Here is a 53,884-nt window from a genome sequence, read left to right on the forward strand (position 1 = left end):
ATTTCCCACTGATAAATGGGATGCGATTATTGCGATTAATCTTAGCTCCGCATTTCATACGACGCATCATGCATTGCCTGGAATGAAAAAGCGTAACTGGGGCCGCATTATTAATATCGCCTCGGTACATGGTTTAGTGGCATCCACTCAAAAGGCTGCCTATGTTGCTGCTAAGCACGGTATTGTTGGTTTGACTAAAGTTACCGCTCTTGAAAATGCTCGCACAGGAATTACCTGCAATGCAATTTGTCCTGGTTGGGTGTTAACTCCGCTAGTCCAAAAACAGGTGGATGCTCGTGCTGAGCGCGAAGGTATATCAAACGAAGCGGCTAAGACTGCATTGGTCTCAGAAAAGCAGCCTTCTGGAGAGTTTGTTACCCCAGAGCAATTGGCTGCTTTAGCGGTATTCCTTTGTGGCCCTGACGCCTCTGAAGTGCGCGGCGTGGCTTGGAATATGGACGGCGGCTGGACGGCTCAATAATCCCTCAAGCTCTAACAAATTAAGGCCGGTAAGTGATCTTTACCGGCTTTTTTGTGCGCTCAAACAAAAAAGCCAGAATAGTCTATAGTTATCGCAAAACAAACCATATTTTTTAGCTTAAGTTATTAAAAGGAATACACATGGAACACACCTTACCTCAGTTGCCTTATGCGCTTGACGCTCTTGCTCCTTACATCTCTAAAGAAACATTGGAGTTTCACTATGGCAAACATCACCAGACTTATGTCACTAATTTAAATAATCTCATCAAGGGTACCGAGTTTGAAAATTCAACTCTTGAAGAAATTGTTAAGAAATCTACTGGCGGTATTTTTAATAATGCTGCACAAGTTTGGAACCATACTTTCTATTGGTTGGGCATGAAGCCAAATGGCGGTGGCGCACCTACTGGTGCTTTAGCCGATGCTATTAATGCGAAGTGGGGCTCTTTTGATAAGTTCAAAGAAGAATTTACAAAGTGCGCTGTGGGTACTTTTGGGTCAGGTTGGGCATGGTTGGTTAAAAAGGCAGATGGCACTTTAGATTTAGTTTCCACTAGCAATGCTGCTACCCCATTAACAACAGACGCTAAGCCTTTATTGACTTGCGATGTTTGGGAGCATGCGTATTACATTGATACTCGTAATGCTCGTCCAAAATACTTGGAAAATTTTTGGAATCTCGTTAACTGGGATTTTGCTAGCCAAAACTTTGCTTAATCTGTTTAATTAACAATAGGAAAATTTTATGGCCTCTATCTTGACCTCTTTAGGGCGCACCGTTTTTGCGGGCTTTGTTCTGCTAGTTTTAATTATTCTTGCTTTGGGTGGCAACTTCAGTTCTGTAGAACTGCCATTTATTTTCCGTTGGTTACATGTGATGTTTGGTGTAATGTGGATTGGCTTGCTTTGGTACTTTAACTTTGTGCAAATTCCTTCTATGCCAAAGATTCCAGATGAGCAAAAACCAGCTATTGGTAAAGTAATTGCTCCGACTGCTTTGTTCTGGTTCCGCTATGCTGCATTGTTCACTGTTTTAACTGGATTGATTGTTGCTGGCTTAAGCGGTTACTTGCATCAAGCGTTTACATTGCAGTCGCCATTTCGTGCGATTGGATTGGGTATGTGGATTGCATTAATCATGGCATTTAATGTTTGGTTCATTATTTGGCCCAATCAAAAGCGCGCCCTTGGGATTGTTGCTGTTGAGGCTGATGTAAAAGCGAAATCAGCACGCGTTGCTATGTTGACATCCCGTTTAAACACATTACTCTCTGTGCCAATGTTGTTTTTGATGGTGGCACAGTCACATAACACTACTTGGTTTGTAATTATTTCTTAATTACTGCAAGTTCTACAGTTAAAAGGCCCGCTATGCGGGCTTTTTTCTTAAGATAAGATCGCTGGCAATTCTTTAGTCAAAGCAGCGCGCTGTGCTGTGGCTGCGCCCATTAAAGCAAAGCCTAACAACTTTCCATCTGGAGATTCAAAGCGAGCTTCCAAGCCTCCATCAATAGGATTGGTAGTCCATTGACCTTCGGCACCTTTGGCAGGCGGAGAAACTACGGTAGCTAAAGCTGGAGTTTTGACCATAACAGGCATAGCTGGATAAGTAAGGGTAGTAGTTTGACCAATTAAAGTTGGAGCCAATGCTCTAGCAGCTTGCATGATTGGCATAACATAGGGCAGCACTAAACCTTCTACCTCTGCGCAATCTCCGAGTGCATAGATGTGGTTGATATTTGTTGCAAGCTCTCGATTTACTTGAATACCAATATCGGTTTTTATATTGGATGCTTTTGCTAATTCAATTCTTGGCTTAAGACCCACTGCTGAAAGAAATACATCGCAAGAAATGGCATCACCATTTTCTAGTGTCACTTGCATCATCTCACCAACGCGGTCAATTGATTTGACGGTTGTAGAGAGGTACCAACGAACTCCTGCGGAGCTTAATTTATCTTGGAGTTCTAGGGCTGCATCAGCAGGCAAGAGGCGACCCAAGGGCTGTGGAGCCAAGTCAATTACTTCTACTTCATAACCACCTAAAGCAAGATCATTAGCGAATTCACAGCCAATCAGTCCAGCGCCAAGAATAGCAACTTTCTTTTTCCCGGAAATGAGTTTGCGAAAGCGAGCGTAATCCTCAAGATCGTTGACGGTGATGACTTCATTAGCTGCGCTGCCTTGTAGTGGCAAGCGAATTTGATCTGCACCCAAGGCTAGAACTAGTTTTCCATATGGCACTTCACCTTTGCTAGTTAGGATGGTCTGCGCTTCAGTATTAATGGCTTTAACATCGCAGTCTGCCAAGATAGTGAGCTCAAGTTGGGTTGCCATGCCATCAGCTGGAGTGGAGATGAGTTGTGCAGCCTCTTTTTTTCCGGCAAGCGCAGTAGAAAGCATCGGCTTGGAGTAAAAATATCCAGGTTCCCTCGTTATCAAGGTAATCGGAATGGTTTTATCTAACTTGCGGATTTCACGGATGACGGTATAGCCAGCTAAGCCACTGCCAATGATGACAATTGCAGATTGGGATTGAGGGGTAGTTTGATCCAAAGCTGGGCTCTCCAAAGTAGCAGTAAATTAAGTATGTGAATTGATGCTAAAGATTAGCTAATCTGAACCATCTCGAAATCAGCTTTTGCTACGCCACAGTCTGGACACTCCCAATCTTCTGGTACATCAGCCCACACCGTACCTGCTGGGATGCCATCCTCTGGGATTCCCTTTGCTTCGTCATAGATATAGCCACAGACGATACATTGCCAAGTTTTCATATTAATTCCTTTGTTAATTATTGAATTTTAAATTTATTTGCTAAATGTTTCCGAGTTGGGCTCATTGAGTTGCAAAAGCTTTTGCATTTTCTAGGGCCTGTTTGTAATGATTTGCATGGCGCTCTTCAACATTTGCTAGGGCTGCGAAGCGTTTGGCGGCTTTAGCTAAGACTGCTTGAAACTGTTCGGCGTGTTCTTTAGATTCTGCAATTTGTTCGTCAATTTCTTTGATGGCTGCACTATTGCCTTCCTCTGCTGCTGTTTTACGAAATGATGGGTACATTTCGGTGTACTCATAGGTTTCGCCCTCAATTGCGATCTCTAAGGCCCGTGTTGGCGTAATAGTGCTAGCGGGGTAGAGTAAATCCAAGTGACCAAAAGCATGCATGACTTCTTGCTCTGCGGTTGCCTCGAAAATCTTTGCGGTTTCTTCATCACCAGCCGCGCGCGCTAATTTGGCAAAGTAACGATATTTGATATGGGCCATGGATTCACCTGCAAATGCAGATTCCAAGTTCTGGATTGTTTTGATTTCTGGGCGTGCCATTTTGATTCCTTTTTATCTTGATTTTGTCTATTGGAGGCTTATACATATTGAAAAGCCATGATCGAAGTGTGCCCCTTAATTAATTATCAGTCCAATGAATCATTATGATAGTATTTATCCAATAAATCGATAAATGGTGGAAATATGGCATATCTTCCGTCTCTGAGGCAGTTAGGGTACTTTGTTGCCTTAGCAAAAGAACTGAATTTCACGCGGGCAGCCCAAGTCTGTTTTGTTGGGCAATCCACCTTAAGTGCTGGATTAAAGGAATTAGAAGATGCTCTCGGGGTACATCTAGTTGAGCGTGATCGTCAAAATGTTTCGATTACTCCTATTGGACTTGAGGTATTGGAGCGTGCCAAAGTGATATTGGCAGCATCAGAAGATTTGGTTGAGTATGCTGGTGCGACCGGCAAGCCAATGACTGCGACGATTCGTTTGGGGGTGATTCCAACGATTGCACCATTTCTACTGCCAACCGTTTTGCCAGAAATTCGTAAACGCTTTCCAGAACTCAAAGTAACACTCAGAGAAGACCTCACTGCAAATTTGCTTTCAAGATTGGCTGAGCACAAATTAGATTTTGCTTTGATTGCATTGCCTTATGACGTATCTGGATTGCTGGTACAGGAACTATTCGATGATCCTTTTTGGTTGGTTGCAAAAGAAGGGGATCCAGCTCTAAAAGGAAAAGAAGTGACTTTGCCAGCCAAAATGGCTGAGCGACTCTTGCTACTAGAGGAAGGGCATTGTTTGCGCGAGCATAGTTTGCAAGCTTGCAAACGCGCTGATATTCGTAAAGCGGAAGGTCTAGAGGCGACCAGTTTGTTAACTTTGTTGCAAATGGTGGAGTCGGGACTGGGAATTGCCTTGCTTCCTGGAATGGCAGTGAAGAGTAGCTTGTTGAATAACTCGGAATTGGTAGCAAGAGAGTTGGCCTCACCAGCGCCTAAAAGAATTATTGCTTTGGTTGCGCGATCATCTACCGCGCATATTCAAGAATTCAATGCCTTAGCCAATTGTATTCGGGAGCAATTTGGAGCCGCAGCGTAAAGTAAGTTAACGGATTTTTAGATTCAGCAAGAACCAGCATTTCTTGTTACAGTCTCCCATCTTGTTTATTACTTACTTAAAGGGCGACAAATGTCAGGCAAAGAAATCATGTTTACTCCAGTAAGTCTCGGTTCTATCAAACTGAAAAACCGGCTTGTCATGGCGCCACTCACTAGAATGCGTGCAGGTACAGGTGATGTACCTAGTCCGTTAGCAAAGACGTACTACGCACAGAGAGCAAGCGCTGGGCTGATCATTACAGAAGCTACGCAAATTTCTCCTCTAGGCAAAGGTTATCCAGCAACGCCAGGTATTTATTCTGCAGAGCAGACGGCGGCATGGAAAGAGATCGTAGAAGCGGTACATGCAAAAGGTGGCAGTATCGTGGCGCAGTTATGGCACGTGGGGCGTATCTCACATTCTTCTCTGCATCCAGAGCAGGGTGTTCCTGAGGCACCTTCAGCGATTCCTGCTGCAGGACAAACCTATGGGGCTGACTGGAAATTGCATGACTATGAAACGCCGAAAGCAATGAGCTTAGAAGATATCGCTCGCTTGTTAAAGGAGTTTGAGTCAGCGGCGCAAAATGCAAAAGCTGCAGGTTTTGATGGCATTGAAATACACTCAGCCAATGGTTATTTGCTGGATCAGTTTTTGCAAGATAAGACCAATCAGCGTACTGATGAATACGGTGGATCGATAGAGAATCGCTTGCGTTTATTAGGTCAAGTTATTGAGGCTGTAAGCAAAGTATTTCCTAGTGACAAAGTTGGTGTGCGTCTTTCACCATATGGCACTTTTAATGATATGGCGGATAGTGATCCTATTGCATTATTTACTGCTGTAATTAAAAAATTAAACGGCTATAACTTGGCATATGTACATATGATCGAACCTCGCTCTACGAGTGCTGGTGGTGGTGATCAGGTATTTGAAGAGGCCCCAATTACATCAGAAATCTTCCGCTCTGTTTATGAAGGAAAATTTATTACTGCCGGTGGATATGACCAAGCCATGGGCGAGAAAGTATTGGAAGAAGGGCTGGCTGATGCGGTGGCTTATGGTCGACTTTATATTGCTAACCCAGATTTGGCTGAGAGATTTCAGCAGGGCGCCGCATTAAATCCGTATAACCGCGCAACTTTTTATGGAGGAAATGAAGTGGGGTATACCGACTACCCAACGCTTTAAATCATTTACACAGTTTTACAATGACACCCATCAATCCCGCTAATGAGCGGGATTATTTTTTGTCTTCAGGGTCTTTCAATAAGTCATACTGATTGGCTACGAGCAGCATAGCAAGTGATGCGCAGCCTATTGCAAAGAATTGCCATTGATGCAGCATTGCAGTTCCCACTACAGTCATTAAGACTGTCCAGCCAACCGCCATTTTGGCTTTTTTAGTAAGTGGCTTCATTGATTTGTCGCTCCAGACCTTTAGGCCTTAGCCTTGTTTAACATACGTCGAAGTGTATCGTCTTTGATGACGTAATGTTGCCACAAGCCTGCCAAGGCATGAATGCCGATCAAGATGTAGAGAGAATTTCCTAGGAATTCGTGTACCCCTTCAACTAATTTTTTCATTTCTGGATTGGGGGTGACAAATTGAGGCCATACTAGGCCGAAGAAATGAATTTCCTTGCCCCCATATTGAAAATACAGCAATCCAAAAATTGGCGATATCAAGAGTAAGGCATACAGCAGCCAATGCATTATTTTGGCAAATGAAACAAAAACAGGTTTTGGGTTTGTTGGCTCAGGAACACCGTAAGTTAGGCGGACCATCAGGCGAAGAACCATGAGAACAAAAATGAGCTGACCTATAACGCCGTGGATGGTTTTACAAAGCTCTCGAGGTTCACTACCCTTGGGGAATTGTCCTTTAAGTTCAATAACCACAAAAGCAGCTACAACCAAGAAGAAAACAAGCCAATGAAAGAATATTGAGGCTGGATGATATTTGGTTCTAGTCATAGTGCGTGAGTATTAAATGGATTCATCATAAATGATAATGAATCTCATTAACATTATCTATACTAGGGATAATCCCCCTCTCAAAACAGGGATAAAAAAGCTTTGAATCTTAGTTGCTGAGCCTTACCTTGGCGCTGAGCTCGTTGGCAATCCCGCGTTTATCCAATTGAGACAGTCTAAGCGCCTCAATCTCAAAGTCTAATTGCCCTGGGTGGAATTTAGCGTCATTTTGAAGGTCGATGACATAAGTCCAGACAAGTTCACGACCACGATTTTTGAAGACATCCACTACACGTTTCATTTTTACCGCCCTTACGATGAGGCTTATTTTTTGGTGGTAGCTGAAGTGCTTGCTTCCATCTGTTGACTTAAATTACCTTTGAGAGCTAATAAGTTTCTGGATTCAATGCGAATTACACCGTCTCTAGGGCTATCGATGTCGGCAATTAAAAAGAAAGATACGGAGATGACAAAAGGAAATATCATGAAAAGGCCAATATTCTTTTTGAAATTGCGTGCACCAAATCCAACCAATAGATTGGCGCATATGGCGATAGCTATCATTAATGACCAGGCGGTAGAGGGGATACGATTCCACCATGCAGCCTGAACATATCCTTGCGCATTCAGTACATCGTTCATGCCAGAGGTAACTAGTGCCATGGTGGCGCTGGGCTGTGATCGTACGGACGGAAGAATCACATTCCAGAGGGCTGTTTGTAACTCGTCAGTTCTACGGCGAATTTCACGTACCTTTTCAGGACTCTCTTTAGAGTAGAACAAGATCCGCTGATCCACGTACTGAATGAGTAGGTCTTTCGTTTGGGCTCCTACTTGCGGGGGCAATAAATCTACCCTTAAAAACTCTGTACCGATAGCATTGGCTTCGGCCTCCTCAAGGACCTTTCGTTGATCATGACGATCAATGGCCATGGAGAATGTGAAGCCAATGATTAGGGCTAAAAGAGATAGGGTTGCAGTTTGGATAATTCCTAAATCTTGCGACGTTTCAGTATCTTTAGTGCGATAGCGGCTCAGTACTGCATTACCGAACCAAACACAAAGTGCCAGTATTAGAAATGAGAGCGCAAATACTACAAGAGGGTGGTTTAGGAAATGAAAAATTTAAAAAGTCCCTGGATACAAAATATCTTTAGTCACATTCTGAATATCGCGATGACCAGTAAATGCCATGGTGATATCAAGCTCGTTGTGAATTAACTCTAGGCACTTGGTAACGCCCGCTTCGCCCATGGCACCTAAGCCATATAAAAATGGACGACCAATCATGGTGCCACGCGCACCCAAGGCCCATGCCTTTAAAACATCTTGACCGGAACGAATGCCGCCATCCATCCATACTTCAATATCTTTGCCCACTGCATCCACAATTCCAGGTAGAGCTTTGATGCTAGATATTGCGCCGTCTAATTGACGGCCGCCATGATTGGACACAATCAATGCATCGGCTCCAGAATTAGCTGCTAAGCGTGCATCGTCTTCATCCAAGATGCCTTTGATGATTAGTTTGCCACCCCAAAGTTTTTTAATCCACTCTACATCGCCCCAATTAAGACCTGGGTCAAATTGTTCGGCAGTCCAAGAGGAGAGGGAGGACATATTGCCAACACCAGTAGCATGACCAACAATATTGCGAAACGTTCTGCGTGGCGTCATCGCCATACCTAGACACCAGCGTGGCTTAGTTGCCATATTGATCATGTTGGCGATAGTGAGCTTAGGCGGAGCAGAGAGACCATTCTTTAGGTCCTTATGACGCTGACCCAAAATTTGTAAATCTAGGGTGAGAACTAAAGCGGAGCATTTTGCCGCTTTGGCGCGCTCAATCAGGCGTTCAATAAAGCCACGGTCTTTCATGACATACAGCTGAAACCAAAATGGTTTAGTGGTGCGTTCCGCGACGTCTTCAATGGAGCAGATACTCATTGTTGATAAACAGAAGGGCACGCCAAACTTTTCAGCTGCCCTGGCCGCCAAAATTTCCCCATCGGCATGCTGCATGCCAGTCAAGCCTGTGGGGGCAAGTGCAACAGGCATCGCCACTTCTTGCCCAATCATGGTTGTTTTGGTGGTGCGGTTCGTCATATTGACCGCGACACGCTGACGTAACTTGATCTTTTGAAAGTCGGATTCATTGGCGCGGTAAGTTGACTCAGTCCACGAACCAGAGTCTGCGTAGTCGTAAAACATCTTGGGGGTGCGCTTTTGATGAAGGACTCGCAAGTCTTCTATGTTGGTGATGATTGCCACAATGTTTCCTTCTATTTAATGCCTAATTGTTGAAGCTAAAGCTTAATTTAAGCTCTATCTTAGCAATACCGAGGATTTGTTTCTACAATGCAAGGGTATCCCTTGTTTGGGGACCTTGAACACCGCTCCCCCATAAAGTTTTTGAATGTACCAGCTCAATTTTGCTACCGTTGCCTACTTATTAACTGCTACAGCCTTATGGGCAGGTAATGCAATTGCTGGACGCTTATTAGTTGGCAGTATCTCGCCAATTACTTTGAGCGCAGTTCGCTGGGGGTTGGCTGCCTTGTTGCTACTTCCATTGGGTTGGCGTGTTTTTATGCCCAAAAGCCCATTATGGAAAACCAAGAAGCGTCTTTTGATCTTGGGGCTATTTGGAGTAGGCAGCTATAACGTGCTGCTGTATCTTGCCCTGCAAACATCTACGGCGATTAATGTGACTTTGATTGGCGCTAGCATGCCTATTTGGATGCTTTTGATAGGCGCATTGTTTTATCAAGTTAAGCCTAGCTTGTTGCAATTGATCGGCGCCTTCGTAAGTTTGCTTGGTGTTGGCATTGTGTTAACGCGCGGCGATCTTGCTGCTTTGCTATCGATGCAAATGGTTGTTGGTGATCTATTGATTATGTTAGCCACAATCCTATGGGCTTTTTATAGTTGGATGTTAACTCGCACAGGCCCTAGCACTGAACGGCATTGGCCGTGGGCTGAATTTTTATTGGCCCAAATTACAGCAGGCCTTTTGTGGACAGGATTGTTTGATGGTTTTGAAATTGCCCTAGGTCATGCCTTTATCGTTCTGAACTGGTGGACGATATCTTTAATTGTGTTTGTAGCAATTGGTCCTTCTTTGATCGCGTATCGTTGCTGGGGGCTTGGGGTGACTGGTGCAGGGCCAACGGTCGCTGCCTTTTTTGCAAATTTCATTCCTTTGTTTACTGCGCTCTTATCGGCGGCAATGTTGGGTGAACCCCCGCAATTCTTTCATGGACTAGCTTTTGCATTAATTGTTGTTGGTATTGTGATTTCTGCGAGAAGACGTCGTTAAATCTGATTAAAAGCCCTAAAAATGGCCTTTTTAGAGGTATTTTTGGCTTCAACACCCAAAAAAGTCTTAAATCGGTATCATTTAGGGCTAATCACATTATTCCCTAGGAAATTAATATGCCAGGCTTACTTCCCAATGTAGATCCAGATGGTTTGCTGGAGTTCTCGGTTGTTTATACCGACCGCTCTTTGAATCACATGTCCGAAGAATTCAAGCGTGTGATGGTTGATATTTCTAGCGTCCTCAAGGATGCCTATAACGCTAGCTCCGCAGTGATTGTTCCTGGTAGCGGCACCTTTGGTATGGAGGCGGTTGCCCGCCAGTTTGCCAATAATGAAAAATGTTTAGTACTTCGTAATGGCTGGTTTAGTTATCGCTGGACACAAATTTTTGATTTGGCCAATATCACCAGTGACATCACCGTGATTAAAGGTCGTCAACTAGAAGATTCAGCGCAGGGTGTATTTGCACCAGCTCCAATTGAGGAAGTGGTTGCATTCATTAAGAAAGAAAAGCCTGCGGTGGTATTTGCGCCGCACGTAGAAACTTCTGCTGGAATTATTCTCCCTGATGATTACATCAAGGCCATTGGTGAAGCAGTGCGCTCGGTAAATGGCATTTTTGTTTTGGACTGCATTGCTTCAGGTGCAATGTGGGTTGATATGAAAGCATGCGAAGTGGATGTGCTGATATCCGCTCCACAAAAAGGCTGGAGCAGCTCCCCTTGCTGTGCGTTGATCGCATTGGGCGAAAGAGCTCGAGAGCGTATCGAGTCGACACAGAGCAGCAGCTTCTCTATGGACTTGAAAAAATGGCTCCAAATTATGGAAGCATATGAAAAGGGTGGTCACGTTTATCACACCACAATGCCTACTGATGCGCTAAAGATTTTGCGTAACGTCATGAAGGAGACTCAATCGCTAGGTTTTGCAGCCTTAAAGGCGAAGCAGATTGAGCTTGGTACCAAGGTTCGCCATTTGCTAGTGTCTAAGGGATATCCTTCAGTGGCTGCCAAAGGTTACGAGTCACCTGGTGTGGTAGTGAGCTACACCAAAGATCCTGATATTCAGTCTGGCAAGAAGTTCCTTGCTCTCGGTTTGCAAACTGCCGCTGGTGTACCTTTGCAGTGCGATGAAAGACCAGACTTCCGCACTTTCCGTCTAGGATTATTTGGATTGGAGAAATGGGGTAATGTTGATCGTACAGTAGGTCATCTTGCTACAGCACTAGAGAAAATTACTGAAGCGGAAGCTCAACCAGCATAACCACTGCTTTAAACAGCGCTCCGTCACAAATAAAAGGCTATCAATTGATGGCCTTTAATTCATAGGATTTGAGCTTCGCAATTAACGCGCTAGAGGATTGGGAGTGGCCTCTCCGATTTTATGCAGCGTGTTGTTATCGACGTGATGAAATAGTTCCGCTTGATCTTTAATTTTCATGATGGTGTCTTGTTCATAGGACCAAGTGCCATCGCTATTGATTGAGACTTGTATACGAAACTCAACCGTTCTAAATGCGTAATCTAAGAATGGGTTCGATGAGACTCCTGCGTGTCGATCATTTTCTCTTGCGACTAGTTCGAATTGTTTTGCATCTGGGCTTGCGTTGCCCGCTGCCATTGTGATCATCCCTCGGGGAATAGTTAGGGTGTGAATAATATTGCCTGTTGCTGGTTCCCATAACCAATAGCCTACTTGATCGTGATAGGTCTTTACTTGGTCGGGCTTGGTAATGTGGGTGTGATATCTCAAGCCATAAAACAACTGTGGTCCATTAGTTTGAGGGTCAATTGGTTGGAGTTCAATTCGTTCTACATACGCTTGCTTCTTGGGTCCCTCAGCTTTGGGTTTGACGTCTAAACCTCGAACACCTTCCCAAATTCCGGCCATGTCTGTTAATGGACCAAGCTGCTCGAGCGTATTAACTGAATAGCCCTGTGGTTCGGTAAAGATGTCGCTCGGAAAATTACTCATAAACCAACCTTTAAAAATGAAGCATTTATCTCAAATTTTTGAGTATTATCAAATTATCCACAATCTATCTTGGAGAACCACATGATTTCTCGTATTGCACACCTCAGCATCGCATCCCTTATTTCTGTTGTAATTGGCTTTTCTCCAATATCCGTAATGGCTGCTGATCCAGCACCTGCCACTGCACCAGCGGCATCTCCAGCAACTGCGCCAGTCGCAACGCCTGCTGCAACTCCAACTGAGAAGTCTGCCGAGAAAGCAGCTAAGAAGAAGGCTAAGAAAGAAAAGAAAGCTGAGAAAAAAGCTGAGAAAAAAGCAAAGAAGAAAGCGAAAAAGAAATCTAAAGCTGCTGCCGAAGTAGCTCCGCAATAAATTAAACCCCCTTAATTGAGGGGTTCGGTACTCTCTAAGTCATCAGATATTTTTGGATCTGGTGACTTTTTTCTTGGAGCGTCATTGCGTACCAGCAACCACATCGCCGCTATAACCAAGGCCATGCCGCCAATTTGCGTCCACGTAATAGGCTCGGCCAGTATGAAATAACCCATAAAAATAGTAGATACTGGGCCGAGTATCCCTGCCTGTGCAACAAGCGGTGAACCGATGCGATTGATAGCAATCATAATTAACAGCATTGGAATTACTGTGCACAAGCTAGCATTGAGTAGGCTAAACCAATAGATTTGTGGTGGTTGCTGGAAAATTGCTAATGGATTGTGAAGAGTGGATTGCGCTATGCTCAAGATCGCGGAGGCGGTGCTGGCATAGACCACCAAGCGTATGCTCCCAATTCGCTTCACCATCTCTCCGGCACCAATCATGTAAGCGGCATATGAACAGGCACTTCCAAAAACTAGAAGCATGCCAAGCCAAGCAAGCATTCCGGTAGAGCTTGCGTCTTGAATAAAGACAATGAAGACCCCAATGTATCCAACAACTAGTGCATACCACTGCAGTCGTGAGATGGGTTTTTTTAAAACAAAATAGGATATTACGAGAACAATAGTTGGTGTCAGATAGAGCACAATTCTTTCTAAGCCAACCGAGATATATTGAAGACCCAAGAAATCAATATAGCTTGCTAAAAAATATCCTAAAAACCCCAGAAAAAATAATTTGCCACGATCAAGCCAAGTAATTGAAGTCATCTGTTTGCGTCGTGACTCCCACCAAAAAATTCCCCAAAACAAAGGCATCGCCATTAGCATTCGTAAGGCTAACAGTGTTTCTGCATTAGCTCCGTAATCGAAGGCTAGCTTGACCAGAATGGCTTTGCCTGAAAAAAGCATAGAGCCGACTGCGGCCATCAAAATGCCGTAGAGGTAGCGTCTGTGATGATGTGCTGCGCTTGCTGAATGCATCGCTATTTATAACAGCTTATTCAGTAGTGCTCGCATCTCTAAAATATTTTCGGAGGGAGTAAGTCCAATCGGGCCTATACCCTTATTTACTAGACTATCTGCTGCGCTAGCATGGAGTTGAACGGCAATCCCAGTTGACTGCCATAGATCTAGATGATGACGTATGCCTTGGGCTGCAATAGCAGCAATGCTTCCGGTGAGCACATCACCCATGCCTCCAGTGCCCATGCCAGGGTTGCCAGCCATACATTGCTCTAGAGTATGGTGGGGGGAGAGGATTAGGGTGTGCTGTCCTTTAAGGACCACAATTGATTGTGTTAATACAACTAGTGCTTTGATAGCGCTCAAGCGATCAGATTGCACTTTTTCCGTTGAGCTCTTTAATAAATTTGCCGCTTCGCCAGGGTGAGGTGTGAGAACAGTGAGACCAGGAAATTTCTGGTTACGATTTATTAAAAGTTCAAGCAACTCACCAGATGCACTAATGAGATTTAAGGCGTCTGCATCAATCACCAATGGAATCTTGGGGAATGAAAGAGATGCACGTAAACATTCAATTGCGAGTTCTGATTTACCAAGACCTGGCCCAATCGCGATCACATCGGGTTGGGTAGTATTAATTACATCCAAAATATTGGGTGTAACAAGTTGAATCATGAGCTCGGGATGATCAGCATCTGCGTGAGCCGAAGCGGGGTCGAGCATTTCTAGAATGGTCCAGCCCGCACCCAAATGCAAACATGCATTTCCTGCAAGTAGTAGGGCGCCAGCCATACCAGTTGCTCCACCAATCAACATAACTTTGCCCGCATGACCTTTGTGTTCTGCAGGCGCGCGCTTTAAAAGTTTGACGAGGTCAAAGGTGTCTAGAGTCTTAGCTTGGGAATTCATTTCAGTAGTATCGCTCTGATTGCTGGGGGCTTGAGCAAATTATAGGAAAGAGTATGCTGAACACATGAAGATCCAATTTCTTGGTGCGGCAGGAGAAGTAACAGGCTCTAGACATTCCATGGAGGTAACTCTCGCGGGAAAGGTCAGGCATTTTATGGTTGATTATGGAATGTTCCAAGGGGGACGTGAAGCAACCAATAAGAATCTAGAGTCTTTGCCCTTCTCGCCAAAAGAGCTTGATTTTGTGGTTTTGACCCATGCTCATATTGACCATAGCGGTCTTCTGCCGCGATTGTGTGCTCAGGGGTTTGATGGACCCATTTACTGCACACCTGCAACTTATGAGTTACTAAAAATTCTCTTGCTTGATAGCGCTCATTTACAACGTGCTGATGTAGAGAGGGCTGAGAGAAAACAAAAGGCTGGGAAGTGGCGCGGAGAACTGCCGGTTGCTTTGTATTCTAGGGAAGAAGTAGAGGTGACCCTGACTCGATTTGAAGTGGTGGAGTATGGAAAGCGAATTGAGTTAGTACCAGGCATCCATTTGGAGTTTCGGAATGCGGGGCACATATTAGGATCTGCGATAGCAGTTATGGATATCGCTGAAGACGGTTCTCAATCAAAACGATGTGTCTTTTCTGGGGACATTGGTATGAAAGGCAAGGTTTTAATGCCCGACCCTGATTTAGTTAAAAGTGCTGATGTCGTTGTGGTGGAATCAACTTATGGTGATCGATTGCATCGCAGTCTGCAGGAGACAGAGGATGAATTGGTTGAAGTAATCGTTTCAACCATGGATGCTCATGGCAATGTGGTAATGCCTGCATTTGCGGTAGGACGCACACAAGAAATATTATTTTTATTAATTGATCTGGTGAGAAGAAAACGACTACCGCATTTGAGTATTTGGGTCGACTCACCTATGGCTACTGCAGCCACGCATTTGACTCAGCATTTTTTTAAAGAGTTAGATGGCCAATCTCAAGTCACTTTTGAATGGTACAAACAAAACCCGAATGCAGTAGATCTTCGTTTTATTGCTGATGTAGAAGAGTCTAAAGCGCTCAATAAGGTTAAAGGTGGCGCTATTATTATTTCAGCGAGCGGCATGTGTGATGCGGGGCGTATTGTTCATCACCTAGAAGCAAACTTGCCACGCGCTCAAAATGCCATTGTGATCACAGGCTTTCAGGCTTATGGCAGTCTAGGTAGGCGTTTGGTGGATAAGGCTCGCAAAGTTCGTTTATTTGGCGAAGAGGTGGCCGTGAGGGCCTCCATTCATACTATTGGCGGTTTATCTGCTCATGCTGATCAGGCTGGTTTGCTAGAGTGGTTGAGGGGATTTGAGCAAGCCCCAAAAACAGTCTTTGTAGTGCATGGTGAACCTGAGTCATCATCGGTCTTGGCTGAAAGCATTCGGCAGGAGTTGCATTGGAAAAATGTCATCATCCCTGAGCGTTTACATACCTACCAATGTTAATTTAATCAGCTACTTTTGCACCTTGAATGTTGTGACGTTTCATACTGTCAGCCACAAATCCAGATTGTTTTAATTCGGCGATGACATTACTCAGATATGAGTTTGTGTTTTCATAATTGGACCTAGCTTTTGGAATGCCAATGGCTTGGTGGATCACCATAAATCTGCCTGGAAGCATGCGTAAACCTTCATAGCGTTTCGCATCGCTTTCTAATTGCTGCTTAACGCCAGCTGCCACACTGCCTTTGCCAGACATAAAGTCGTCCACAACCGCTTGTGAACTAGCGGCCCTTAGCAGGGAGGCATGCTTGATTTCTCTTGTGAGATAGAGGTCATAGGCACTTCCTTTGCCAACCACGATCTCTGTGCCAGCAACATCTACCTCTTCATTAACCTGAATTGGTGAGGCTGATTTAACCATGTAAGCCCCCTCAATTTGAATATAAGCTGGCGTATAACTAATGTCGGCACCTCGTACTGGATCGATTGCTACAAATACTAAATCGATATTTCCGGATTTAACCGCATCCACAGTGGCGCCCGCGGTTTTAAAAGGAATGAGCTCTACTGGCAATTGAATGCGTTTACCAATTTCATTTGCAATATCAATAGTTACACCGAACAAATGCTTTGTATTGGGATCTTCGTTGGCAAGAATTGGATTTCCTAGGTTGATGCCTACACGCAATGTGCCAGTTGGAGCAAAAGAAGTAAGAGAAGTAGAGTCTAGAGTTTTCATGTCTTTAAAGGATTGGCTAAAGGCAATTTGAGCTGTGCACAAAAGAGCCAAAGTGGTAGCTAAAGAAAATAATAACTTCATCAAATTGATGATATAAAAAAACCGCGGCGGACCGCGGTTTTATGTGCAAAAGAAGTAATTACTTCTTAGCGTCAGCTGCAGGAGCTGCCGCTGGTGCTGCTGGAGCAGCTGCAGGAGCATCTTTTTTGGCTTCTTCTACATGAGTTGCTTCAGCGCCATGCTTTTCGCCGCCCATATCAATGTCGCCATCACCCTTGAGGAGTAAATAGGCTGTGGCACCAATTAATGCCAGAACGATGATGATAAGAGAACGGTTACTCATTGCTTTTCCTTCGATTTGGTTGAAATTCCATCAATATTAACTCGGGATGGGCGCTGGGTAAATCCCAAATAAGCTCAGAACCCCATATCCTAGTGAGAAATAGGTATTAACACTTATTCAAAGTGCAGGTTAAGATCTCTCTATAGATAGCTTAAAGGTCGCAATATGAGTTCCAAACTCCCCGTTAATAATGCGCAAACAATCACCGAGTTTTTAAATCTTCATAGAAACCAGCTTTCTGAAGAAGATTCTGATGATTCTTATAAATTTGCGTTTGATGACGAAGCTTTTTTGTCGCGCAGAGAAACGATCGGAATTCGTTTCGAGCTAGAGCTTCTGAAGCCTGAAATACTTTTAAAAGAACATGGGATTGATCACACCATTACGGTCTTTGGATCAACTCGCTTTGTAAGTCGCGAGCATGCTCTTGATTTGGAAAAGAAGGCGACCACCCCCGAAGCTCTTGCGCTTGCTAAAAAGGCTCTTCTACATAGCAAGTATTACGAATCCGCAAAGGAATTCGGCTCTCTAGTAGCGCAATACAACGCTACTCAAGCAAGCGATGCTGACAAGCTACGGATTTGTACAGGAGGTGGCCCAGGAATCATGGAGGCAGCGAATCGCGGCGCCTTTGAAGCGGGCGATAAAACGATTGGTTTTAATATCAGCCTTCCTAGAGAACAGCATCCCAATCCTTATATCAGTCCAGGCTTAAGTTTTCGCTTTCATTATTTTGCGCTGCGGAAGATGCACTTTATGTTGCGTGCTAGAGCAATCGTCGCCTACCCTGGAGGTTTTGGCTCTTTTGATGAGTTATTTGAAGTTTTGACCCTAATACAGACCAAGAAAGTGGTGCCTATTCCTGTGATATTAGTAGGTATTGATTATTGGAATGAAATGGTGAACTTCAAACATATGGTCGAATTCGGGGTTATAGATCAAGAAGATATGCAATCTATTCATTTTGTAGAAACTGCTCAAGAGGCATGGCAGATTATTCAGAACTGGTATCAACTGAGCTGAAGTTAGGCGCGTCTGTAAAATCAATGCAATGAACCCAGCAAATACATCGCTCATAACCTCATTGGATCTACCAGGCTATTTGATTGGTGGCGCCATGCTCTTATTGGTAATGGTCTTTCATGGAATGGTTCTGCTGCAAATTGCAAAACGCTATGAGGTAAAGACGTTTCTCTATTTATCGGAGAAAAAGTACTCAGCTGTCGCCCTTTGTTTTTATGTCAGCGTGTTCTATTTATTTTTGACGCATATTGCTGAAATATTCATTTGGGGTATTGCCTTATGCTCATTCAATTTAATTTCTGGATTGGGTCAAAGTATTTTGTTCAGTGGCAGCACCTATACTGCCATGGGATTTATGGAAGATATTCTTCCTGAGGGCTGGAAGATGTTGGCAGTCATTATTGCTTTCTCGGGAATGTTTTCATTTGCTTGGACTGCCTCGGTAATGATTTCAATGACCAAGAATTTTCGTCAAGCCTATACCAAGTTACATATGAGAAAACTCAATATCTCATCCGACATCATTGATCGCTTTGAGTAAGTATGAGTAAAACTTGGGATGCCATCATCATCGGTGGTGGAGCTGCGGGTCTATTTTGTGCGGGTGTTGCGGGCCAGCTTGGAAAAAAAATTCTAGTGCTTGATCATGCTGAAATCTTAGGTGAAAAGATTCGTATTAGCGGTGGTGGGCGATGTAATTTCACTAATTTGCATACCAGCCCCGCCAATTTTTTATCTCTTAATCAGCATTTTGTGAAAAGTGCTTTGGCTCGTTATCCCTCAGCTGAGTTCATCAAATTGGTAATGGCTCATGGGATTGATTTTCATGAGAAGCATCAAGGTCAATTGTTTTGTGATGATTCAGCAAAGCAAATCATTGAATTGCTTTTTGCGGAGTGCGCAAAAGGTAAGGTCAGTATTCGCAATCCAGTTACCGTCACATCGATTCAGAAGGAAGGTAATCTATGGGCCGTTTCTACGAATAATGGTACTGAAAAATCCAAAACTGTTGTGATGGCAACAGGAGGTTTGCCGGTTCCTGCGATCGGTGCTACTGCCTATTCATTGGATATAGCCAAGCAGTTTGGTCTGAATGTGATTGCCCCAAGGCCTGCCCTAGTACCACTTTCCTTTACCGCGGAAACTTTTGGAAATTTGAATGATTTGGCTGGCTTAAGTATCCCAGTCAGAATTGCCGCTGGCTCTAAAGGCAGGCGCTATGGTGCTTGCAGGTTTAATGAAGATCTATTGCTCACTCATAAAGGTTTATCTGGTCCAGCAGTGCTTCAGGCAAGCAGCTATTGGGAGGAAGGTGAACCGATACATATTGATTGGCTGGGAGCCATTGAGCGACCAGACGGCTTTAACTGCGATGAGCTTTTCAATAAGGAAGAGAATCGACTTAAACATGCTGAAACCATTTTGTCGGCAGTATTCCCGCAACGTTTAGCCAAAGCTTTTGCTGATCAAAGAAACTTAACAGGTCGTAAATGGGCTGAAGTATCCAAAAAGGATCGACAAGCGCTTAAAGAACTCATCACGAACTGGTCAGTCAAGCCAGCAGGCACTCTGGGGTGGAAAAAGGCCGAGGTAATGTTGGGTGGAGTGGACACTAAAGACCTAGATAGTCAGACAATGATGTCCCGTCAAAACCCAGGATTATTTTTTATCGGGGAATGTGTGGATGTTACAGGCCATCTCGGTGGTCACAATTTTCAGTGGGCTTGGGCAAGTGGCTTTGCTTGCGCGCAGGCCTTATAAAGATACGCTACTGAAAATCGAAGTTATTAGCCTATCCGTTTTTTCTTCTCACGTGAGCGAATATTTAAGAGTTCAACTGTTAATGAGAACGCCATGGCTACGTAGACATACCCCTTAGGAATGTGAAGCCCCATTCCTTCGGCAATCAGAACTACACCCACAACAGTTAAAAAGGATAGAGCGAGTACTTTAATCGAGGGATGGCGCTGAACAAAGTCGCCGATCGGCTTTGCTGCAATGAGCATAATCAAAACTGAGGCGAGAACTGCAGCAATCATCACGCTAATTTGATCAACCATGCCAACAGCAGTAATCACGCTGTCCAAAGAAAAGATGATGTCTAGCAAACCAATTTGCAAAACCGAGCCAATAAATAGGGTAAACATTGATTTTGCACGCTCCTTCTTATCAGCGACCCCTATCTCTTCGTGATGATCTCGAGCCTCTACTTCTATATAGATTTCTTTTGAGGCCTTCCAGATCAGAAAGAAACCTCCAAGCAATAGGATTAGGTCTCTGCCGCTAATTGAATGTTCTATCACAGTAAAAAGCGGAGTGGTTAAACCCATTACCCAAGATAGACTTAGCAATAAAAGGATGCGGGTTACTAGGGCGAAGATCAGACCAAAGCGTCGTACTTTTTCTCGAATCTCTGCAGGTAGTCGGTTAGCGATAACGCTAATGAAAATGATGTTGTCGATGCCTAGAATAATTTCTAGGGCAGAGAGTGTTAGAAAAGCGATCCAGGCATTGGGGTCGCTTATTAACTGCATAAAGCTTTCGATCATGATTTGCTTTGCTGAGAGAGTCTTGGGGTAAAGTGTATCCAAGTGCATTCAATATTGCGGATTATGACTAAGCCCACACAATTCATCAGGATATTGCTGCTTAGTGCAGCGGTATTTTTGACAATTAATTCAGTGAGAGCCGCATTTCCTGAGAAACCAATCAAGATCATTATTGGTTTTCCTGCGGGAGGTCCTTTGGATGCTCATATTCGACTTCTAGTAGACAAGCTTCAGTCTTCTTTGGGGCAGCCCGTCATCATTGATTACAAAGCTGGGGCAGGGGGTGCAGTTGGGGCTCAGTTTGTGATGCAATCTCCGCCTGATGGTTATACATTGTTATTGGCAAACACTGGAACAATGGTTATTAATCCAGCGATTTATACCAAGTCACCTTATGACACCTTAAAAGATTTTCAACCTATTGCGAGAACTGCTCAGCAACCATTGGTGTTAATTGTGAATCAAGATGTTCCCGCAAATTCCTTGCGAGAATTTATTGCTTACGCAAAAGCAAACCCTGGTAAGTTGAATTACGGATCCGCAGGTAATGGTGGCATTTCTCATTTGGTGCCGGAGATGCTCAAGAGTGAAACTGGGATATTCATGGTGCACATTCCTTTTAAAGGGAGTGCACCTGCTTTCACTGATTTGATCGCAGGTCATGTGCAATTTATGGCAGAGTCTGTTCCTCAAGCCGCTAACTATGCTAAACAAGGTAAAGTCAAGGCGCTTGCCGTCACTAGCGCAAAGCGCAATCCTGCTTTGCCCAATACGCCAACTGTCATTGAAACTGGTGTGGCTAATTTAGATGTTGTAGGTTTCTATGGAATTTTGGCTCCAAAAGGAACGCCCCCCGAAGCAGTAAACAAACTTAGTAGCGCATTTAAAGAAACGCTTGAGTCGCAGGATGTGCAAAAAAAGATGATCGATCAGGGGGCTGATCCCGCCTATTTAAATGCAGATCAATTTACCAAGTTTCTTGCTCAAGAAATGCCTCGTTGGGCAAAAGCAGTTAAACAAGCGGGTGCAAAGCTCGACTAATCACTATTGGTTAATTAGTTCGGCTGATTTCTCATCCAATCTGCTGTATTGAAAAATGATTCCTCTAATTGCTTTGCGACATTCCCAGATATTCCACAATCCTCAAGGGCTTTGTACATGCAGGCCAACCATTGATCTCGCTCTTTTAGGCCAATCTTGAAAGGTAAGTGACGTGCCCTCAACATAGGGTGCCCATATTTGGGGGAATAGATATCTGGACCCCCCATCCAACCAGTAAGGAAAAATTTGAGTTTTTCTCTTGAACCAGAAAGGTCTTGAGGGTGCATGACGCGTAAATCATTAAAAATTGGCTCTAAAGCCATTAAATCGTAGAAACGATCGACTAATTCATCGATTTTATCGATGCCCCCAATGGCGTCATAAATAGATTGTCGTTCCGTCATATTGTCATTTTAATGCCTTAAATTGGGGGAATTGGCAGTATGCCAATTTCGGTATAGAGTTGAACATGGAAGCCTAGTTAATCCTAAATTAACCTTATTTATCAGGAGAGTTGTGATGGACGCAAAAGATCTTCAAAAATGGCAACAAGAGAAGGCCAAGGAATTATTTGATTACTCGCATAAATTATTGGATGCAGCAAAACAATTAAGTGAGCACCACATTGCCGAGATGGAGTGGGGCATGAAAAATGCTCTTGATAGCGCTAAGTCCGCAGCTAAAAACGATCTAGAGAAATTAAAAGCATTGCAAGAAGAAGCTGCTAAAGAAGCTGCTAAGCGTGCTGCTGTTTATCAAAAGAAAGTCAAATCAGTATTAAAAGATATTGGTGAGAGTGCTGCTGATGAAACAGAAAAGCATCTTGAGAAAGTTCGTAGTTCTTTAGTAGGCTGGTTGGAAGATGCGGAGAATAAATTACCATCTCATGCTGACAAGCTCTCCAAAGTGGTAAATGAAATGTCCACCACAGGTCAGAAGATGTTTAAGGAAGGACGTCGTATAGTCAATCAAGTAGCAGATGCTGCCGAAAAGAATCTCGATGACTTAGTTAAGAAATCCTCTGGCTCTAAAAAGTAGACTGATTCGCCTAGTTTTTCTTCTTAGTGTTGGATATTTAAAAAAACCGCCTCAAAATAGAGGCGGTTTTTATTTCCAGCCCTGCAGCCATAACTCGCTATTGCTTAGATCACGCCATGCAATGAGCGTAGTTTTTTTGGAGTAGACCGCTTCAATTTCCACAAACTCAATTTTTTCGTTAGGGGGCTCTGGAAGAATAACCTTGCTGACCAAAAAATGCTTTTGCTTGGCAATTGGTTTTACTGCCGTCCATTTAGTAAGGAGTAATTTCTTGGGACTTAGTCTATTCATTTATAAGGCGCTGCACTGATATTCTTGACCTTTGCTCTGAAGCAATCCTGAGGCAGGAGTAAAGATGGTGCTCGATTGATTAATCTGAGCTGGGCACTGAAGATCAAAGTAGCTGAGATTCCCAAGGCTACCGCAGTAATCCAATCTACTATCTTTAAATTCCATTTTGGCTTTGCGAAGAACCATGGGAATCTTAGATTCAGAGGAGGAGTTGCAGCTCCAACTGGTATAGGTTTCTCGTTCGCAGGCGCAGAGCCCAAGCAGGATGGTGAAGCAGGCTATCAGGCGAATAGGAGGAAGTTTTCCAATCGGGCGCATGAGCTAAGGATAGTGAGTTTTCCATAATTCTGCCCAAGATAGAGTTTTGGTATTAATATTTACAACAGATTCTTCGGGAAATACGCCTTCAGAATAAAGTAAGTAACTAAAACAAAAATACAAGGAGATGCTGTGGATACAAATCGGAGAGATGCGCTTAAATTTGGTGCGTCCGCTGCCATGAGTAGCATGTTAATTTCTAATGCAATTGCTGCTTCAGAAGATCAACCAAAAATTGTAGTTGAGCCTCTAACTGGGAAGGCTGGCTTTAGAGTCGCGAATTATTTGCCAAAAATGGGTGCGACCTCCAGGTTGGGTTTGGTAACAAATGATGGCATGGTGGTCGATATTCCAGCCGAAGCGGCACGCCAAAAAGTAAAACTCTCCTTTGATCCAAGCTCAATGATTTCATTAGCGGGCTCAGGCAACCAGGGGTTAATGGAGTTAGCGGTAATATTTAAAGGCCGAGGCAATAATTTAGCCAATGTGAATCAGGTGATTTTGCTGTCACCGATTCCTAAACCGCAAAGCAATATTTACTGTGTGGGCTGGAATTATCTTGACCATTTTGATGAAGGCAAAGATAGGCGTGCTGATCAAGGCGTGAAGGAATATCCAAAAGTTCCCGTTCTGTTTACTAAAGGTACCCAGACCATGAATGGTCCATTTGATCCCATTCCCTATGATGGTAGCTATTCCACCATGATTGATTGGGAGGCTGAGCTGGCCGTAGTTATTGGTAAAAAGGGTAAGAATATTTCCGAAGAGAATGCGATGGATTATGTCTTTGGCTATTCCGCTTATAACGACACAACCGCGCGCGACGTACAGCAGAAGCGCCATTCTGGTCAATGGTTTAAAGGAAAGAGCTTGGATGGACATGGGCCTATGGGGCCATGGATTGTGACAGCAGGAGGCGTCAATCTGGATGACACTCGCATCATCTGCCGTGTCAATGGCGTTGAGAAGCAAAACGCCAGTTACAGGCAGATGTATTTCAAGATCCCAGTAGTGATTGCCGAGCTATCGCGGAGTCTAACGTTATTGCCAGGCGACATTATTGCCACTGGTACACCTTCTGGAGTGGGTTATAGCAGAAAGCCACCGGAGTTTTTGAAGCCTGGCGATATGATGGAAACCGAAATCACTGGTGTTGGCATCATTCGCAATAAAATTGTTTAATTCAGTAATCTAATGCAGCGGCAAGGATGAATTGTTATTTATAGAACCCAGAAGTGATGGGTTCCATCCTTGCCAAGTTGCTCAACTAAACCAAATTCCCAATCGAGGTAAGCCTGCATCGCTGCGGGGTCGACATTAGTGCCCTCATAAGGACGCTTATAACGGTCTAATGGAGGTGAGGCTAAATGAGTTGGGCCTTTCTCAAGCTCTAGACCTGACTTAATCCATGCATTATTTCCGCCTTCCAAAACAAGTACTTCAGCTTTAGTGAGTGCTTGTAATTCTTTAGCGGCAAAAAGGCTCAATTCTGATGGCGAGCTGGTAATAATGTAACGGTCGACCTGAGGAATTTTTTTGATTGCTTGGGAAAGTTCTGATCGCAAGGCATACCAACTGCCAGGGATATGTCCTTTTACATAATTTGCATGCGTGCTGAAATCAATCGCAATCGTATTGCTATCTGTTTTGAGCCAATGAGAAACCGTAAGCGCATCTATGCTCTCTACTTTTGGTAAGGGTGGTAAAGGTGTTTGCCAAATCCCTTTTTCGGTGAGATCAGCAATCTTGACTCCGTCTAGAACATATATATCCCATGCCATTTGTGCTAACCAAGATGCTGGCATGTTTGCTCTTACGCCGCGACCGCTTGGATCTACTAAAACTACTCGAGCGCCACGTACCGGAGCCACCATCTCGGTTTCTTGAACTAGCTGTCCACCAGGTACCGACCTGAAACCTGGAAGATGGCCTGCTTCAAATTCTTCCGGGGTGCGAGTATCGAAAAAGTAGGTAGTGCGATCGGATTGTGTTTTCCAGTTTTGAATATCTTCCAGACTGGCGCGTTTCACGCCGGCTTTATCTGCGACGCTACGAGCACGCTGTGCAGCATCATTTTTTGTGTCTTCACTCACTTCCTGAAATTTTCTGCTTTGACCTTTATCAAGTGCTTGTCCCGCTAAGGTCCAGCCTATCGTGCCATTACGTAGTGCATTTACTTCATTGGGAATGCCTGCATTAATTAATGATTGTGTGCCAATAATGCTACGTGTTCTGCCAGCACAGTTAACGATGACTTTCGTTTTTGGATTTGGCGCTAACTCGGGTAGGCGTAAAACAAGCTCTGCTCCAGGCACGCTGATGCCAGTAGGAATGCTCATTGTGTTGTACTCGTCGAAGCGACGCACATCTACAACTACAACATCTTCTTTGCTATCGATTAATTGTTTTACTTCTTGGGCAGATAAAGAGGGGGTGTGTCGTTTGGCTTCAACAAGTTCGCCAAAAGATTTACTTGGAACGTTCACATCTTTAAATAATTCGCCGCCTGCTGCTTTCCAGCCTTGCACGCCGCCTTCATATACCGATACATCGGTATAGCCTAGATTGACTAAGCGTTGCGCAGCTAATAGTGCAAATCCTTCGCCATCATCGAGTGTGACTATGGGCACATTCTTCTTTGGTAACTTCGCAAAAGCATCAATCTCGATTCTAGAAAGAGGTAGATTCGCTGCGAACAGGGGATGCTCTTGGGCGTGAGGATCTTCTTCGCGTACGTCTAAAAATGCAATCTCTTCTTTATTGAGAAGTTTATTTCTTACAAATAAATAGTCTTTGGTCTGAATGGTCATACTGTCTCTTATTAATTTAATTTTTTTATTAGTCCAACTTGGCGCCTGATTTTTTTACTACCTCGCCCCAGCGCGTTACCTCTTGATTGATATAGGCCGCCAATTCAGCACGAGTCATTTTGGGAACTGTAGCCCCCATAGATGCCCAACGTTCTTTGATATCGGGTGAGGCGAGAGCAACCTGCACTTCGGAGCTCATTTTATCGATAATGTCTTTAGGGGTGCCTTTGATTGCCCACATCGCATACCAGCTATTGACGATGAAATTAGAAATACCAAGTTCTTGAGCTGTTGGCACATTTGGAAATGCATCCACTCTTTTTGATGTGGCTACCGCTACTGCAATGAGTTGGCCATTTTTAATAAATGGAGCTGCGCCCGCTAAGGTATCAAACATCATATCGACTTGACCAGCGACTAAATCCTGTAAAGCTGGTCCTGTACCTCGGTAGGGAATGTGGGTAATGAATAATTTATTTTGTAATTTAAATAATTCACCGGTGAGATGTTGTGAAGTGCCATTACCAGTAGATGCGTAATTATATTTACCAGGATGTTTACGAATTTCCTCCATGATGGATTTCAAATCATTTTTAGGAAATTTATTGGGATTGACAACAATGACATGAGGTACGCTGCCTATGATGGCGATAGGCTCAAAGTCCTTGGTGATGTCATATGACAAATTGGTATACATGCTTGGTGCAATGGAGTGATGTACAGCACCAAGAAGCCAGGTATAGCCATCGGGAGCCATTTTTGCTGCAACTGCAGCACCGAGGGTGCCCCCAGCACCCCCACGGTTGTCGACCACAATGGAGTCATTTAGCTGGGTGGAGAGCTGTTTGGCCAGAGGGCGTCCAAAAGCGTCTACAGCGCCACCAGGAGGGAAGGGATTAATAAAGGTAATGGGCTTGCCGGAAGTAGGCCAAGCACTATTTTGGGCATTGGCTGATAGCCCAAACAGGCTGATAAGCGCTAATAAAAGGATTTTTTTCAGCATTTTGGTGTCCCCAAGTAATTTTTTTGGCTAATAAGGCTATTTTGTCCGAACCCTAGGATATAGGAGTTATCCCTGATTTAGGGGTCGATTTTCTATGGATTTTATAGGGATATACTGACTTGGCTGTCGGTATGAATAATTCATTGTTAATAGGAGACAAGATGTCACAACACGATACATTATTGGCTGCGTTTGAAACATATAAAGCTGAGAACGAAAAGTTTATTGAAAAAGGTATTAAGGCATCTGCAGCGCGCGCACGTAAAGCATTGCAAGAAATTGCAGGCGCATGCAAAGAACGTCGTAAAGAAATTACTGCTGCAAAAGAGGCGATGGAAGCTAAGAAATAATTCTTACTCTTTACTAATTGATAGGCCTAGCTTTTACAGCTAGGCTTTTTTCTTTTAAGACTTCAATTAGAAAACCTAATCTAGGTAGAGATGCCAAATAGGGTCAGCTTCATAGCTTGATTCCGAATCGGCACTAGAGCTTGGTACTCAGGGCTATTGGCCCAAGCATGCGCACTTTGAGCGTTTGGAAATTCAAGTTCCACATAGGCGGTAAAAGGGGCGATTTCTAACTCATTCCAGAAAATTTCGGTAATAGTCCCTCGACTTTGGATTGTCCCTTGGTATTTTTCTACCGTTTGCCCAACTTGTCTACGGTATTCATCAAAGGCATTGTGGTCCTGCAATTGAATAAGGCCAATCACTTTAGTTGTCTTATAAGTCGTCATATATCTTTTGCATCCTTATTCATGCTTGATGTGAGCAGTTTATAGCTAGGCTATAGTTTAGGTATGAATACCGAGCAATTTCTGCAGTTACTTCAGGAGGAGGGATTTCCTGAGCCAGTAGAAGTTCAACAAATTCCTAATGGATGTTTGGGAATACACACCCATCCTTTTGAGGTGAAGGCCTTGGTAACCAAAGGGAGTATCCAAATACTTCTAGGTGCACAGGCCACCAACTATCAAGTTGGAGAGATGTTCCAGTTAGCCTTTGAGCAAGCTCATGCAGAATCTTATGGCCCCGAAGGGGTAATTTATCTTGCCTCTAGAAGATCAGTTTGAGATCACTAGAGACTTGTCTTGACGCTTGCTCATTTGACCAATAACGCGAGCACCCAAGAAGTGATGTTGATTAAAAATGTCTAGCACTTGTTTCACACTATCAGAACTGCAAGACACCAACAAGCCACCGCTCGTTTGTGGATCAGTTAATAGAGCACGTTGAGCTGGTGTGAAGTTTTCTGGTAGTCCCACTTCATTGCCATAACTCAGCCAATTACGTTCTGAAGCGCCGGTAATGACTCCGTCGTCAGCTAAGGCTTGTACGTTGGAGAGAAGGGGGACTTGGCTCCAGTCAATATGGGCAGTACAGTGGGAGCCTCGCGCTAATTCAAGTGTATGACCAGCTAAACCAAATCCCGTGACATCGGTTAATGCGTGTACTCCCGTCAGTTTGGCTAAATCAGGGCCTGCCGTATTTAACTTGGTGGTGTTGGAAATCATTTCACGATAGCCATCAGAACCTAATAGATCCTTTTTGAGGGCTGCTGATAAAACTCCGACACCTAGTGGTTTTCCTAGAATGAGTACATCGCCAGGTTGGGCGCTTGCATTGCTTTTAACGCGTTTAGGATCAACGAGCCCTATCGCCACTAAACCATAAATTGGCTCTACAGAATCAATCGTGTGGCCACCAGCAATCGGTATACCTGCACTACGACAAGTTTCTGCCCCGCCTTCTAAAATTCGGGCGATAGTTTTATTTGAGAGCACCTTAATTGGCATTCCAACTAATGCAAGCGCAAACAACGGTGTTCCACCCATTGCATAAATATCACTAATCGCATTGGTTGCTGCAATTTTTCCAAAGTCAAATGGATCATCGACGATCGGCATGAAAAAATCTGTGGTTGCTACTATGGCTTGCGACTCGTTAATTTGATAAACGGCAGCATCATCAGAGGTTTCTATGCCGATGAGTAATTCCTTTGGAAATGGCAATTGCGGAACATCTTTCAGAATTTCAGAAAGCACGCCAGGTGCAATTTTGCAGCCACAACCCCCACCATGCGAGAGGGAGGTAAGGCGTGGTTCGGTATTGAGATTTTGTGTGTTCATATAACGAGAGTATCAGAAGCGGGAAGATGTGAACTTATTGACGCAAAAGAACTTCTATTCTCCCTTTAACTTCGTTGCTATCAATATTTTCGATTGCCCCAATCCAAACACCTTCAATTTTTCCGCTTTTGCTAACAAGAAAGGTAGTTGGTAAGCCACGAGCCTTCCAGGATTTATAAGTTGTACTATTGCGATCGAGCAATATTTCAATGCTATTTTCAGAGAACCCATTGCCCTTTAGAAACTGCATGATACGTGGCTTCATTTCAGCCAGATTTACCGCTAAAACAACCAAACCTTTGGCACTATAATTTTCTTGAAGTTGACTGAGCTCTTCAAACTCTTCGCGACACGGTTCACACCAACTCGCCCAAAAATTGACGACTACCACTTTGCCCTTGAAATTTGCAATATCAATTGATTTACCAGCAAGGTTATTTAGTTGGAGTGGGGGAGCGTTAGGGGAGAGCCCTAGTTGCGCCGGCGGACGCCACTCAGCGTGAGCTGAAAAACACATGAGCGCTAGCAAAGAAAAAGCCAGCGCAAGAGTAAGTTCTCTGGCTGGCTTATTGATAGGCATCGTCCTGAAACTTCTAAATGACCAATTAGCCTATACGTCTACTAGTAATTTTGTATTTAAAGTTATCCGGATCAAGAGAATCAAAACGACCTTCGATATTTTCCGCTTGCGGATACATTAAGAAGGGGATGTCACCTTTGCTGCCTAGCTTCGAGCCTGGGAGCGCGATGTCGTGATCATAGTTGTATGCCATCCAATTCATTTCCCAATTACCAAAAAGGTAATCACGAATAGCGATTACTTTAGGATCGGTCACTGCCAAGCCGCCAGTTTCTTCGAGTATCACCTTGCGTACATCCGCCGGATCCACTGGCATCCACCCATAACCAGATGCATAAAACTCTGCACGGCAATGTTGCGCTTTTGTAATGTCTCCAGACTTACCTAGACTCTTATAGCCACGAGCGGAGTCGGCAATGCGAATGCCATACACATCACGAGCAGGCAGTCCAGCAGAGCGAGCAAGCGCCACAAATACAGCATTAATGTCCGCACACTTGCCGCCAAGATTATTGGTTTCGAGCATGAGTTTGACATCACCTTGACCGCAACCACGTGTCTTTGGATTTCGGTGGGTGTTATCTACAACCCAGTTATAGATAGCTTTTGCTTTATCAACATCAGTAGCATTCGCTGGTAGGCCTGCAAGACATTCTTGAGCTTTTACTTTCACAATCCCATCGGTTGGAAGATATTTAGTAGGGCGTGTCCAAAAGCGCTGTTCTTCTTTTGAGAGTTTTAGCGCTGGATTTGGCGTGGAGATTTCTAGATTGCGATTGCGAGTGCTCACTAAGATTGAAACTTTTACCGAATGGTTTTGTGCTGATTTATCCCATTTGGTCCATAGCATGCGAGCTTGCTTATCTGGTGTTTCATAAATTTGATTGATCGCCTTAGGGTCGCTAGCCTCAGGACGAATGGCCAATGTTCTGAAGTAATCCGTATCTAAAACTAAAGGCAGCGGAATCCAAGTTTCCGCGCTTCCTTTCGGGGAATCTAGGTTAACTTCAGTGACGATCTCATAAGTAGTCCACTCTGGTGAAGATTGAGCAAAAGCAGAAGCAATTGGGTTGAGTGATGGGATAGTAAATGCGCCAATAATTGTTTTAATAGCAGAGCGGCGGGAGGTGGTCATATGGGAATATTAATAGGGATAAATGTGATTGCTGCTGAAATATATGGCTATTTTAGCGAATCGTTAAACGACTTAAGGAGAATTCCACAGATTGGGCACTAGCTTATTGGCGTAAGCAGAGACGAATGATTTTTCTGTGCCAGTGATTGGATCAAATACCGAGCGATGAATGCGGCCAATATTGCCACCATACACATGAATACTGATAGATGCCCGATCTTGAAGATTATTTTCTACTACATGTATATCGTGCGTATCTGGAGAGACTGTATCGACCATGCCTGGTTGGCAAATATGTGAATTACCTGCTTGATATGAGCCATCTGGTTGACGATAGTAGGGCGTACCTTTTTCTTCACCACGTAACTGGCCAATCATTCCCCAGACGGTGTGATTGTGAACTGGTGTCTTCTGTCCTGGGCCCCAGACGAAACTAACCACCGAGAAACGGTCTAATGGATCCGCATAGAGTAGATATTGTTGGTAATACTGAGGGTGAGTTTTAGTAAATTCTTCTGGAAGCCAGTCATCTACCGCAATCAGCTTCTCTAGCAGACCTTTACCTTCGGTGAAAATAATTTCTTCACTAGGGCTTCTCTCTAGCAGAAGACTAAATTCTTTGACAAAGTTGAGTAATTTTTCATCATTCATATATTGTGCTATCACTCGGCGTTAAATAACCAGTCGGGGAAGGCTTTGGGTTTTAGGCTAGTTGTGTCAACGCACACAATATGGAGCACAGCACTGGCAATTACTTCCATATCTTCGATATTTCCTTGAGACACTCTTCTTTGCGCTGTTTGCTTTACTGCAACCTGCGTACGCCCACGATGTTCGATCACTTGATCTATAAAAAGAATGTCATCGAGGCGACCTGGTTTATAGAAATTCATTTTTAGTTCGCGAACTGGTAACAATATTCCAAACTCGTTAATTAACTTAGTGGGGCTAAGGTCTCGTAGGGCTAGCCATTCAGCACGACTACGCTCAAATATCTCTAAATAGCGACCATGGTAAATAAAGCCAGCAGCATCCGTATCTGAATAACAAACACGATAAATAAATGGAGGATTAGAACTTGTGGTCATGAATAGCTATCTGAGATGAGTTAATCAGGGGGCAATAACAAGAATCATATTACGATGAGTAATACCAGCCTCATCATAGCCAGGTCCTGTGGCTTGAAACCCCAGTTTTTCGTAAAAGGGGATGGCGCTTATCTGTGAGTGCAAAATGATCTTTATTGCACCTTGGGTTCTGGCCAAATCAACTAGTTTCTTTAGAATTTGCTTACCAATCCCCCGGCCTCTAAATCTAGCAAGGACAGCCATTTTTCCAATTTGAAACTCGCCAACTCCCAATTTGACGAGCCTACCAGTTCCGACGCATTCTGCGCCCTCGAAAGCAAGTGCGTGAGCAGCTGAGGGGTCATATTCATCTATTTCAAGAGCGGCGGGGACCCCTTGCTCCTGAATGAATACGGTTTCCCGGATGAAAAAAGCATCCTTTTTTGCATCCTGCCACGTTTTGATAGCTATTTCCAAGGCATTGAAGTCCAAGTTACTTGATCGCCCTAATTTAACAAAGCTAGGAGGGGTAGGGTAGATATGTAGGTGCTTGGGATGGTACTTAGAGGCTATTTACACCACTTATTCCGTGGTTACAATGAATTGTGGCTCTTTTAGGGTCCGTCTGAAACCTTTTACTCAATTAGGAGTTATTTTGAAGAAATCTTTATTAGCTGGTTTATTTGCTGCTGTAGGTATTGTTTGTGCAGCTTCTGTATTTGCGCAAGTTCCTGCGAAGATGGTGCCTTTGGCGGCTGATGTTGCGGTTTTGACAGCTACTGTTGATTCAGTGGATGTAGCAAAACGTATCGTAGTGTTAAAAGATGCAAATGGTAATTTGGCGCAAATGAATGTTGCTAAGTCCGTTAATGACTTGGACAAGGTAAAAAAAGGTGACGTATTTGTGGTGGAGCAAGCACAAGCGATTGCGGTTGGCTTGACAGCTGCTGGTAAGGGTCAAAAACCAAGTGCTTCTGGTGTGCGCTCAGTGGTTGTTGCAGGAAAAGGTTCTGCCAAGCCATTTGAAGAAACTGTTGATACGATTTATGCAACTGTAAAGATTTCTACTATTGATCAGAAATCTCGTATCGTGACTTTCACAATGCCAAGCGGTGAAAAGCAAAAAGTTAAAGTAGATCCATCTGTTTTGGGTCTTGAGAAATTCAAAGCTGGTGATGACGTCATGGTTGAGTTTGTTGACGATACAGCGATTGGTTTCGTAACGCCTAAGAAGTAAGTTTTTACATAAGCCGAGCTGGCGTAGTAGCCGGCATTAAAAAAGCCCGCTGATGCGGGCTTTTTTAGTCGTATGCGAAAAAATGTTTTTTATGCGCTCTTCGCAATCATGACATCAGAGGCCTTAATGACTGCCCAAGCTTCATCACCAACCTTGAGATTGAGTTCATCGACCGCCTCATTAGTGATGGAGGCGGTCACAATGTGTCCGCCGCCAATATCCAACTTCACGTGTGAAGTGGTTTGGCCCATCTTCAGCTCCACGACTTTTCCGTTGAGTGTATTACGAGCGCTGAGTTTTACTTTAAGTTCCATATTTCTCCTATTAAATGATTTGCTTGCAGTTAATTCTTGGCATTAGGAAAGAAGAGTTGCTCGCCATCAATCTTGTAGCTAGCAATTACATCCTGTCCATTCTTTGAGATAAGCCAGTCGATAAATTCTTGACCTTGTACTTTTTTGACGTGCGGGAATTTAGCTGGGTTTACGAGCATGACGCCGTACTGATTAAATAGTTTTGGATCTCCCTGGACTAAGATGACCAGATCACCGCGATTTTTGAAGCTCAACCAGGTTCCGCGGTCAGCCAAAATGTAACCATTCATGGCTGAAGCAGTGTTGAGGGCAGGGCCCATGCCTGAGCCTGTTTCTTTATACCAAGATGGGCTCGGTGCAACTGATATACCAGCGCCTTTCCAGTAGCGCAGTTCTGCCGCATGGGTGCCACTTTTGTCTCCACGAGAAACAAAAGGAGCTTGCGAAGCGGCAATTTTTTGGAACGCAACTTGAATGTCTTTTCCCCCTGCAATTTTTGCTGGATCTGACTTGGGTCCAATCAATATGAAGTCGTTGTACATCACTTCATAGCGTTTGGTTGAAAAACCTTCCTCTACAAATTTTTCCTCTGCAGGCTTATCGTGTACAAACACGACATCCGCATCACCGCGTCGACCAATATCCAGCGCTTGACCAGTGCCGACTGCAACCACCTTTACTTCAATTCCTGTTTTCATTTTAAAGATAGGGAGTATGTAGCCGAAAAGACCGGATTGCTCAGTAGAGGTGGTTGATGAAACTACTATGCTTTTCTCTTGGGCAGTCGCGGTATTTGCAAAGAAAGAAAATGCAATTAGTAGGGTGGCAATGAAGCGTGTTGAAATATGTCTCATTTAGATATTCAAAGTTGTTTAAGTTAATATTTGTCATATTACATAACATCAATATGCAAAAAATTACATATGCGAATCCAAATTAGACCTACACTGGTTTTTGGTCATAAGGGCGCCAAAGACCCTGCTGTAATTGATTTGGTTTGGCTTACAGACCTGTTAAGGGACATTGATCAGGGAAAAACTTTAGTTTCAGCTTGCAAGAAGGCTGGACTCTCATATCGCAATGTTTGGCAGAAAGTAAATGAGGTTGAGGAGGCGCTGGGATTTAAGCTAATGGATCGTGTTCGAGGGCATGGGTCGCAACTGTCTGAGTATGCACATTACCTTATCCAGTTCATTGACGATTTTGACGACAAAACTCGTCGATTGGGTCAAACTAGCCTGTCACATCTCGAAGAGGGTTTTGCGCAGTTTAGGGTGAAATCAGAAAAGCGTTGGAGCTTGGCTAGTAGTAGTGATCCAATTATTCAACAGGTTATGGGTGGAGTAGATCGAATTGATTTATCTATTGCGGGCTCAGGTGAGGCACTGGAGCGACTCTTAAATTATGAAGTTGACATGGCGGGTTTTCATGTATCGGATCCCCAAGCTTCAAAAACAATTGCTAAGCGCTTGCAAAAAGAAGGCATGCAAATTTTTCCTGTAATGAAGCGTGTTCAAGGTCTCATGATTGAAAAAGGTAATCCCCTTAATATCACTCGCCTAAAGGATTTGGTTCGTCCAAATATTCGGTTTATTAATCGCCAAAGAAGCTCTGGTACTAGGTTGCTGCTAGATACGGCTCTTGCTAAAGAGGGCATTGATCCTAAAAAGATCAAAGGTTATGACAACGAAGAATTTACCCATTCGGCTATAGCAACCTCCATCTTGGCCAAAAAGGCAGATGTAGGCATGGGAGTGAAAAGCGTCGCCCTTGAAAATGGTCTTGATTTCATACAAATAAAAGACGAAGTATTTTTCTTGGCGATGCGTGAGGAATTAGTCTTAAATAAAGATATCGGAAAGTTTGTTCGCAAAATACGACAGCTTTCAGAAGAGGTGCCTGGTTATAAGTCTGTGGGATTAAAGCGGCAAATTGCTGGCTGGATATAAACTGAATAAAACATTCAAAAACCATATTGAGACCAAGATTGCGCCGAATACTTTTTCTAGTCTGCTTTTTTATTGCGCAAGCAGTTCATGCGCAAGTGACTACTATTGCTGTAGCCGCCAATCTGAAAGATGCGTTTTCTGAGATTCTGCTTGCATTTAAATCTTCAAGCACGCCTGCAATGAGGATGGTTTATGGATCATCCGGAAACTTGAGCGCTCAAATTATGAACGGCGCACCCTTTAATTTATTTATTGCGGCTGATGAGCATTTTCCACTTGAGCTATATAAAAACGGTAAGACGGTGGATGATGGTGCGATATATGCAATTGGTAAGTTGGCGATTATCACCAATGCTTCTTCTGGAATTTCTTTGCTTGGCGGTAAAACGGCGGTTGCTCAGGCTATTGGTAAGGCGAATAAAGTTGCCATTGCTAAACCTGAACTTGCTCCGTATGGCAAAGCAGCAGTGGATTACTTACAAGCGCAGGGTCTATGGGATCTAGCGAAAGACAAGCTTGTGTATGCTGACAATATTGGGGCAGCAACTGCCTATGTGTTGAGTGGTGCGGCGGATGTTGGATTTACCGCTTTATCACTTGCTAAATCGCCTGATGTAGCTAAACAAACACATTTTTTGTTGCTTGATGATGGGTTATACAAACCTATTAAACAGCGCATGGTTTTGATAAAGGGCGCACCAAAAGAGGCGGTCGATCTGTATCGCTTTATGCAAGAGCCTCAAGCCAAATCTATTCTTCAAAAGTACGGCTACATTACTCCATAGTCCTCGGAGTTATTTGGGGCGCCTCATATACCCAAGCATTTCTTGTAAAACTTCTTGAGGTGACTTTTCTAATTGAGCTACTACAGCATCATAGTCTTCCGCCGGGCGGTTCTGGCTGAGCTTAAATTTACCAATCAAACTTTTAACTTCAATCTCAATGCCAATGATGGCTTTAAGCATGGTTTGAACATACTCCTCCGGAGCATCGTCAAGCTTCCAAGTGGATTGATAAGTTGGCTCATGGATATCAGTCATTTGTGATACATGACTGCGCAACCATTGTGGATCATCGATGAGCTTGATGAAGCCTTCTGCATGAACTGTCGCATAGTTCCAAGTAGGGACTACTTTTCCGGTTTCTTGTTTAGAGGGATACCAAGAGGGTGTTACGTAAGCATTGGGTCCATGAAAAATAGCTGTCACGGATGTATTACTGCTACTGGCTACTTTAGTTAAGGGGTTCATTTTGGCGATATGGCCATACAACTTTGTTCCATCAACACTCAACATCAAAGGGAGATGATTGATCTCAAAATGACCATCAAGATTGGCGACAATCGTCGCTAGTGGATATTCGGAAATGAGTTGACCCAGCAATACAGGATCTTCAACTAAAAAATGTTTTGGTAAGTACATGACGAAAGTGGGTGGCTATGATTGCATTAAGTATGCATGAATCCCCATCTTTTTGTTGTAGATCAAGCTTTTAGAGTGCTAAATGGTCCACTATGTACGATGAAAAGCTACTTTAAACGAATGATATTCATTCTCATTTATCGCTATAATAGATTATGTATAAAAGCAAATAAGCATATTGAATGAATTTAGACCAAGTCGACTTAGGCAGTCTTTATCGCGTCAGTGAAGTAAATGCGCCAAAAGGTGCTCCGCAAATTAAGGGGCAACTGGAAGACATCGGCTTTTTACCTGGTGAACAGGTTGCGGTTTTGCGTAAAGGTTTGCTCGGTAAAGGGCCTTATATGGTCCGAGTGGGGGCTTCCACATTTGCATTGCGCCAATCTGAAGCGCGCATGATTGTGGTCGAGTCGTATACAAATGTCTGAATCAAAAGTTCATTTTTTCTCGAGCGAACCACTCGTCGCTTTATTGGGCAATCCCAATTGCGGCAAAACGGCCTTATTTAATCTGTTAACCGGTAGTCGCCAGAAGGTGGCAAATTATTCAGGCGTTACTGTTGAGCGTAAAGAGGGGCGTTTAACACTTGAGTCCGGAAAAAACATTCGTATTTTGGATCTGCCAGGTGCGTATAGTCTTTATCCCAGATCTTTGGATGAGCGTGTTACTTGCAATGTATTGCTTGGTAGGGCAGAGGGTGAGAAACGTCCTGATCTAGTGATTTGCGTATTAAGCGCCATGAATTTGCGCCGTAATTTACGCTTAGTACTAGCTGCTAAACGATTGGGTTTGCCTTGCATCGTTGTTCTCAATATGCTCGATATTGCAAAGCGACAAGGCTTGCAGATTGATACTGCGGCACTCTCTAATGAATTGGGTCTACCCGTGCTGACCAGTATTGGTATTCAATCTGATGGCGCTAATGAGATTAAACAATTTTTGTCCGCACTGGATTGGCGCAATTTAAATGCGTTGCGAACTGGTACAAGTGATGCGACTTTAGAAAACGTTGCTTCCCATATTGCGCATGCTGAGTCAGACAACGTACAAGTTCAAAGAATTTTGCAAAACCTCAAGCTCGATCAAATTATTCCTGATCACTTAAGCGATCGCTTGGATGCGGTATTGCTTCATCCATTCTTTGGCCCTGTTATTTTGGTGGCGCTGTTGTTTTGTATTTTTCAGGCGGTGTTTAGTTGGGCTACTGTACCCATGGATCTTATTAAGTCCGCGATTGAATATTTGGGTGGACAAATTGTCGAAGTGTTGCCAGGTGGATGGTTGCGTAGCTTGATAGTCAATGGCATTTTGGCTGGCTTAGGTGGGGTAGTCATATTCCTGCCACAAATCTTGATTCTGTTCTTCTTTATTCTGTTGCTTGAAGAGTCTGGTTATCTTCCTAGGGCTGCGTATTTATTGGATAGGGTCATGGGATCAGTTGGTTTATCTGGTAGATCTTTTATTCCACTGCTCTCGAGTTTTGCCTGTGCGATTCCAGGGATTATGGCGACTCGAAGCATTTCGAATGCGCGCGATCGTATGGTGACTATCTTAATTGCGCCGATGATGACCTGTTCTGCGCGACTACCTGTCTATGCTTTATTGATTTCTGCGTTTATCCCAGAGCAAAAGTTATGGGCAGGGATTGATTTACAGGGTCTCGTTTTATTTCTTTTATATCTTGCTGGAATTTTGGGTGCGATGGCGGTCGCGTGGATTTTGCAGCGCATTACTAGTGAACAATTTCGGATGAATGCGCTCATGATGGAGTTGCCTAGCTATCACTTGCCGCGTTTAGGTAATTTGGCAATCAGCTTGTGGCAGCGCGCAGAAATATTTTTACGTCGCGTTGGTGGAATCATTTTGTTAATGACTGTTGGCTTATGGGCTTTATCTAGCTTTCCATTTCCTCCTGAGGGTGCAACAGGGTCGCCGATTCAATATAGTTTTGCTGGAATGTTAGGTCAGGCGCTTGCCCATGTATTTTCTCCAATTGGTTTTAACTGGCAAATTAGCATTGCCTTAGTGCCCGGCATGGCGGCTCGTGAAGTGGTGGTGAGTTCATTAGCAACGGTATATGCCTTATCTAGCTCCAGTGTAGATGCGGCAGATGCGCTGATTCCCTTGATCTCGAGCGGTTGGTCCTTGGCTACTGCGCTATCTTTATTGGCTTGGTTTGTATTTGCGCCTCAGTGCTTATCTACTATCGCTGCAGTCAAGCGTGAAACCGGGGGTTGGAAGATTCCCGTCATTATGTTGAGTTACTTGTTCTGCTTGGCCTACATTGCCTCCTTTATCACTTATCACATTGCTAGCGCTCTTGGCTTGGGGTAGTGAATCTCAAAGCAAGTTTTCTGAAATTCAGATAATCTCTTAGGCATTGATTGTTTAAGAGAGTATTTCAATGCATTGCAAACACTTTTTATTATTACTGTCATGTCTTGTCGGAATTTCTGCATCAAATGAGGTCGTAGCTCAATCTGGTGAGAATACCTATAAGCAAGTCTGTGTTAGTTGCCATGGCACAGGTGTATTAAATGCCCCTAAATTTGGCGATAAAGCAAAGTGGGCGCCTTTAATAGCAGAGGGCCAGGTGACTTTGACTGCCCACGCCTATTTTGGTGTTCGCGGAATGCCCCCTAAGGGTGGTAACCCCAACCTTAGCATTGAAGGTTTTTCGGATGCATTGGTTTATATGGTGAATAACTCAGGTGGTAATTGGAAGTCACCAGATGCGAAAACAATCGCTGCCATCAATAAAGAAGTGGAAGCTAGAAAAGCGGGGCTTAATAAGAAGTAAGCAATAGCACTCTAGTTCACTAGGTGGTAAAGATAAGTCACGCAATCGATTGCTGGTGGCAACTATTTAACAAGTATTAAGTGGATTAATACTTGTTAAACTCATGCATCATGCAGATGCGCGTTCATCCTATTAAGAAGTCTCTAATTGGTGGGTTGCTATTTATCTTGTTTTTGTCCTTGCCATCCATCAGCATGGCAGTTCTGCAAGATGAAATTCAGGTTTACGACGATGAAATCAATGCTAAAGGTGAGGCTAGTGTTGAGCTTCACGTTAACAGCACACCTCGAGGCATTCAGACACCCTCTTACCCTGGTGAGGTAATGAGTAACAATGGTGTGCGAGTGACGCCAGAATTCGCTTATGGACTTGGACATGATTTAGAAGCTGGTCTTTATATCTCCTACGTTAACTATGACAGCAAGTTTCAATATGCCGCCACTAAACTGCGCCTGAAGTGGTTGCCAATTCGGGAAGATAAAGGGGATGACTTCTTTGCGGGTGTCAATCTAGAGTTGGCAAATGTGCAGCCGCAATTTGATGAGTCAAGATATAACGGTGAATTCCGTTTCATTATCGGCAAGCATTTTGATGAGTGGCTCTTCTCATTTAATCCGATTGTGGATATGCCACTTTCCCAGCCGTTTGTACATCAGTCTCCGTATTTTTCAACCGCTACTCGTTTATCAAGGGAGATTACGTCTGAGATCGCTTTAGGTGTGGAGTACTACTCCAACCTAAATCAATTTGGCCAACCGATCAATTATCAAAATACTCAACAGCTGGGTTTTTTAATGATGTACTACGACGGTAAGCCAATTTCCTTTCAGGCTGGGGTAGGAAAAGGATTTTCTAACAGCACGGATTCTTTAACGCTTAAAGCGATCTTTTCCATGCCGTTGAATTAATATCGTCTTCACTTCATCAGTTTTAATCTGGCTTGATGTTCGCGTCTTTTACAACCTTGGCCCACATCGTTAACTCTCTTTGAATCCGCTTGGCAGAGTCGGCGGGCGATAGGTAATTGACGTAGACGCCAGCCGCCAACATACGCTCTTGCACTTCAGGGCGTTGCAAAATAATCTTGATATCGGAGCTAAGCTTATCAATGATGGGTTTAGGTGTTCCTGCGGGAGCCAAAATGCCAAACATGCTCACCACATCAAAATTAGGTAAACCAGTGGCTTCGGTAATAGTCGGCACATCAGGTAATTGGCTAATCCGTTTGGCGGTGGTTACTGCTAAAGGTCTTAGCTGGCCAGCCTGAATAAATTGTAGTGCGGCTGGTACTGTTTCCGACATCGTTAATACTTGTCCGCCAACTAGATCCGTCATGGCAGGCCCACTACCTTTATAGGGGACATGCAATAAATCTAAGCCCAGTTGGTAACGAAACATTTCCATCGCTAAACGCTGTGGCGCGCCGGCACCAGATGAGGCGAAGGTGAGTTTACCGGGATTGGCTTTTGCATAAGCAATGAACTCTTTCATGTTCTTAACTGGCACCGAAGGGTTTACAACAAAGACAAGTGGTACAACTCCCACCACATCCACTGGTGTGAAATCTTTTTCAAGGTTGTACTTGATTTTGTCTTTATCAAGATTGGTGTTGATGGCATGCGAGGTGAGGGCACCCATCAAAAGGGTATAACCATCCGCTGGTGATTTAGCCACCATATCTGCACCAATATTGCCGCTATCACCCGCGCGATTATCGGGTACTACCTGTTGGTTAAGAGACTTGGATAACTCTTGAGCCATGATGCGTCCAATAACATCAGTTGCTCCGCCAGGTGGGTAAGGAATTACTAAGCGGATAGGCTTATCGGGATAGCTTTTGATCGCAGCATTGTTAGATTGTGCAAATAGTGGGCTGCTCAAGATGCAGCCGCATAGGAGAAGGCCTAGACCTCGGATAAAGGGTTGTCTCATTATGTATTTGTATTATTGGTTGAGTTAGGAAATTCTATTATCTACAGAAATGCAATTCATGCTTTGGGTCAATGAACCAATGATTTCCCTGATTACAATGAATCCATGAATTTAGAGCCCCACCATATAGAAATCATTGGTTATTGCGCTGCATTCTTAACCACAATCGCCTTTCTTCCTCAAGCAATCCAGTCTTGGCGAACAAGGGATTTGACCGGTATCTCTTTGGGCATGTATTCCTTATTCACGGTTGGGGTAGGGCTGTGGTTAGTCTACGGTCTAATTATTGAGAAATGGCCACTAATACTGGCTAACGCTCTGACCTTTGCTTTGGCGCTCAGTATCCTGCTGTTGAAATTGCGTCATACTGCTAAAAATTCAAAATAAGCCATTCATGCTAAAAAATTCCCAGAAAGGATTCTTATGAGCACATCTTTTGTTATTGATCCACCAGCAGTGATTTCCTTACCAGTGACCGGTGACTCTCGCCGCTTTGCCGTTAATCGTATTTACTGTGTAGGACGCAACTACGCAGATCATGCGCGTGAGATGGGACATGATCCTGATCGTGAGCCGCCATTCTTTTTTATGAAGCCGGCTAACTCCATCGTAACTGACGGTAAAAATATGGCTTATCCCAATTTATCAAATGATGTTCATCACGAAATTGAAATGGTAGTTGCCATTGGTAAAGGTGGCGCGAATATACCTGCAGAAAAAGCGCTAGAGCATGTTTATGGATATGGTGTTGGGTTGGATATGACTCGCCGTGATCTTCAAGGTGAGGCTAAAAAGATGGGGCGACCATGGGATACCGGTAAAGCGTTTGATCAATCTGCGCCTTGCGGTGCAATCACTCCAGTGAGTCAGTGCGGTCATCCTGCCAAGGGCGCAGTCAAGCTATTAGTCAATGGTGAAGTACGTCAAGAGGGTGATCTGAATCAGATGATCTGGAATGTTCCTGACACGATTGCCTATCTTTCCACGCTGTTTACATTAGAGCCAGGCGATTTGATCTTTTCTGGCACTCCAGCAGGAGTCGGTCCAGTGAAAAAAGGTGATGTTTTAGAAGGAAGTGTGGCAGGCTTGCCTAGTTTAAAAACAACTATTGTTTAAATTCTAAAGAAGACTGCTTTGATGAGAAATTTGCTCAAGAAGTTCAGGCGCATCTATGCGTTAGTGGCCTTACCGCTAATTTTGTTCGCCTGCGCGAGCTCTGAGCAAATATCATCCACCTCCTCTTCACCCTCACCCAGTCTTTATAGCAATGCAAGTCCGTTAGATTTGCGCTTAAGCAATTGGCCATATCCTTACCCATTAAAAGAATTTAAGACATCGTTGCAGGGACAACCTGCCACGATGGTGTATATGGATGTTCCTGCCCTGGGTAAGCAAAGGGGCGTAGTTGTACTTTTTCATGGCAAGAATTTTTCAAGTGACTATTGGGCTACAACGATCGCAGGCCTTAGCAATGCAGGCTATCGTGTAATTGCTCCAGATCAGATTGGTTTTGGAAAATCATCTAAACCAGATGTGTCGTATCACTTCGATGATTTAGCTGCCAACACAAAAGCGCTCTTAACCTCCCTTAATATCAAACAAGTATCAGTGATTGCTAACTCAATGGGCGGCATGCTTGGCGTTCGTTTTGCTCGCCTGTATCCGCAAACTGTTCAAAAGCTGGTTCTTGAGAACCCACTTGGATTAGAGGATTACAGCAAAGATATTCCTCCGCAGAAAAACGAAGATTTATTAAAGTTGGAGAAGGCGCAAACTGAAGCAAGCTACCGTCGCTTTCTACAAAGCTATTTTCCTAATTGGCAGCCAAGCTATGAAAAGTTTGTAGAGGTGTATGTGCGTGTTCAGAAAGGGCCTGATTATCCCGCCTATGCAAAGACCTCCGTCCTGACGTATCAAATGATTGCTGAAAGGCCAGTGGTCAATGATTTGCCTCAGTTAAAGATGCCTGTTCTATTGGTGATTGGCCAAAAGGACCGAACAGTATTTGGTCGACGCTTTGCTCCGCCAGAGGCAGTGAAAGCGTTAGGCAACTTTCCAGAGCTGGGGAAGAAGGCGCAAACAGTGATACCCAATGCTCGTTTGGTACCAATAGAGAATGTAGGGCATGTACCCCATGTTGAGGTACCCGATCAATTTGTAAAAATCGTATTAGAGTTTTTAAACTCCAGGAACTAAGCCTACTTGCCAGTCCATTTGGGAGGGCGTCCCTCGAGAAATGCGTTTACACCTTCTTTGAAGTCTGCGCTGTTATAAGTTTCACGCATTAAATCTGTGCAATCGGGTAGGTTGCTTTGCAGGAGGCGAGCTAAAGTGAGCTTGCTAGATTTTTGAGTAATCGGCGCAAGTGCTGCCAGTTTTTGAGCGAGCGCATTGACTGCCTCATGAATTTCACTCGGTTCAACGGCTTGATACAAGTATCCTGACTCTAGCAATACAGGCGCTTTAATGAGCTCTGCAGTGAGTAGCATCTTCTTTACAGTGGGCAACCCAAGATGAGCAGCAATCCAAGATAAATTACTCGGCGATAAACAATTGCCTAAGGTCTTTGCCACTGGGATACCAAAACGAGCATCGATGGTGGAGATACGAAAGTCACAGGCAGTTGCCATTAACAGTCCGCTACCTACTGCCAAACCTTCAATCATTGCAATAGTTGGCATTGGAAGTTGTTGAAGTGAGGCAAAGATTTGATCGACAGCAACTTCATATGCCTCATCTTTTTTAAGATCGACAAATTGCTGAATATCACTGCCAGATACAAATGCTTTATCGCCAGCCCCTCGAAATATCACAACACGAATATCGGCATTGTTTGCAAGGGCATCACAAATGCTTTTGAGTTGTAAATACATCGGCCAAGTGAGGGCGTTACGAGCAGCAGGATTGTTAAAAGTAACCCATGCTAAATTTCCTGCGATCTCAAGATCTAAACAGGGTGGGGTAGATTTTTGGTTCATCAGGACATTCTAAACAAAAGGTCTAAAGACCATTCTGCAAGCTCTGAATTAGGAGAATTCAGCCTATGAGCAGTGTCCTGCGATAGAATTCTGTCATGTATATGTTTCTACCATTTCTGACGGCTTTTATCGGACTTGTATTAGTTTGGTTTGAGAAGCGTCTTGCAGGCTTGATGGTTTTGGCAATCACGGTTGGCATCCTGATGCTTTGGTTCCGTGTGCATGCTACTTCTCACCTAAACATTAGTCTGTAATTTATTGTGAGTAGAAATTCTTTTCCCTCATTAGCGGCTTTAGGCAATCAACTTGCTTTGCTGGCGATCATCGGCATGCTTGCTTATGCCTTCTTTGATCAATTTTATTTTGGTGAGCTTCCTTGCCCCTTGTGCTTAATGCAGCGTATGGGCTTTGTGATTATTGGTTTTGCTTTAGTTCTGAATATCCGTTCTGGTGCGCATTCGGCGCATTATGGTTGGGGAATCATTGGCGGTTTAGTTGGAATGATGGTTTCACTTCGTCAAGTCTTGCTGCATATTCTGCCGGGTGACAAAGGGTTTGGAACTACCTTTTTAGAATTGCATTTTTATACTTGGGCTTATGTTGGATATACCGGTTTATTAGTTGGATTGGCAATTCTATTAATGCTTCCTAATCGTGATGTCCGCTCTCGCTCTTGGTTTGCGAATGCTTTAGTCATCACTTTTATCCTTTTAGTGTTAGGTAATTTGATTTCCACCTTACTTGAGTGTGGCATTGGTCCTTGTGCCGATGATCCTGTGAAGTATGAGGGCTGGCTCTGGCTGCGCTCTCGCTTTGGTTTTTAACGTAGACCCATCGGTCTACTCTCGCTTGATTGAGTATGCAATTTTCCAGAGTGCTTCTGCGCTGTTTGCTTGTTTTAATTCTGTGGGCTTTTGGGCTTGCTGTAAATGCTCAAGGGATCTCATCGAAAAATAATTCTGCTTGGCCAAAACAAGCCATCCGTATTGTTGTCACCTTCACCCCTGGCGGTGCGCCAGATATTTTGGCGCGCGTCTTAGCGGAGAGTTGGCAGCAAACTCTTGGGGTGCCAGTCTTGGTTGAAAATCGCCCAGGCTATGGCGGCAATATTGGTGCAGAGGTAGTTGCTAAAAGCGATCCAGATGGCTATACCTTGCTCATTGGCACGGTAGGTATTCATGCGATTAACGGCGCGCTTTACGAAAAGATGTCCTTTGATCCTGTGAAAGATTTCACGCCCATTAGTTTTTTAGCGAGCACTCCAAATGTGCTGGTCGTCAATAAAAAATTAGGTGTAAATAATCTCCATGAATTAATTGAATTAGCAAAAGCAAAGCCGAACGAGCTGACCTTTGGCTCATCTGGAGTAGGCACCTCATTGCATATGTCTGGTGAATTGTTTAAAGAAATGGCGGGTATACAGATTCGCCATATTCCCTATAAGGGCAGGGCTCAATCCTTGCCTGATCTTTTAAGCGGTCGAATCTCCATGTTATTTGATAATCTCTCTTCTTCTTTGGCTTTAATTAAGGCGGGAGAGGTTCAGTCCTTGGGGGTCACAACGCTCAAGCGTTCACCAGCCGCCCCTGAAATCCCCACCTTAGCTGAGCAAGGGTTAACAGGCTTTGAAGCTGTCTCTTGGTTCTCTTTAATGGCGCCAGCTAATCTGCCACCCTCTATTCAAAAGCGCTTAAATCAGATGGTGCGACAAACCTTAAGCAATCCCGAGGTTAAAGCGCGCTTATTGGCAGGTGGCTTAGATCCTGCCCCTGGAAGCTCAAGAGACCTTTCTAGGTTGATTGCTGCAGAGGCAAATAAGTGGGGTAGGGTAGTGAAGCAATCTGGCGCAAAATTAGAACAATAGTTGAAATTCTTGTCAGCCCGACTTTATAGTCAAGCGTTATAGGTATTAGAACCATTTTGAGTGCAGCTCAACACACCCTTGATTCGCTTGAAAGCACCAATCATCGCCCATCTTTACACTGAGATTCTCAGTTTGCCTAAATTTTCAGCATTCGAGATCTCAAAATGCACTGCTGCATTAGCCGTCCTTTTGTTAGTGGGATGCGCCACTCAGAATCAGCAGTTACGCATGAATGAGTCTAAAGAGCAGTTCAAAAATGGTGATTTGCAAAATTCCGTCGCAACCATTCAGGGGGCTTTTAAGGATAAAAATACTCTCTATTACATGGAACTAGGCGAAGTGCAACGACTGCAGGGACCCACTCAAATTCCAAGTAGTACGCAAAATCTATTGGCAGCCGATCAATTAGTTGAGCAATGGGAAGTGACTACTAGCGATATGCTCAAGCGCTCTGCTTCAAATATAAGTTCCTATGTTTTATCTGAAGGTCTTAGCAGCACATATGATCCCAAGCCTTATGAAGTAAGTTTTTTGAGTCAAGCATTGGCCCTCAATCACCTTGCGCAGGGGCGTTGGAATGACGCCATGGTGGAAGCTAAAAAAATGGCGCAGCGTGAAAAAGTGATTGAATCGCTTATTCAAAGTAAAGTTTCTGCGGTATCAAAAGTCGAGCAAGAGCAGCAGTCGAATCCCAATACCAAAGCTGCAACGAGTCGCATTGAAAATATCAATGGCTACCCCATCAACTTACTAGATGATGAAGAAACTCGAGCACTTAAGAATTCATATCAAAACCCAGCAGCTTATTATTTATCCGGTTTCATTCATGAATCACAAGGAGAAACCAGCTTAGCTGCTCCAGGATATCGCCTAGCAATTGAGTTGCGCCCGCAGGTGGATTTTTTTAAAACAAGCATAGCGAAGCTTGAATCTAATGTTGCCAATCGAGATAAAAAATCTTTTGCCGATACCTTGATTGTGATTGACACGGGCTTCATACCTAAAATTATTCCGTATCAAATTAGTCAATCAGTGCCCATGGGGGTAAATTCAAAACTGATTACTTTGACTTTTCCAGTAATTGAAAGATCTACAGAGCGTTATCGGCCCGCATTTATTCAATTGGGTGATAAGGTTGCGAATCCAGAGTTGGTGGCCAATCTAGATGCGATGGCTAGAAAAAATCTCCGCGATGAAATGCCCGGTTATGTCTTAAGAGCTACCTCACGTGCATTGGTATCGCTGGCTGCGCAATATGCCGCCGATCAAGCGGCGCAACAAGCTGCCAATAGGCGCGGTCAAAACAATCAAAATGGTAGCGCTGCGCTGATTGGCGCGATTGCAGGAATGATCACCGGCTATAGCCTGCAAGCTATTAATGTTACTGATGTGCGTCACTGGTCTACTTTGCCAGCGCAAACCTATATGGCCAGAATGGGCTTGCCCATTGGTCAAACTGTATTGAGATATACCTTGCCCTCAGGAGTAACTGCTTCGCAAACCGTTAACTTGGTAGGTGGCTATAACGTGGTCTATATTCGCATGTTTAGAAACAGGGCTACTGTGTTGACATCGAATGATCCAGCAGCTCTCCCACCCAAAGCACCTGCAAGCATTTCTCCCGTTGCTACCGCTCCAGCCGTGCTTGTGCCACCCCCAATGAATTTGCCAGTAACAGTTCCTGCAACTGCGCCTGTGGCAGTACCATCAACAAAAGTAGAGCCCACCCCCGTATCAAATCCTGCTTCTAGCTCTGCCTCGAACGCCAAGCCTAATTTCAATCCTAACCTCAATCCGAACCCCAATCCAGAGCCCAACATCGCACCAGCAAGCAGTAATATGGAAGGTGTGAGGTCTTACGAGCCACCCAATCTGCTCAATAGCTTGCAGCAGCTTTTTAATTAGGAAGATCTAAATGAAAAAATACCTTGCAATCATGATGGCCGCACTAGCTCTTGTGGCTTGTAGCTCAACGCCTTCAATGAAAGATATGACGGTGCGCATGGGCGATACCGACAACATTCAAATTACCGATATGCGTAGTATTGTGCGTAATGGTGTATTAACAGCTCAAGTCACTATTCAGAATGACAGCAAATCGAATTTAGTTTCATATCGATTTCGATGGCTTGGCAATAACGGAATGATGGTGACCGATGAGGAGGCGTGGAAGCCAATTACCGTAGGTAAAGGACAGTCGACCGTTATTATGGGTATAGCCCCTACGCCCGATGCCACCGACTTTCGTTTCGAGTTAAACCAATACAAGTAATTAGAAATAACTAGCTAAAAGACATTAGGACCGATCAAAATGAATATGAACGCTAAATCCATCTATCTATCTGCCATCGTAATCTCAGTTGCGGCACTAACTGCATGCTCTGGTCCCCAGGTACGCTATGGCGATGCTAAAGCCGTTGAGACTGTAAATGCTGACTATGGATCCACAGATCTGCAGATGATTGCAGAGTCTATGACTAGATCTCTTTTACAGTCTAAGGCTATTTCCGGCAGCAAAGATGCGCCGATTGTGACGCTGGCAGATGTGAAGAATAAAACCTCTGAGTACATTGATACGCGCGTCATCACCGATAAGATTCGGACGCAATTAATGAAGAGTGGTCAGGTACGTTTTGCAGTCAGTATCTCTGAAATGCAAAACCAAACTGATGAGCTTAAGCGTCAGAATCAATCAGGGCTTTATAAGAACAGCACTATTGCCAAGACTGGCAATATGCAAGGGGCTCAATATCGCATTGAAGGGTCAATTGCATCGATCGTAAAAAATACCAAAGACGTGAAAGATGTTTATTACGTATTTAACTTAAACCTCATTAACAACGAGTCTGGCTTGTTAGAGTGGGCTGATGAAAAAGAAATTCGTAAAACTGCCACACGCTAATGCGTAGCAAAACACAGTCAATGATTGAGAGTAATTCATGAAAAAATTCTTTTTAGTTTGTGCGAGCGCTGGTTTAGTTGCATTAATGGGTTGTGCCACTAAGCCACCTGCACCAGTAGCAGAGCCGACCGTAGTGGGTCAGATTCCGGCTGATCCGCCCAAGAATCCTGTCATTAGCGCTGAAACACTCAAGGCGGATGCGAAGTCGATTGCTGTAACTGATATCTACTTCAAGAAAGAGGGTAAAAATTTAACCTACATCGAAGAAACTAGAACGACCACTGACAATAGCGTTACTTCCACGCTTACTCCTAAGACGATTGAAGTAGATGCTGATAAAGCCAATGCCTCTGCATTGACTGGTGGTCCAAATTCTTCCGCGTTTCCAGTAAAGTTCACTGATTTATCGGATCCTAAGGCAACGGCACCAGGTACCGCAAGCCCACCAGCCCCAGCGGTAGATGCGGCGCCAAGTAATAGCACTTCCAGTAACTCGACAACTGCTAGCACCCAAAGCATGAAAAAGTCGGGTTATCAAAGTAACAATGAGTATGGTGAGTTGCGTTACTTAGCCAATCCGATTCGTGGTCTTCTGATTAAGTCTGGCTATAAAGTAGTGCAGGCTAAATCTACAGTTGCTACTCCGAATCAAGGCGATGAGTATTTTGATATCGTCAAGCGCATTAAAGCAGGCGACTTTGGTGATGCTGACTATGTTCTCTATGGTGTGCTGACCGAAATCTCCAGTATCGATAATGTAGATGAAATCCCCGGTACAAAATCCACCGCACAACAAGTTTCATTGGAGGTAACCGTGGACTTTCATATTGTCGATACGAAGACCACGCAAATTGTGGCTTCCTTTATCGCTTCAGGCGAGGGTAAAGAGGTCAGAATTGATGGCAAAGATAATAACTTTAAGCCGAGTACGGCAAAGTTAATGAAGCTTGCTTCTCTAGATTTAGCTGAAGATGTACGTAAGCACTTAGCTGATCAGAATTTCATTACCAATCATCCTGGATCTGCTGGTCAGGCGCGTAATCTGAAAAGACGCCTAGACGATGATGCTTCTACGTTAAAGGTTTATAAGTAAAAGAAGATGCAATCTGTTGAAAAACAGATTTGCTAGACCTCTACCGGCGGATGCGTTTTTTCATAGCGCTCCGCCGTTCTCCTAAAGAGGTAGAGCAAGAAGCACGCAGCTAATCCTAGACTCAAGCTGTTACCAGCCCAAAATCCATTGGCGCCTTGTAAGAATGTTGGTGTATTGCCAAATACATTAAAGCCCATAAGGTAGCCGCCACCGAGGCCAACACCCCAGAGTGAGCCGGCATAAATCACCATCGGCCAAAAGGCGATACGGTAAGCGCGCAAAATAAATGCCGCAGTAACTTGTAGAGCATCAAAGATTTGATAGAAAGCGATAAATAAAAATAACGGTACCGAGAAGGCTTTCACTTCGGCAGGTGGATCATATAAATCTAATAACTGCATTCTAAAAGCCCATACTGCGATACCGATGGCAATACATAAGCTAGTAGTAAAAAAGACTGAGGACCATCCAATTTCTTCTGCACGCTCTGGCTTGTTCGCCCCAATCGATTGTGATACTAGAGTCATGGTAGCGATCGATAGCGATAGGGGAACCATATAAATAACCGTTCCCATATTGGCCACAATTTGGTGGCCTGCTAGAGCGGTGGTACCAAGGCGCGCAATAAATAAAGACATAAAAGTGAAAGAAGTCACTTCAATCAGATAGCTAAAACCAATCGGTGTCCCAAGTCTAAGTAAAGTCCAAATACGATGCCAGTCAGGCATGCTAAAGCGTGCAAAGATCTGAAAGGGTCTATAGAAGCGATCAAACAAGACATAAGCCAGAGTCATCAATAGCCAAGACCAATTAATAATGACCGTAGCAACTGCACAGCCTGGGCCACCCATACCATCAAAGCCCAAGCCCCCATAGATAAATAGCAAGTTGAGAGGCAGCTTGAGTGCTAGGCCGATTAATTGCACTACTGTAATGACAGTAGGACGAGACACTGCGTTATGAAGCGCCATTAAGACACGCATTCCCATGCTTGCTGGCAAGCCTAATGCCAAAATGCCCAAGTAAAGCTTTGCTTTATCTTCGATTTCTATATTGACTTGTGAGATAGCTAATAGATGATCTGCATTGAGCAGAACAAAACAACCGAGTATGGTAAGTCCCAGTGCTAGCCAAGTCGCTTGGCGCACTTCTTCACCAATTTCTGAATAACGTTTTGCGCCAAAAAGCTGTCCAGCAATTGGTGCAAGAGCAGAAACCACTCCTGTTAAACCAACATAAATACTGATATAGATTGCCGAAGCCATGGCTAGCGCAGCCAAATCATCGGCAGAGTAGCGGGCTGTCATCGCTGTGTCTAAGACGCCGAAAGCGATAACTGCGAGCTGACCAATCAATAAAGGCCCAGCTAGTTTTAGTAGGGAGGGAATATCCTCGCGTAGACGCGATAGCTTAAAGTGCAACACGATTTATTTTGGAATGACTTCGTAAAGACGCAACCGTTCATCTCGGTCAGCAGCGCGACGATCTTCCCACAGCAGGGTCAATTTTTTATTATTTGAGCGGGCAAACGCTTTTGCCTCAAATTGGCTATGGGTGAGCATCCATGGGCAGTTTGGGTCATCACGAAACTTCAATTTAGTAAAGTACTCAAACGATGCTAGTTGAGCAAAACCTAAGCTACTCGTATCTATACAACCGCCACCAGAGGGGATTACCTGTACTAAACGTGCTGAAACGTGACGATAAGTTTTAGCGTAGTTAATCGTGGGTAGCCATAGAGTCATTAAGAGAACCCACATCAATGTAGTGCCAGATGCAGAGATAATCAGACAGCGCCAAATTTCTTTTGGAGCACGTGAAGTTCTCCAGCGCACAACAGCGATCCATACCACGGTGATAGCGAGTGCAACGATAAACGCTAATACATTAAATTGACTTTCAAATCCGGGGAGTAGTCGAGCAATATTAGCCGCAGTAGATTCTGGATAGCCTGTGACTTTGGCTAACCAAATAATCCAAATAGCGAGCGCAATGAGTGTGAAGCTAAACATGGCAAACCAGTCAATGAAGCTGATGACGCTGCGCTTGAGCACTGGCAAACTAAATGCGGCCACAATAGACAGGCTAGGAATCAAAATCATTAAATCATGTTCGTTGGCTTCCAATCGGAATAGAACATAAATTAAGCTACCAATAAATAAACTCATTGGAATGCAAAGGTGTGGTGCGCGCCATGCGCCAGAGCTCTTATTGCGTCCCCAGTGTGCCAAAGAGACAATGGCTAAGGGCCAAACTGGCCAAGCGTAAGCCCAGAAGTTCACACTTAAAAATCCCAGTGATTCTATTGATGGAACGCCACGCATCTCTGGCATATTGCGCCAGCCTTCTTCAGCAATATGTCGCCATTGCGCTGGAAGATCGGCCACATACCAAACGATGGGCCAGATTGCAAAACCTATTAAACCTAAAACAGTGCTCGTGAGTGTCCACCGAAAGCGTAACTTAGCATTGCTAGCAATGACGGCGATGATGGTGGAGGTGACGATGATCAGGCTCAGAGTGAGGTTGCTTGAGAGGGCAACAATCGCAATACCCAATCCTGTCCAAAGGCCACCTTGCCAGGGTTTATCTAAGCCGCGCACAGTGCCGTAAAGCACGATACTGATACCCATGAGTTGCGCCATCATCGGTGTAGTCTCATGAGCGCGCTGAGCTAGACCAACACATGCTAAGAAGATTAGTAGTGCACCATCGGCTAGGGTCATGCCATAGCTCTTCATGTCTGGTTGACCGCCAACAGCTAGCGCCATCGGTTGCACTTCACGGCGACGCCCTAATAAATAGGTGGCGTACCAGATGGCTAATGCGGCCGAGAAAAAGCAGATAGCGGAATATAAACGCGCAGCATTAGCGGCCCCAATGAATGGCCCAAACCATTTGATGAGAGTAGCGCCCATCCAATAGGGCAGTGGGGTTCCAAGAGAGATGTCGCGACCTGTTAAGTGAGGAACGATCCAATCAATTGAGTTGCCACGAAAGAGTGACCACATTCCACCAAAGCCAATTGCATCTTCATTCTTCCAAGGGTCACGAAAAAACAAACCTGCAAAACCATATACCAATGTCAGCGCAAAAATAATAATGCGAGGAATTGATTTAGTGGCGGCGGCGGTAAGTTTGACCATGGATACAGTTCAAAATAAAAAAGGCAGCAAACGCTGCCTTGATTATCTCGCAGAGCAGGTATTTCACATACCCTGCGAAAAGAAGTGGATTAAGCCTTCTTCTTAGCTGATTTTTCTGCAGCTTTAGCTTCTGCGGCAGCAGCTTTTTTCTCAGCTGTTTTAGCAGCGCCATCACCAGAAGCTTTAGCAACTGCTTTAGTGCCGAATTTCTGACGGAATTTCTCAACACGACCAGCGGTATCCATAATTTTTTGGGTACCAGTGTAAAAAGGATGTGATTCAGATGAAGTCTCGATCTTAGCCAATGGATATTCATTGC

The 53,884-nt window shown here is 44.1% G+C and carries 68 protein-coding genes (2 of these 68 only partly in view); 34 read left to right on the plus strand and 34 right to left on the minus strand.

Annotated elements, in window-relative coordinates:
- The 3 genes from FD973_RS03285 to FD973_RS03295 form a co-directional block, all read left to right on the plus strand.
- Positions 1-481, plus strand: the 3' portion of a protein-coding gene (locus FD973_RS03285; protein WP_215324209.1) for a 3-hydroxybutyrate dehydrogenase. Its footprint begins 296 nt before the window's first position; the window shows 481 of its 777 coding nt (coding positions 297-777); its start codon lies off the left edge, out of view; it ends in the stop codon at positions 479-481.
- A gap of 140 nt (positions 482-621) precedes the next feature.
- Entirely contained in the window at positions 622-1,200 is a 579-nt protein-coding gene (gene sodB, locus FD973_RS03290; protein ID WP_215324210.1) for a superoxide dismutase, read from the plus strand.
- Between the two features lie 28 nt (positions 1,201-1,228).
- The gene (locus FD973_RS03295) at positions 1,229-1,822 is read left to right on the plus strand and encodes a urate hydroxylase PuuD (protein ID WP_215324211.1); all 594 of its coding nucleotides are present in this window, start codon (positions 1,229-1,231) and stop codon (positions 1,820-1,822) included.
- Positions 1,823-1,869: 47 nt separating this feature from the next.
- Here FD973_RS03295 and FD973_RS03300 read toward each other — a convergent pair whose 3' ends face one another.
- From FD973_RS03300 to FD973_RS03310, 3 genes are all read right to left on the minus strand, one after another.
- A complete protein-coding gene (locus tag FD973_RS03300) occupies positions 1,870-3,039 on the minus strand; it encodes an NAD(P)/FAD-dependent oxidoreductase (RefSeq protein ID WP_215324212.1) in 1,170 nt (389 codons plus the stop codon).
- Between the two features lie 53 nt (positions 3,040-3,092).
- Complete coding sequence (locus tag FD973_RS03305) at positions 3,093-3,260, minus strand: rubredoxin (protein WP_251368823.1); 168 nt, start codon at positions 3,258-3,260, stop codon at positions 3,093-3,095.
- Between the two features lie 61 nt (positions 3,261-3,321).
- The gene (locus tag FD973_RS03310; RefSeq protein WP_215324213.1) at positions 3,322-3,807 is read right to left on the minus strand and encodes a rubrerythrin family protein; all 486 of its coding nucleotides are present in this window, start codon (positions 3,805-3,807) and stop codon (positions 3,322-3,324) included.
- Positions 3,808-3,951: 144 nt separating this feature from the next.
- Between FD973_RS03310 and FD973_RS03315 the strand changes: the two genes are divergently transcribed.
- Together FD973_RS03315 and FD973_RS03320 are read left to right on the plus strand one after the other, a co-directional pair.
- Positions 3,952-4,860, plus strand: coding sequence for a hydrogen peroxide-inducible genes activator (locus tag FD973_RS03315; RefSeq protein ID WP_215324214.1), 909 nt, complete (start codon positions 3,952-3,954; stop codon positions 4,858-4,860).
- Between the two features lie 90 nt (positions 4,861-4,950).
- Positions 4,951-6,051 (plus strand): alkene reductase, encoded by a 1,101-nt coding sequence (locus FD973_RS03320; RefSeq protein ID WP_215324215.1) that lies wholly within the window; start codon positions 4,951-4,953, stop codon positions 6,049-6,051.
- Between the two features lie 52 nt (positions 6,052-6,103).
- Here FD973_RS03320 and FD973_RS03325 read toward each other — a convergent pair whose 3' ends face one another.
- The 5 genes from FD973_RS03325 to FD973_RS03345 form a co-directional block, all read right to left on the minus strand.
- Positions 6,104-6,280, minus strand: coding sequence for a hypothetical protein (locus FD973_RS03325; protein WP_215324216.1), 177 nt, complete (start codon positions 6,278-6,280; stop codon positions 6,104-6,106).
- Positions 6,281-6,300: 20 nt separating this feature from the next.
- Complete coding sequence (locus FD973_RS03330) at positions 6,301-6,837, minus strand: cytochrome b (protein WP_215324217.1); 537 nt, start codon at positions 6,835-6,837, stop codon at positions 6,301-6,303.
- A gap of 109 nt (positions 6,838-6,946) precedes the next feature.
- Positions 6,947-7,138: a hypothetical protein gene (locus tag FD973_RS03335; protein ID WP_215324218.1), complete on the minus strand. Its 192-nt coding sequence runs from the start codon at positions 7,136-7,138 to the stop codon at positions 6,947-6,949.
- 23 nt (positions 7,139-7,161) lie between these two features.
- On the minus strand, positions 7,162-7,770 hold the full coding sequence (locus FD973_RS03340; RefSeq protein WP_251368824.1) for a hypothetical protein: 609 nt from the start codon (positions 7,768-7,770) through the stop codon (positions 7,162-7,164).
- Between the two features lie 192 nt (positions 7,771-7,962).
- Positions 7,963-9,108 (minus strand): alpha-hydroxy acid oxidase, encoded by a 1,146-nt coding sequence (locus tag FD973_RS03345; RefSeq protein ID WP_215324219.1) that lies wholly within the window; start codon positions 9,106-9,108, stop codon positions 7,963-7,965.
- Positions 9,109-9,253: 145 nt separating this feature from the next.
- On the opposite strand from FD973_RS03345, the gene FD973_RS03350 reads away from it, so the two are divergent.
- A complete protein-coding gene (locus FD973_RS03350; RefSeq protein WP_215324220.1) occupies positions 9,254-10,156 on the plus strand; it encodes a DMT family transporter in 903 nt (300 codons plus the stop codon).
- A 116-nt stretch (positions 10,157-10,272) separates the two neighbouring features.
- Entirely contained in the window at positions 10,273-11,421 is a 1,149-nt protein-coding gene (locus tag FD973_RS03355; RefSeq protein ID WP_215324221.1) for an aminotransferase class V-fold PLP-dependent enzyme, read from the plus strand.
- Between the two features lie 81 nt (positions 11,422-11,502).
- On the opposite strand, the gene FD973_RS03360 is transcribed toward FD973_RS03355, so the two are convergent.
- Positions 11,503-12,132: an FABP family protein gene (locus tag FD973_RS03360; protein ID WP_215324222.1), complete on the minus strand. Its 630-nt coding sequence runs from the start codon at positions 12,130-12,132 to the stop codon at positions 11,503-11,505.
- Positions 12,133-12,213: 81 nt separating this feature from the next.
- On the opposite strand from FD973_RS03360, the gene FD973_RS03365 reads away from it, so the two are divergent.
- On the plus strand, positions 12,214-12,504 hold the full coding sequence (locus FD973_RS03365; protein WP_215324223.1) for a protein tyrosine phosphatase: 291 nt from the start codon (positions 12,214-12,216) through the stop codon (positions 12,502-12,504).
- A gap of 11 nt (positions 12,505-12,515) precedes the next feature.
- On the opposite strand, the gene FD973_RS03370 is transcribed toward FD973_RS03365, so the two are convergent.
- Both FD973_RS03370 and FD973_RS03375 read right to left on the minus strand, forming a co-directional pair.
- Positions 12,516-13,493, minus strand: coding sequence for a DMT family transporter (locus tag FD973_RS03370; protein WP_215324224.1), 978 nt, complete (start codon positions 13,491-13,493; stop codon positions 12,516-12,518).
- Between the two features lie 6 nt (positions 13,494-13,499).
- The gene (locus FD973_RS03375) at positions 13,500-14,384 is read right to left on the minus strand and encodes an NAD(P)H-hydrate dehydratase (RefSeq protein ID WP_215324225.1); all 885 of its coding nucleotides are present in this window, start codon (positions 14,382-14,384) and stop codon (positions 13,500-13,502) included.
- A gap of 64 nt (positions 14,385-14,448) precedes the next feature.
- On the opposite strand from FD973_RS03375, the gene FD973_RS03380 reads away from it, so the two are divergent.
- Entirely contained in the window at positions 14,449-15,864 is a 1,416-nt protein-coding gene (locus FD973_RS03380; protein ID WP_215324226.1) for an MBL fold metallo-hydrolase RNA specificity domain-containing protein, read from the plus strand.
- 1 nt (position 15,865) lies between these two features.
- On the opposite strand, the gene FD973_RS03385 is transcribed toward FD973_RS03380, so the two are convergent.
- Both FD973_RS03385 and FD973_RS03390 read right to left on the minus strand, forming a co-directional pair.
- On the minus strand, positions 15,866-16,684 hold the full coding sequence (locus tag FD973_RS03385) for an ABC transporter substrate-binding protein (protein WP_371816869.1): 819 nt from the start codon (positions 16,682-16,684) through the stop codon (positions 15,866-15,868).
- A 58-nt stretch (positions 16,685-16,742) separates the two neighbouring features.
- Complete coding sequence (locus FD973_RS03390) at positions 16,743-16,946, minus strand: hypothetical protein (protein ID WP_215324227.1); 204 nt, start codon at positions 16,944-16,946, stop codon at positions 16,743-16,745.
- Between the two features lie 165 nt (positions 16,947-17,111).
- Here FD973_RS03390 and FD973_RS03395 point away from each other — a divergent pair, with 165 nt between their 5' ends.
- From FD973_RS03395 to FD973_RS03405, 3 genes are read left to right on the plus strand one after another with little or no spacing between them, the layout of a single operon-like run.
- Positions 17,112-17,969: an LOG family protein gene (locus tag FD973_RS03395; RefSeq protein ID WP_215324228.1), complete on the plus strand. Its 858-nt coding sequence runs from the start codon at positions 17,112-17,114 to the stop codon at positions 17,967-17,969.
- Positions 17,970-17,997: 28 nt separating this feature from the next.
- Complete coding sequence (locus FD973_RS03400) at positions 17,998-18,510, plus strand: hypothetical protein (protein WP_215324229.1); 513 nt, start codon at positions 17,998-18,000, stop codon at positions 18,508-18,510.
- Positions 18,511-18,512: 2 nt separating this feature from the next.
- On the plus strand, positions 18,513-19,730 hold the full coding sequence (locus FD973_RS03405; protein ID WP_215324230.1) for an aminoacetone oxidase family FAD-binding enzyme: 1,218 nt from the start codon (positions 18,513-18,515) through the stop codon (positions 19,728-19,730).
- 26 nt (positions 19,731-19,756) lie between these two features.
- Here the strand turns inward: FD973_RS03405 and FD973_RS03410 are convergent, their stop codons facing one another.
- Positions 19,757-20,518 (minus strand): TerC family protein, encoded by a 762-nt coding sequence (locus tag FD973_RS03410; RefSeq protein WP_215324231.1) that lies wholly within the window; start codon positions 20,516-20,518, stop codon positions 19,757-19,759.
- A gap of 63 nt (positions 20,519-20,581) precedes the next feature.
- Between FD973_RS03410 and FD973_RS03415 the strand changes: the two genes are divergently transcribed.
- The gene (locus FD973_RS03415; RefSeq protein ID WP_215324232.1) at positions 20,582-21,559 is read left to right on the plus strand and encodes a tripartite tricarboxylate transporter substrate binding protein; all 978 of its coding nucleotides are present in this window, start codon (positions 20,582-20,584) and stop codon (positions 21,557-21,559) included.
- A gap of 14 nt (positions 21,560-21,573) precedes the next feature.
- Here the strand turns inward: FD973_RS03415 and FD973_RS03420 are convergent, their stop codons facing one another.
- Entirely contained in the window at positions 21,574-21,963 is a 390-nt protein-coding gene (locus FD973_RS03420) for a group II truncated hemoglobin (RefSeq protein WP_215324233.1), read from the minus strand.
- A 115-nt stretch (positions 21,964-22,078) separates the two neighbouring features.
- Between FD973_RS03420 and FD973_RS03425 the strand changes: the two genes are divergently transcribed.
- Positions 22,079-22,597 (plus strand): hypothetical protein, encoded by a 519-nt coding sequence (locus FD973_RS03425; RefSeq protein WP_215324234.1) that lies wholly within the window; start codon positions 22,079-22,081, stop codon positions 22,595-22,597.
- 69 nt (positions 22,598-22,666) lie between these two features.
- Here the strand turns inward: FD973_RS03425 and FD973_RS03430 are convergent, their stop codons facing one another.
- Positions 22,667-22,888 (minus strand): TIGR02450 family Trp-rich protein, encoded by a 222-nt coding sequence (locus FD973_RS03430; RefSeq protein ID WP_215324235.1) that lies wholly within the window; start codon positions 22,886-22,888, stop codon positions 22,667-22,669.
- The gene (locus tag FD973_RS03435; RefSeq protein WP_215324236.1) at positions 22,889-23,206 is read right to left on the minus strand and encodes a hypothetical protein; all 318 of its coding nucleotides are present in this window, start codon (positions 23,204-23,206) and stop codon (positions 22,889-22,891) included. It lies immediately after the preceding gene.
- Positions 23,207-23,338: 132 nt separating this feature from the next.
- On the opposite strand from FD973_RS03435, the gene FD973_RS03440 reads away from it, so the two are divergent.
- Positions 23,339-24,388 carry a fumarylacetoacetate hydrolase family protein gene (locus FD973_RS03440; RefSeq protein WP_215324237.1) on the plus strand — a complete coding sequence of 350 codons (1,050 nt, stop codon included), beginning with the start codon at positions 23,339-23,341 and terminating at the stop codon, positions 24,386-24,388.
- Between the two features lie 38 nt (positions 24,389-24,426).
- Here FD973_RS03440 and FD973_RS03445 read toward each other — a convergent pair whose 3' ends face one another.
- Together FD973_RS03445 and FD973_RS03450 are read right to left on the minus strand one after the other, a co-directional pair.
- Positions 24,427-26,016: a rhodanese homology domain-containing protein gene (locus tag FD973_RS03445; protein WP_215324238.1), complete on the minus strand. Its 1,590-nt coding sequence runs from the start codon at positions 26,014-26,016 to the stop codon at positions 24,427-24,429.
- 28 nt (positions 26,017-26,044) lie between these two features.
- On the minus strand, positions 26,045-27,019 hold the full coding sequence (locus FD973_RS03450; RefSeq protein ID WP_215324239.1) for a tripartite tricarboxylate transporter substrate binding protein: 975 nt from the start codon (positions 27,017-27,019) through the stop codon (positions 26,045-26,047).
- A 161-nt stretch (positions 27,020-27,180) separates the two neighbouring features.
- Here FD973_RS03450 and FD973_RS03455 point away from each other — a divergent pair, with 161 nt between their 5' ends.
- Positions 27,181-27,369 (plus strand): hypothetical protein, encoded by a 189-nt coding sequence (locus FD973_RS03455; protein WP_028819023.1) that lies wholly within the window; start codon positions 27,181-27,183, stop codon positions 27,367-27,369.
- Between the two features lie 80 nt (positions 27,370-27,449).
- On the opposite strand, the gene FD973_RS03460 is transcribed toward FD973_RS03455, so the two are convergent.
- Positions 27,450-27,755: a DUF1330 domain-containing protein gene (locus FD973_RS03460; protein ID WP_215324240.1), complete on the minus strand. Its 306-nt coding sequence runs from the start codon at positions 27,753-27,755 to the stop codon at positions 27,450-27,452.
- Positions 27,756-27,818: 63 nt separating this feature from the next.
- On the opposite strand from FD973_RS03460, the gene FD973_RS03465 reads away from it, so the two are divergent.
- The gene (locus FD973_RS03465; protein WP_215324241.1) at positions 27,819-28,091 is read left to right on the plus strand and encodes a cupin; all 273 of its coding nucleotides are present in this window, start codon (positions 27,819-27,821) and stop codon (positions 28,089-28,091) included.
- On the opposite strand, the gene selD is transcribed toward FD973_RS03465, so the two are convergent.
- From selD to FD973_RS03495, 6 genes are all read right to left on the minus strand, one after another.
- Positions 28,083-29,147 carry a selenide, water dikinase SelD gene (selD, locus tag FD973_RS03470; protein WP_215324242.1) on the minus strand — a complete coding sequence of 355 codons (1,065 nt, stop codon included), beginning with the start codon at positions 29,145-29,147 and terminating at the stop codon, positions 28,083-28,085. The two genes, FD973_RS03465 and selD, sit on opposite strands and share 9 nt — an antisense overlap.
- Before the next feature lie 34 nt (positions 29,148-29,181).
- Positions 29,182-29,727 carry a TlpA disulfide reductase family protein gene (locus tag FD973_RS03475; RefSeq protein WP_215324243.1) on the minus strand — a complete coding sequence of 182 codons (546 nt, stop codon included), beginning with the start codon at positions 29,725-29,727 and terminating at the stop codon, positions 29,182-29,184.
- A gap of 25 nt (positions 29,728-29,752) precedes the next feature.
- Positions 29,753-30,862 carry a transglutaminase family protein gene (locus FD973_RS03480; protein WP_215324244.1) on the minus strand — a complete coding sequence of 370 codons (1,110 nt, stop codon included), beginning with the start codon at positions 30,860-30,862 and terminating at the stop codon, positions 29,753-29,755.
- Positions 30,863-30,934: 72 nt separating this feature from the next.
- Positions 30,935-31,513 (minus strand): hypothetical protein, encoded by a 579-nt coding sequence (locus FD973_RS03485; protein ID WP_215324245.1) that lies wholly within the window; start codon positions 31,511-31,513, stop codon positions 30,935-30,937.
- Positions 31,514-31,524: 11 nt separating this feature from the next.
- Positions 31,525-31,950, minus strand: coding sequence for a hotdog domain-containing protein (locus FD973_RS03490; protein WP_215324246.1), 426 nt, complete (start codon positions 31,948-31,950; stop codon positions 31,525-31,527).
- Positions 31,951-31,974: 24 nt separating this feature from the next.
- Positions 31,975-32,421, minus strand: coding sequence for a GNAT family N-acetyltransferase (locus FD973_RS03495; protein ID WP_251368825.1), 447 nt, complete (start codon positions 32,419-32,421; stop codon positions 31,975-31,977).
- A gap of 163 nt (positions 32,422-32,584) precedes the next feature.
- Between FD973_RS03495 and FD973_RS03500 the strand changes: the two genes are divergently transcribed.
- Positions 32,585-33,166: a hypothetical protein gene (locus tag FD973_RS03500; RefSeq protein WP_251368826.1), complete on the plus strand. Its 582-nt coding sequence runs from the start codon at positions 32,585-32,587 to the stop codon at positions 33,164-33,166.
- An 89-nt stretch (positions 33,167-33,255) separates the two neighbouring features.
- Here the strand turns inward: FD973_RS03500 and FD973_RS03505 are convergent, their stop codons facing one another.
- Positions 33,256-33,480: a molybdopterin-binding protein gene (locus tag FD973_RS03505; protein WP_215324247.1), complete on the minus strand. Its 225-nt coding sequence runs from the start codon at positions 33,478-33,480 to the stop codon at positions 33,256-33,258.
- Between the two features lie 29 nt (positions 33,481-33,509).
- A complete protein-coding gene (locus FD973_RS03510; protein WP_215324248.1) occupies positions 33,510-34,334 on the minus strand; it encodes a substrate-binding domain-containing protein in 825 nt (274 codons plus the stop codon).
- Positions 34,335-34,403: 69 nt separating this feature from the next.
- On the opposite strand from FD973_RS03510, the gene FD973_RS03515 reads away from it, so the two are divergent.
- Both FD973_RS03515 and modA read left to right on the plus strand, forming a co-directional pair.
- The gene (locus FD973_RS03515) at positions 34,404-35,429 is read left to right on the plus strand and encodes a substrate-binding domain-containing protein (RefSeq protein WP_215324249.1); all 1,026 of its coding nucleotides are present in this window, start codon (positions 34,404-34,406) and stop codon (positions 35,427-35,429) included.
- A 38-nt stretch (positions 35,430-35,467) separates the two neighbouring features.
- Positions 35,468-36,214: a molybdate ABC transporter substrate-binding protein gene (gene modA, locus FD973_RS03520; protein WP_251368827.1), complete on the plus strand. Its 747-nt coding sequence runs from the start codon at positions 35,468-35,470 to the stop codon at positions 36,212-36,214.
- Between the two features lie 9 nt (positions 36,215-36,223).
- Here modA and FD973_RS03525 read toward each other — a convergent pair whose 3' ends face one another.
- Positions 36,224-36,850, minus strand: a complete 627-nt coding sequence (locus tag FD973_RS03525; RefSeq protein WP_215324251.1) for an FMN-binding negative transcriptional regulator — start codon at positions 36,848-36,850, stop codon at positions 36,224-36,226.
- A gap of 182 nt (positions 36,851-37,032) precedes the next feature.
- Between FD973_RS03525 and FD973_RS03530 the strand changes: the two genes are divergently transcribed.
- The 4 genes from FD973_RS03530 to FD973_RS03545 all read left to right on the plus strand — a co-directional run bounded on the left by FD973_RS03530 (position 37,033) and on the right by FD973_RS03545 (position 40,558).
- Positions 37,033-37,278, plus strand: coding sequence for a FeoA family protein (locus tag FD973_RS03530; RefSeq protein ID WP_215324252.1), 246 nt, complete (start codon positions 37,033-37,035; stop codon positions 37,276-37,278).
- The gene (locus FD973_RS03535) at positions 37,271-39,184 is read left to right on the plus strand and encodes a ferrous iron transporter B (protein WP_215324253.1); all 1,914 of its coding nucleotides are present in this window, start codon (positions 37,271-37,273) and stop codon (positions 39,182-39,184) included. Before FD973_RS03530 ends, FD973_RS03535 begins: the two co-directional genes overlap by 8 nt.
- 70 nt (positions 39,185-39,254) lie before the next feature.
- Positions 39,255-39,650 carry a cytochrome c5 family protein gene (locus FD973_RS03540; protein ID WP_215324254.1) on the plus strand — a complete coding sequence of 132 codons (396 nt, stop codon included), beginning with the start codon at positions 39,255-39,257 and terminating at the stop codon, positions 39,648-39,650.
- Positions 39,651-39,760: 110 nt separating this feature from the next.
- Positions 39,761-40,558 carry a hypothetical protein gene (locus FD973_RS03545; RefSeq protein ID WP_215324255.1) on the plus strand — a complete coding sequence of 266 codons (798 nt, stop codon included), beginning with the start codon at positions 39,761-39,763 and terminating at the stop codon, positions 40,556-40,558.
- A gap of 22 nt (positions 40,559-40,580) precedes the next feature.
- Here the strand turns inward: FD973_RS03545 and FD973_RS03550 are convergent, their stop codons facing one another.
- A complete protein-coding gene (locus FD973_RS03550) occupies positions 40,581-41,582 on the minus strand; it encodes a tripartite tricarboxylate transporter substrate binding protein (RefSeq protein ID WP_215324256.1) in 1,002 nt (333 codons plus the stop codon).
- Between the two features lie 105 nt (positions 41,583-41,687).
- On the opposite strand from FD973_RS03550, the gene FD973_RS03555 reads away from it, so the two are divergent.
- The 3 genes from FD973_RS03555 to FD973_RS03565 are packed head-to-tail and all read left to right on the plus strand — an operon-like array spanning position 41,688 to position 43,778.
- Complete coding sequence (locus FD973_RS03555) at positions 41,688-41,969, plus strand: SemiSWEET transporter (protein WP_215324257.1); 282 nt, start codon at positions 41,688-41,690, stop codon at positions 41,967-41,969.
- A 36-nt stretch (positions 41,970-42,005) separates the two neighbouring features.
- Positions 42,006-42,698 carry a fumarylacetoacetate hydrolase family protein gene (locus tag FD973_RS03560; RefSeq protein WP_215324258.1) on the plus strand — a complete coding sequence of 231 codons (693 nt, stop codon included), beginning with the start codon at positions 42,006-42,008 and terminating at the stop codon, positions 42,696-42,698.
- A 21-nt stretch (positions 42,699-42,719) separates the two neighbouring features.
- On the plus strand, positions 42,720-43,778 hold the full coding sequence (locus FD973_RS03565) for an alpha/beta fold hydrolase (RefSeq protein WP_215324259.1): 1,059 nt from the start codon (positions 42,720-42,722) through the stop codon (positions 43,776-43,778).
- Between the two features lie 2 nt (positions 43,779-43,780).
- On the opposite strand, the gene FD973_RS03570 is transcribed toward FD973_RS03565, so the two are convergent.
- Positions 43,781-44,560, minus strand: coding sequence for an enoyl-CoA hydratase/isomerase family protein (locus tag FD973_RS03570; protein ID WP_215324260.1), 780 nt, complete (start codon positions 44,558-44,560; stop codon positions 43,781-43,783).
- A gap of 95 nt (positions 44,561-44,655) precedes the next feature.
- Here FD973_RS03570 and FD973_RS03575 point away from each other — a divergent pair, with 95 nt between their 5' ends.
- Genes FD973_RS03575 through FD973_RS03605 form a run of 7 tightly spaced genes read left to right on the plus strand, consistent with a single transcriptional unit; the run spans position 44,656 to position 50,419 of the window.
- Complete coding sequence (locus tag FD973_RS03575) at positions 44,656-44,814, plus strand: DUF5993 family protein (protein WP_215324261.1); 159 nt, start codon at positions 44,656-44,658, stop codon at positions 44,812-44,814.
- 6 nt (positions 44,815-44,820) lie between these two features.
- Positions 44,821-45,384, plus strand: a complete 564-nt coding sequence (locus tag FD973_RS03580; RefSeq protein WP_215324262.1) for a disulfide bond formation protein B — start codon at positions 44,821-44,823, stop codon at positions 45,382-45,384.
- A gap of 35 nt (positions 45,385-45,419) precedes the next feature.
- The gene (locus tag FD973_RS03585; protein WP_215324263.1) at positions 45,420-46,424 is read left to right on the plus strand and encodes a tripartite tricarboxylate transporter substrate binding protein; all 1,005 of its coding nucleotides are present in this window, start codon (positions 45,420-45,422) and stop codon (positions 46,422-46,424) included.
- A 60-nt stretch (positions 46,425-46,484) separates the two neighbouring features.
- Positions 46,485-48,329 (plus strand): COG3014 family protein, encoded by a 1,845-nt coding sequence (locus FD973_RS03590; RefSeq protein WP_251368829.1) that lies wholly within the window; start codon positions 46,485-46,487, stop codon positions 48,327-48,329.
- 10 nt (positions 48,330-48,339) lie between these two features.
- Entirely contained in the window at positions 48,340-48,696 is a 357-nt protein-coding gene (locus FD973_RS03595; protein WP_215324264.1) for a YcfL family protein, read from the plus strand.
- Positions 48,697-48,735: 39 nt separating this feature from the next.
- Entirely contained in the window at positions 48,736-49,326 is a 591-nt protein-coding gene (gene lpoB / locus FD973_RS03600) for a penicillin-binding protein activator LpoB (protein WP_215324265.1), read from the plus strand.
- A 37-nt stretch (positions 49,327-49,363) separates the two neighbouring features.
- Positions 49,364-50,419 (plus strand): hypothetical protein, encoded by a 1,056-nt coding sequence (locus FD973_RS03605; RefSeq protein ID WP_215324266.1) that lies wholly within the window; start codon positions 49,364-49,366, stop codon positions 50,417-50,419.
- 32 nt (positions 50,420-50,451) lie between these two features.
- On the opposite strand, the gene FD973_RS03610 is transcribed toward FD973_RS03605, so the two are convergent.
- The 3 genes from FD973_RS03610 to FD973_RS03620 form a co-directional block, all read right to left on the minus strand.
- Positions 50,452-51,843 (minus strand): MATE family efflux transporter, encoded by a 1,392-nt coding sequence (locus FD973_RS03610; protein ID WP_215324267.1) that lies wholly within the window; start codon positions 51,841-51,843, stop codon positions 50,452-50,454.
- A gap of 3 nt (positions 51,844-51,846) precedes the next feature.
- Positions 51,847-53,565 carry a glycosyltransferase family 39 protein gene (locus FD973_RS03615; protein ID WP_215324268.1) on the minus strand — a complete coding sequence of 573 codons (1,719 nt, stop codon included), beginning with the start codon at positions 53,563-53,565 and terminating at the stop codon, positions 51,847-51,849.
- An 89-nt stretch (positions 53,566-53,654) separates the two neighbouring features.
- Positions 53,655-53,884, minus strand: the 3' portion of a protein-coding gene (locus FD973_RS03620; RefSeq protein ID WP_215324269.1) for a type B 50S ribosomal protein L31. It continues 118 nt past the right edge of the window; 230 of the gene's 348 nt are visible here — the last part of the coding sequence; its start codon lies off the right edge, out of view; the stop codon is at positions 53,655-53,657.

Origin of the sequence: Polynucleobacter sp. MWH-Braz-FAM2G (assembly GCF_018687635.1) — a bacterium.
GTDB lineage: Bacteria > Pseudomonadota > Gammaproteobacteria > Burkholderiales > Burkholderiaceae > Polynucleobacter.

What these genes read in the sequence shown, in the direction of transcription:
- sodB (WP_215324210.1), top strand. Translation starts at nt 622, where the DNA reads ATGGAACACACCTTACCTCAGTTGCCTTATGCGCTTGACGCTCTTGCT.
- FD973_RS03295 (WP_215324211.1), top strand. Translation starts at nt 1,229, where the DNA reads ATGGCCTCTATCTTGACCTCTTTAGGGCGCACCGTTTTTGCGGGCTTT.
- FD973_RS03305 (WP_251368823.1), bottom strand. Translation starts at nt 3,260, where the DNA reads ATGAAAACTTGGCAATGTATCGTCTGTGGCTATATCTATGACGAAGCA.
- FD973_RS03310 (WP_215324213.1), bottom strand. Translation starts at nt 3,807, where the DNA reads ATGGCACGCCCAGAAATCAAAACAATCCAGAACTTGGAATCTGCATTT.
- FD973_RS03315 (WP_215324214.1), top strand. Translation starts at nt 3,952, where the DNA reads ATGGCATATCTTCCGTCTCTGAGGCAGTTAGGGTACTTTGTTGCCTTA.
- FD973_RS03320 (WP_215324215.1), top strand. Translation starts at nt 4,951, where the DNA reads ATGTCAGGCAAAGAAATCATGTTTACTCCAGTAAGTCTCGGTTCTATC.
- FD973_RS03325 (WP_215324216.1), bottom strand. Translation starts at nt 6,280, where the DNA reads ATGAAGCCACTTACTAAAAAAGCCAAAATGGCGGTTGGCTGGACAGTC.
- FD973_RS03330 (WP_215324217.1), bottom strand. Translation starts at nt 6,837, where the DNA reads ATGACTAGAACCAAATATCATCCAGCCTCAATATTCTTTCATTGGCTT.
- FD973_RS03335 (WP_215324218.1), bottom strand. Translation starts at nt 7,138, where the DNA reads ATGAAACGTGTAGTGGATGTCTTCAAAAATCGTGGTCGTGAACTTGTC.
- FD973_RS03340 (WP_251368824.1), bottom strand. Translation starts at nt 7,770, where the DNA reads ATGGCCATTGATCGTCATGATCAACGAAAGGTCCTTGAGGAGGCCGAA.
- FD973_RS03350 (WP_215324220.1), top strand. Translation starts at nt 9,254, where the DNA reads ATGTACCAGCTCAATTTTGCTACCGTTGCCTACTTATTAACTGCTACA.
- FD973_RS03355 (WP_215324221.1), top strand. Translation starts at nt 10,273, where the DNA reads ATGCCAGGCTTACTTCCCAATGTAGATCCAGATGGTTTGCTGGAGTTC.
- FD973_RS03360 (WP_215324222.1), bottom strand. Translation starts at nt 12,132, where the DNA reads ATGAGTAATTTTCCGAGCGACATCTTTACCGAACCACAGGGCTATTCA.
- FD973_RS03365 (WP_215324223.1), top strand. Translation starts at nt 12,214, where the DNA reads ATGATTTCTCGTATTGCACACCTCAGCATCGCATCCCTTATTTCTGTT.
- FD973_RS03370 (WP_215324224.1), bottom strand. Translation starts at nt 13,493, where the DNA reads ATGCATTCAGCAAGCGCAGCACATCATCACAGACGCTACCTCTACGGC.
- FD973_RS03375 (WP_215324225.1), bottom strand. Translation starts at nt 14,384, where the DNA reads ATGAATTCCCAAGCTAAGACTCTAGACACCTTTGACCTCGTCAAACTT.
- FD973_RS03380 (WP_215324226.1), top strand. Translation starts at nt 14,449, where the DNA reads ATGAAGATCCAATTTCTTGGTGCGGCAGGAGAAGTAACAGGCTCTAGA.
- FD973_RS03385 (WP_371816869.1), bottom strand. Translation starts at nt 16,684, where the DNA reads ATGAAGTTATTATTTTCTTTAGCTACCACTTTGGCTCTTTTGTGCACA.
- FD973_RS03390 (WP_215324227.1), bottom strand. Translation starts at nt 16,946, where the DNA reads ATGAGTAACCGTTCTCTTATCATCATCGTTCTGGCATTAATTGGTGCC.
- FD973_RS03395 (WP_215324228.1), top strand. Translation starts at nt 17,112, where the DNA reads ATGAGTTCCAAACTCCCCGTTAATAATGCGCAAACAATCACCGAGTTT.
- FD973_RS03400 (WP_215324229.1), top strand. Translation starts at nt 17,998, where the DNA reads ATGAACCCAGCAAATACATCGCTCATAACCTCATTGGATCTACCAGGC.
- FD973_RS03405 (WP_215324230.1), top strand. Translation starts at nt 18,513, where the DNA reads ATGAGTAAAACTTGGGATGCCATCATCATCGGTGGTGGAGCTGCGGGT.
- FD973_RS03410 (WP_215324231.1), bottom strand. Translation starts at nt 20,518, where the DNA reads ATGATCGAAAGCTTTATGCAGTTAATAAGCGACCCCAATGCCTGGATC.
- FD973_RS03415 (WP_215324232.1), top strand. Translation starts at nt 20,582, where the DNA reads ATGACTAAGCCCACACAATTCATCAGGATATTGCTGCTTAGTGCAGCG.
- FD973_RS03420 (WP_215324233.1), bottom strand. Translation starts at nt 21,963, where the DNA reads ATGACGGAACGACAATCTATTTATGACGCCATTGGGGGCATCGATAAA.
- FD973_RS03425 (WP_215324234.1), top strand. Translation starts at nt 22,079, where the DNA reads ATGGACGCAAAAGATCTTCAAAAATGGCAACAAGAGAAGGCCAAGGAA.
- FD973_RS03430 (WP_215324235.1), bottom strand. Translation starts at nt 22,888, where the DNA reads ATGAATAGACTAAGTCCCAAGAAATTACTCCTTACTAAATGGACGGCA.
- FD973_RS03435 (WP_215324236.1), bottom strand. Translation starts at nt 23,206, where the DNA reads ATGCGCCCGATTGGAAAACTTCCTCCTATTCGCCTGATAGCCTGCTTC.
- FD973_RS03445 (WP_215324238.1), bottom strand. Translation starts at nt 26,016, where the DNA reads ATGACCATTCAGACCAAAGACTATTTATTTGTAAGAAATAAACTTCTC.
- FD973_RS03450 (WP_215324239.1), bottom strand. Translation starts at nt 27,019, where the DNA reads ATGCTGAAAAAAATCCTTTTATTAGCGCTTATCAGCCTGTTTGGGCTA.
- FD973_RS03455 (WP_028819023.1), top strand. Translation starts at nt 27,181, where the DNA reads ATGTCACAACACGATACATTATTGGCTGCGTTTGAAACATATAAAGCT.
- FD973_RS03460 (WP_215324240.1), bottom strand. Translation starts at nt 27,755, where the DNA reads ATGACGACTTATAAGACAACTAAAGTGATTGGCCTTATTCAATTGCAG.
- FD973_RS03465 (WP_215324241.1), top strand. Translation starts at nt 27,819, where the DNA reads ATGAATACCGAGCAATTTCTGCAGTTACTTCAGGAGGAGGGATTTCCT.
- selD (WP_215324242.1), bottom strand. Translation starts at nt 29,147, where the DNA reads ATGAACACACAAAATCTCAATACCGAACCACGCCTTACCTCCCTCTCG.
- FD973_RS03475 (WP_215324243.1), bottom strand. Translation starts at nt 29,727, where the DNA reads ATGCCTATCAATAAGCCAGCCAGAGAACTTACTCTTGCGCTGGCTTTT.
- FD973_RS03480 (WP_215324244.1), bottom strand. Translation starts at nt 30,862, where the DNA reads ATGACCACCTCCCGCCGCTCTGCTATTAAAACAATTATTGGCGCATTT.
- FD973_RS03485 (WP_215324245.1), bottom strand. Translation starts at nt 31,513, where the DNA reads ATGAATGATGAAAAATTACTCAACTTTGTCAAAGAATTTAGTCTTCTG.
- FD973_RS03490 (WP_215324246.1), bottom strand. Translation starts at nt 31,950, where the DNA reads ATGACCACAAGTTCTAATCCTCCATTTATTTATCGTGTTTGTTATTCA.
- FD973_RS03505 (WP_215324247.1), bottom strand. Translation starts at nt 33,480, where the DNA reads ATGGAACTTAAAGTAAAACTCAGCGCTCGTAATACACTCAACGGAAAA.
- FD973_RS03510 (WP_215324248.1), bottom strand. Translation starts at nt 34,334, where the DNA reads ATGAGACATATTTCAACACGCTTCATTGCCACCCTACTAATTGCATTT.
- FD973_RS03515 (WP_215324249.1), top strand. Translation starts at nt 34,404, where the DNA reads ATGCGAATCCAAATTAGACCTACACTGGTTTTTGGTCATAAGGGCGCC.
- FD973_RS03525 (WP_215324251.1), bottom strand. Translation starts at nt 36,850, where the DNA reads ATGTACTTACCAAAACATTTTTTAGTTGAAGATCCTGTATTGCTGGGT.
- FD973_RS03530 (WP_215324252.1), top strand. Translation starts at nt 37,033, where the DNA reads ATGAATTTAGACCAAGTCGACTTAGGCAGTCTTTATCGCGTCAGTGAA.
- FD973_RS03535 (WP_215324253.1), top strand. Translation starts at nt 37,271, where the DNA reads ATGTCTGAATCAAAAGTTCATTTTTTCTCGAGCGAACCACTCGTCGCT.
- FD973_RS03540 (WP_215324254.1), top strand. Translation starts at nt 39,255, where the DNA reads ATGCATTGCAAACACTTTTTATTATTACTGTCATGTCTTGTCGGAATT.
- FD973_RS03545 (WP_215324255.1), top strand. Translation starts at nt 39,761, where the DNA reads ATGCAGATGCGCGTTCATCCTATTAAGAAGTCTCTAATTGGTGGGTTG.
- FD973_RS03550 (WP_215324256.1), bottom strand. Translation starts at nt 41,582, where the DNA reads ATGAGACAACCCTTTATCCGAGGTCTAGGCCTTCTCCTATGCGGCTGC.
- FD973_RS03555 (WP_215324257.1), top strand. Translation starts at nt 41,688, where the DNA reads ATGAATTTAGAGCCCCACCATATAGAAATCATTGGTTATTGCGCTGCA.
- FD973_RS03560 (WP_215324258.1), top strand. Translation starts at nt 42,006, where the DNA reads ATGAGCACATCTTTTGTTATTGATCCACCAGCAGTGATTTCCTTACCA.
- FD973_RS03565 (WP_215324259.1), top strand. Translation starts at nt 42,720, where the DNA reads ATGAGAAATTTGCTCAAGAAGTTCAGGCGCATCTATGCGTTAGTGGCC.
- FD973_RS03570 (WP_215324260.1), bottom strand. Translation starts at nt 44,560, where the DNA reads ATGAACCAAAAATCTACCCCACCCTGTTTAGATCTTGAGATCGCAGGA.
- FD973_RS03575 (WP_215324261.1), top strand. Translation starts at nt 44,656, where the DNA reads ATGTATATGTTTCTACCATTTCTGACGGCTTTTATCGGACTTGTATTA.
- FD973_RS03585 (WP_215324263.1), top strand. Translation starts at nt 45,420, where the DNA reads ATGCAATTTTCCAGAGTGCTTCTGCGCTGTTTGCTTGTTTTAATTCTG.
- FD973_RS03595 (WP_215324264.1), top strand. Translation starts at nt 48,340, where the DNA reads ATGAAAAAATACCTTGCAATCATGATGGCCGCACTAGCTCTTGTGGCT.
- lpoB (WP_215324265.1), top strand. Translation starts at nt 48,736, where the DNA reads ATGAATATGAACGCTAAATCCATCTATCTATCTGCCATCGTAATCTCA.
- FD973_RS03605 (WP_215324266.1), top strand. Translation starts at nt 49,364, where the DNA reads ATGAAAAAATTCTTTTTAGTTTGTGCGAGCGCTGGTTTAGTTGCATTA.
- FD973_RS03615 (WP_215324268.1), bottom strand. Translation starts at nt 53,565, where the DNA reads ATGGTCAAACTTACCGCCGCCGCCACTAAATCAATTCCTCGCATTATT.